Origin of the sequence: Candidatus Dorea massiliensis AP6 (assembly GCF_964245105.1) — a bacterium.
GTDB classification, from domain to species: Bacteria; Bacillota; Clostridia; order Lachnospirales; family Lachnospiraceae; genus Laedolimicola; species Laedolimicola intestinihominis.
On sequence record NZ_CAXTKW010000013.1, the window covers coordinates 1 to 57671 of the forward strand.

Annotated in this window: 55 protein-coding genes, 1 tRNA gene and 1 pseudogene (1 of these 57 running past the window's edge); 6 read left to right on the forward strand and 51 right to left on the reverse strand. The window is 49.3% G+C overall.

The genetic code is table 11. The annotated features are described in order from the left end of the window. Window positions 1-155 precede the first annotated feature (155 nt). The 31 genes and pseudogenes from ACESZP_RS13420 to ACESZP_RS13570 form a co-directional block, all read right to left on the reverse strand. The gene (locus ACESZP_RS13420; RefSeq protein WP_499709265.1) at window positions 156-332 is read right to left on the reverse strand and encodes a FeoB-associated Cys-rich membrane protein; all 177 of its coding nucleotides are present in this window, start codon (window positions 330-332) and stop codon (window positions 156-158) included. Continuing rightward, window positions 329-604, reverse strand: coding sequence for a Fur family transcriptional regulator (locus tag ACESZP_RS13425; protein ID WP_499709267.1), 276 nt, complete (start codon window positions 602-604; stop codon window positions 329-331). Before ACESZP_RS13425 ends, ACESZP_RS13420 begins: the two co-directional genes overlap by 4 nt. Window positions 605-790: 186 nt before the next feature. Beyond that, on the reverse strand, window positions 791-1201 hold the full coding sequence (locus tag ACESZP_RS13430) for a flavodoxin (protein ID WP_499709268.1): 411 nt from the start codon (window positions 1199-1201) through the stop codon (window positions 791-793). Between the two features lie 68 nt (window positions 1202-1269). Further along, window positions 1270-1836, reverse strand: coding sequence for a DUF3793 family protein (locus tag ACESZP_RS13435; protein ID WP_499709270.1), 567 nt, complete (start codon window positions 1834-1836; stop codon window positions 1270-1272). Then, the gene (locus tag ACESZP_RS13440) at window positions 1836-2114 is read right to left on the reverse strand and encodes a DUF2325 domain-containing protein (RefSeq protein ID WP_178038654.1); all 279 of its coding nucleotides are present in this window, start codon (window positions 2112-2114) and stop codon (window positions 1836-1838) included. Before ACESZP_RS13440 ends, ACESZP_RS13435 begins: the two co-directional genes overlap by 1 nt. Before the next feature lie 390 nt (window positions 2115-2504). Then, window positions 2505-3767 carry a zinc-binding dehydrogenase gene (locus tag ACESZP_RS13445; RefSeq protein ID WP_178038653.1) on the reverse strand — a complete coding sequence of 421 codons (1263 nt, stop codon included), beginning with the start codon at window positions 3765-3767 and terminating at the stop codon, window positions 2505-2507. 30 nt (window positions 3768-3797) lie between these two features. After that, on the reverse strand, window positions 3798-4976 hold the full coding sequence (locus ACESZP_RS13450) for a PHP domain-containing protein (RefSeq protein ID WP_499709271.1): 1179 nt from the start codon (window positions 4974-4976) through the stop codon (window positions 3798-3800). A gap of 19 nt (window positions 4977-4995) precedes the next feature. Further along, window positions 4996-5868, reverse strand: coding sequence for an SDR family NAD(P)-dependent oxidoreductase (locus ACESZP_RS13455; protein ID WP_349164250.1), 873 nt, complete (start codon window positions 5866-5868; stop codon window positions 4996-4998). 277 nt (window positions 5869-6145) lie between these two features. Beyond that, window positions 6146-6538, reverse strand: a complete 393-nt coding sequence (locus tag ACESZP_RS13460) for a heavy-metal-associated domain-containing protein (protein WP_499709272.1) — start codon at window positions 6536-6538, stop codon at window positions 6146-6148. Between the two features lie 183 nt (window positions 6539-6721). After that, window positions 6722-8887, reverse strand: coding sequence for a ferrous iron transport protein B (gene feoB, locus ACESZP_RS13465; RefSeq protein WP_499709273.1), 2166 nt, complete (start codon window positions 8885-8887; stop codon window positions 6722-6724). A gap of 74 nt (window positions 8888-8961) precedes the next feature. Next, window positions 8962-9183, reverse strand: coding sequence for a FeoA domain-containing protein (locus tag ACESZP_RS13470; RefSeq protein WP_178038648.1), 222 nt, complete (start codon window positions 9181-9183; stop codon window positions 8962-8964). A gap of 67 nt (window positions 9184-9250) precedes the next feature. Continuing rightward, window positions 9251-9475, reverse strand: coding sequence for a FeoA family protein (locus tag ACESZP_RS13475; RefSeq protein WP_178038680.1), 225 nt, complete (start codon window positions 9473-9475; stop codon window positions 9251-9253). Between the two features lie 340 nt (window positions 9476-9815). After that, window positions 9816-10415 (reverse strand): SMC-Scp complex subunit ScpB, encoded by a 600-nt coding sequence (gene scpB, locus ACESZP_RS13480; protein ID WP_499709274.1) that lies wholly within the window; start codon window positions 10413-10415, stop codon window positions 9816-9818. A gap of 3 nt (window positions 10416-10418) precedes the next feature. Beyond that, a complete protein-coding gene (locus ACESZP_RS13485) occupies window positions 10419-11207 on the reverse strand; it encodes a segregation/condensation protein A (protein WP_178038646.1) in 789 nt (262 codons plus the stop codon). Between the two features lies 1 nt (window position 11208). Next, entirely contained in the window at window positions 11209-12012 is an 804-nt protein-coding gene (locus ACESZP_RS13490) for a metallophosphoesterase (protein WP_499709276.1), read from the reverse strand. Window positions 12013-12094: 82 nt separating this feature from the next. Further along, entirely contained in the window at window positions 12095-13564 is a 1470-nt protein-coding gene (locus ACESZP_RS13495) for an FGGY-family carbohydrate kinase (protein WP_499709278.1), read from the reverse strand. Window positions 13565-13630: 66 nt separating this feature from the next. Then, window positions 13631-14800: a D-alanyl-D-alanine carboxypeptidase family protein gene (locus ACESZP_RS13500; RefSeq protein WP_499709280.1), complete on the reverse strand. Its 1170-nt coding sequence runs from the start codon at window positions 14798-14800 to the stop codon at window positions 13631-13633. Window positions 14801-14880: 80 nt separating this feature from the next. Further along, entirely contained in the window at window positions 14881-15990 is a 1110-nt protein-coding gene (locus ACESZP_RS13505) for an anaerobic sulfatase maturase (RefSeq protein WP_349164257.1), read from the reverse strand. Window positions 15991-16009: 19 nt separating this feature from the next. Next, window positions 16010-17791 (reverse strand): sulfatase-like hydrolase/transferase, encoded by a 1782-nt coding sequence (locus ACESZP_RS13510; protein WP_499709281.1) that lies wholly within the window; start codon window positions 17789-17791, stop codon window positions 16010-16012. A 16-nt stretch (window positions 17792-17807) separates the two neighbouring features. Next, a complete protein-coding gene (locus ACESZP_RS13515) occupies window positions 17808-19304 on the reverse strand; it encodes a tripartite tricarboxylate transporter permease (protein ID WP_499709282.1) in 1497 nt (498 codons plus the stop codon). A gap of 15 nt (window positions 19305-19319) precedes the next feature. Continuing rightward, window positions 19320-19805 carry a tripartite tricarboxylate transporter TctB family protein gene (locus ACESZP_RS13520; RefSeq protein WP_349164259.1) on the reverse strand — a complete coding sequence of 162 codons (486 nt, stop codon included), beginning with the start codon at window positions 19803-19805 and terminating at the stop codon, window positions 19320-19322. A 30-nt stretch (window positions 19806-19835) separates the two neighbouring features. Next, window positions 19836-20876 (reverse strand): tripartite tricarboxylate transporter substrate binding protein, encoded by a 1041-nt coding sequence (locus tag ACESZP_RS13525; protein ID WP_499709284.1) that lies wholly within the window; start codon window positions 20874-20876, stop codon window positions 19836-19838. Window positions 20877-21016: 140 nt separating this feature from the next. Continuing rightward, on the reverse strand, window positions 21017-22030 hold the full coding sequence (locus tag ACESZP_RS13530; RefSeq protein ID WP_349164261.1) for a LacI family DNA-binding transcriptional regulator: 1014 nt from the start codon (window positions 22028-22030) through the stop codon (window positions 21017-21019). Window positions 22031-22377: 347 nt separating this feature from the next. Further along, on the reverse strand, window positions 22378-23775 hold the full coding sequence (locus ACESZP_RS13535) for a citrate synthase (protein WP_178038636.1): 1398 nt from the start codon (window positions 23773-23775) through the stop codon (window positions 22378-22380). Between the two features lie 204 nt (window positions 23776-23979). Further along, window positions 23980-25575 (reverse strand): xylulokinase, encoded by a 1596-nt coding sequence (locus ACESZP_RS13540; protein ID WP_499709285.1) that lies wholly within the window; start codon window positions 25573-25575, stop codon window positions 23980-23982. A gap of 164 nt (window positions 25576-25739) precedes the next feature. Further along, window positions 25740-26639, reverse strand: coding sequence for a mechanosensitive ion channel family protein (locus tag ACESZP_RS13545; RefSeq protein ID WP_499709286.1), 900 nt, complete (start codon window positions 26637-26639; stop codon window positions 25740-25742). A 2-nt stretch (window positions 26640-26641) separates the two neighbouring features. Then, window positions 26642-28948: pseudogene (gene glgB, locus ACESZP_RS13550) on the reverse strand (1,4-alpha-glucan branching protein GlgB); the annotation flags it as partial. Window positions 28949-29108: 160 nt separating this feature from the next. Then, on the reverse strand, window positions 29109-29900 hold the full coding sequence (locus ACESZP_RS13555) for a Cof-type HAD-IIB family hydrolase (protein ID WP_178038633.1): 792 nt from the start codon (window positions 29898-29900) through the stop codon (window positions 29109-29111). Further along, complete coding sequence (gene ligA / locus ACESZP_RS13560; protein ID WP_499709288.1) at window positions 29897-31852, reverse strand: NAD-dependent DNA ligase LigA; 1956 nt, start codon at window positions 31850-31852, stop codon at window positions 29897-29899. Before ligA ends, ACESZP_RS13555 begins: the two co-directional genes overlap by 4 nt. Before the next feature lie 11 nt (window positions 31853-31863). Further along, the gene (locus ACESZP_RS13565) at window positions 31864-32604 is read right to left on the reverse strand and encodes a pseudouridine synthase (RefSeq protein ID WP_499709289.1); all 741 of its coding nucleotides are present in this window, start codon (window positions 32602-32604) and stop codon (window positions 31864-31866) included. Between the two features lie 254 nt (window positions 32605-32858). Then, a complete protein-coding gene (locus ACESZP_RS13570) occupies window positions 32859-34178 on the reverse strand; it encodes a phage tail tip lysozyme (RefSeq protein ID WP_499709291.1) in 1320 nt (439 codons plus the stop codon). Between the two features lie 135 nt (window positions 34179-34313). Between ACESZP_RS13570 and ACESZP_RS13575 the strand changes: the two genes are divergently transcribed. Continuing rightward, on the forward strand, window positions 34314-35120 hold the full coding sequence (locus ACESZP_RS13575) for an RtcB family protein (protein ID WP_499709292.1): 807 nt from the start codon (window positions 34314-34316) through the stop codon (window positions 35118-35120). Window positions 35121-35165: 45 nt separating this feature from the next. On the opposite strand, the gene ACESZP_RS13580 is transcribed toward ACESZP_RS13575, so the two are convergent. After that, window positions 35166-35321 (reverse strand): helix-turn-helix transcriptional regulator, encoded by a 156-nt coding sequence (locus ACESZP_RS13580; RefSeq protein WP_499709293.1) that lies wholly within the window; start codon window positions 35319-35321, stop codon window positions 35166-35168. 152 nt (window positions 35322-35473) lie between these two features. Here ACESZP_RS13580 and ACESZP_RS13585 point away from each other — a divergent pair, with 152 nt between their 5' ends. Beyond that, window positions 35474-36136: a LexA family protein gene (locus tag ACESZP_RS13585; RefSeq protein WP_499709294.1), complete on the forward strand. Its 663-nt coding sequence runs from the start codon at window positions 35474-35476 to the stop codon at window positions 36134-36136. Between the two features lie 164 nt (window positions 36137-36300). Then, window positions 36301-37521, forward strand: a complete 1221-nt coding sequence (locus tag ACESZP_RS13590; protein ID WP_499709295.1) for a tyrosine-type recombinase/integrase — start codon at window positions 36301-36303, stop codon at window positions 37519-37521. A 226-nt stretch (window positions 37522-37747) separates the two neighbouring features. Here ACESZP_RS13590 and gdhA read toward each other — a convergent pair whose 3' ends face one another. The 4 genes from gdhA to ACESZP_RS13610 form a co-directional block, all read right to left on the reverse strand. Continuing rightward, complete coding sequence (gdhA, locus tag ACESZP_RS13595) at window positions 37748-39082, reverse strand: NADP-specific glutamate dehydrogenase (RefSeq protein WP_349164270.1); 1335 nt, start codon at window positions 39080-39082, stop codon at window positions 37748-37750. A gap of 225 nt (window positions 39083-39307) precedes the next feature. Next, a complete protein-coding gene (locus ACESZP_RS13600; RefSeq protein WP_178038629.1) occupies window positions 39308-39748 on the reverse strand; it encodes a hypothetical protein in 441 nt (146 codons plus the stop codon). 96 nt (window positions 39749-39844) lie between these two features. Continuing rightward, the gene (locus tag ACESZP_RS13605) at window positions 39845-40900 is read right to left on the reverse strand and encodes an SH3 domain-containing protein (protein WP_499709296.1); all 1056 of its coding nucleotides are present in this window, start codon (window positions 40898-40900) and stop codon (window positions 39845-39847) included. A 118-nt stretch (window positions 40901-41018) separates the two neighbouring features. Further along, window positions 41019-41909, reverse strand: coding sequence for a DUF5688 family protein (locus ACESZP_RS13610; protein ID WP_499709297.1), 891 nt, complete (start codon window positions 41907-41909; stop codon window positions 41019-41021). A gap of 230 nt (window positions 41910-42139) precedes the next feature. Here ACESZP_RS13610 and ACESZP_RS13615 point away from each other — a divergent pair. Beyond that, window positions 42140-42212: transfer RNA gene (locus tag ACESZP_RS13615), tRNA-Arg, on the forward strand. 162 nt (window positions 42213-42374) lie between these two features. On the opposite strand, the gene efp is transcribed toward ACESZP_RS13615, so the two are convergent. From efp to nrdR, 4 genes are all read right to left on the reverse strand, one after another. Further along, window positions 42375-42932 (reverse strand): elongation factor P, encoded by a 558-nt coding sequence (efp, locus tag ACESZP_RS13620; protein WP_178038626.1) that lies wholly within the window; start codon window positions 42930-42932, stop codon window positions 42375-42377. A 136-nt stretch (window positions 42933-43068) separates the two neighbouring features. Next, the gene (locus ACESZP_RS13625; RefSeq protein ID WP_499709298.1) at window positions 43069-44142 is read right to left on the reverse strand and encodes a M24 family metallopeptidase; all 1074 of its coding nucleotides are present in this window, start codon (window positions 44140-44142) and stop codon (window positions 43069-43071) included. Next, window positions 44139-44642 (reverse strand): YqeG family HAD IIIA-type phosphatase, encoded by a 504-nt coding sequence (locus ACESZP_RS13630; RefSeq protein WP_499709299.1) that lies wholly within the window; start codon window positions 44640-44642, stop codon window positions 44139-44141. The genes ACESZP_RS13625 and ACESZP_RS13630 overlap by 4 nt, the downstream gene beginning before the upstream one ends. Before the next feature lie 15 nt (window positions 44643-44657). Further along, window positions 44658-45110 carry a transcriptional regulator NrdR gene (gene nrdR / locus ACESZP_RS13635; protein ID WP_158362145.1) on the reverse strand — a complete coding sequence of 151 codons (453 nt, stop codon included), beginning with the start codon at window positions 45108-45110 and terminating at the stop codon, window positions 44658-44660. 172 nt (window positions 45111-45282) lie between these two features. On the opposite strand from nrdR, the gene ACESZP_RS13640 reads away from it, so the two are divergent. After that, window positions 45283-45534 carry a PRC-barrel domain-containing protein gene (locus ACESZP_RS13640; RefSeq protein ID WP_158362143.1) on the forward strand — a complete coding sequence of 84 codons (252 nt, stop codon included), beginning with the start codon at window positions 45283-45285 and terminating at the stop codon, window positions 45532-45534. Window positions 45535-45625: 91 nt separating this feature from the next. Here ACESZP_RS13640 and ACESZP_RS13645 read toward each other — a convergent pair whose 3' ends face one another. The 5 genes from ACESZP_RS13645 to ACESZP_RS13665 form a co-directional block, all read right to left on the reverse strand. After that, window positions 45626-47404, reverse strand: a complete 1779-nt coding sequence (locus ACESZP_RS13645) for a M56 family metallopeptidase (RefSeq protein ID WP_499709300.1) — start codon at window positions 47402-47404, stop codon at window positions 45626-45628. Next, entirely contained in the window at window positions 47401-47778 is a 378-nt protein-coding gene (locus ACESZP_RS13650; RefSeq protein ID WP_158362140.1) for a BlaI/MecI/CopY family transcriptional regulator, read from the reverse strand. Before ACESZP_RS13650 ends, ACESZP_RS13645 begins: the two co-directional genes overlap by 4 nt. Before the next feature lie 189 nt (window positions 47779-47967). Beyond that, a complete protein-coding gene (locus tag ACESZP_RS13655) occupies window positions 47968-48477 on the reverse strand; it encodes a CarD family transcriptional regulator (RefSeq protein ID WP_349164279.1) in 510 nt (169 codons plus the stop codon). 330 nt (window positions 48478-48807) lie between these two features. After that, window positions 48808-50451, reverse strand: coding sequence for a PRD domain-containing protein (locus tag ACESZP_RS13660; RefSeq protein WP_499709302.1), 1644 nt, complete (start codon window positions 50449-50451; stop codon window positions 48808-48810). A 21-nt stretch (window positions 50452-50472) separates the two neighbouring features. Then, a complete protein-coding gene (locus ACESZP_RS13665; RefSeq protein ID WP_499709303.1) occupies window positions 50473-51351 on the reverse strand; it encodes a Cof-type HAD-IIB family hydrolase in 879 nt (292 codons plus the stop codon). A 207-nt stretch (window positions 51352-51558) separates the two neighbouring features. Between ACESZP_RS13665 and sigG the strand changes: the two genes are divergently transcribed. Next, on the forward strand, window positions 51559-52338 hold the full coding sequence (gene sigG / locus ACESZP_RS13670; RefSeq protein ID WP_499709304.1) for an RNA polymerase sporulation sigma factor SigG: 780 nt from the start codon (window positions 51559-51561) through the stop codon (window positions 52336-52338). A 1-nt stretch (window position 52339) separates the two neighbouring features. Here sigG and sigE read toward each other — a convergent pair whose 3' ends face one another. From sigE to murA, 6 genes are all read right to left on the reverse strand, one after another. Next, complete coding sequence (sigE, locus tag ACESZP_RS13675; protein ID WP_178038617.1) at window positions 52340-53080, reverse strand: RNA polymerase sporulation sigma factor SigE; 741 nt, start codon at window positions 53078-53080, stop codon at window positions 52340-52342. Then, on the reverse strand, window positions 53028-53918 hold the full coding sequence (locus tag ACESZP_RS13680; protein ID WP_499709305.1) for a sigma-E processing peptidase SpoIIGA: 891 nt from the start codon (window positions 53916-53918) through the stop codon (window positions 53028-53030). Before ACESZP_RS13680 ends, sigE begins: the two co-directional genes overlap by 53 nt. A 367-nt stretch (window positions 53919-54285) precedes the next feature. Next, a complete protein-coding gene (locus tag ACESZP_RS13685; protein ID WP_499709307.1) occupies window positions 54286-55434 on the reverse strand; it encodes a PP-loop family protein in 1149 nt (382 codons plus the stop codon). A 69-nt stretch (window positions 55435-55503) separates the two neighbouring features. After that, window positions 55504-56673 (reverse strand): cell division protein FtsZ, encoded by a 1170-nt coding sequence (ftsZ, locus tag ACESZP_RS13690; RefSeq protein WP_178038614.1) that lies wholly within the window; start codon window positions 56671-56673, stop codon window positions 55504-55506. A gap of 163 nt (window positions 56674-56836) precedes the next feature. After that, window positions 56837-57601 carry a cell division protein FtsQ/DivIB gene (locus ACESZP_RS13695; protein WP_349164291.1) on the reverse strand — a complete coding sequence of 255 codons (765 nt, stop codon included), beginning with the start codon at window positions 57599-57601 and terminating at the stop codon, window positions 56837-56839. 29 nt (window positions 57602-57630) lie between these two features. Further along, window positions 57631-57671, reverse strand: the 3' end of a protein-coding gene (gene murA, locus ACESZP_RS13700; protein ID WP_349164292.1) for a UDP-N-acetylglucosamine 1-carboxyvinyltransferase. The gene runs 1201 nt beyond the window's last position; 41 of the gene's 1242 nt are visible here — the last part of the coding sequence; its start codon lies off the right edge, out of view; its stop codon occupies window positions 57631-57633.

Here is a 57671-nt window from a genome sequence, read left to right on the forward strand (position 1 = left end):
ACTTCAATCCTAACACAGGATCCCGGTGCTTTCTTTCTTTTTTCTATTAACTTTTCCTACAAAAACTTTACCCTACGCTACAAGGTTTTGTTATAAGACAGACGAAAGCGCTGCGAAAAAATTTTTCACCGCGCTTTCTGACATTGGTAATTGTGTTATTTCTTGCGATTCGCCGGAGCGCCGCCTCCGCAGCTTCCGCTGCAGCTACAGCCTGCGCAGCCCATGCTGCAAGTAGTTCCGCAGGTCTTCTTGTTGTGGATCAGGGTTCTGATACAGAATACTGCGATGATGGCCACGATTGCTACTACGATGATGTCTGCTAACATCTTCATGCACCTTCTTTCAATGTTCCGATACGATACATATTTCTGCGATCGATGACACCGGCTTCTTCCAGTGTCTTGATCATACGATATACAGTGGCGATGCCAACTGTCTGGTCTTTTTCTCTTACCTGATAATAGATTTCCTTACAGCAGGAACAGTCATTCTCCAGAATGGTGCTGATAATCAGCTTCCTCTGTTTGGTGATACGAAATCCGCGCTCCCGCAGGCGTCCAAGAATCATCTCCTGACTCATATTCTTCCATTCCTCTCCTGACATTTTATCTCCTATCCTATGTGGTTTCAAGAAATTTTTGAATAAGGTTTATTGAGAATAACTCTCAATTTCTTTTTCTAGTTCCTATTAAAGCACACTCAGGTCAGTTTGTCAATACTAATTGTTTGTTTTAACTAACTCTTTAAGATGACAGAAGGGCCCGTTCGGGCCCTCCTTTTGTTTCCTTATCTATACCAGCTTTTTCGCAAGCTCTGCAAGGTTCGCCTGGTCGTCGTCGCCCGGCTCGTTGTTGGCGATTACGGTACCGACTACTTCTGCTCCGGCTTCTTTCATGCGCTCTTCCCATTTGCGCATCCACTCACCGTCGCCCCAGTCATAGGAACCGAACAGCGCCACTTTTTTGCCTGCCGCGAATTTCTCCACTTCCTCTACAAACGGCTCCATCTCGCCCTCGTCCAGTTCCTCATCACCCATGGCAGACGCGCCCAGCGCAAAGACGGTCTCACCTTCTAGGTCTGTCGGAGATACGGTGGATACTTCGCTTACTTCCGCACTTCCCCCGGCGTTCTTGATTTCTTCAGCCAGCATTTCTGCCATCTTCTCTGTGTTTCCTGTGCTACTCCAATATACTACTTTCATGATGCTCCTCCTGATTTTTTCCCATTTTCTTATTTATAAAAAGCTGTATATCAGCCTTCTATGCGTATTTATGCCGCCTGTGCCGCGCAGCATTCGCGAAAGCTAAAGCCTGCCGCCAGCATGGTGGTCAGCGCCATTTTCAGCTCGTCGTAGAGACGGAAGGCCGCCCGGGCCTGTTCCACGTCGCCGTAGACCTTCCAGTATCCGCTTTCCAGAGCGTCCTTGCCCTGATGCTCGATGAAGCCTTCGATATCGGCCAGCGGATATTCCAGGAACAGACCGATCTCATGGGGAAATGGATTTCCATGCTTCTGATAGCTTTCGTAGCGTTCCGCCAGCAGACTCAGCTGCTCCTCCATTGTCCGGCCGGCATAGCCGTGTTCCTTCAGAAAGCTCTGATGCCCTTCTCTTTGCAGATACCGTTCCAGACGCTCTCTGTCGTAAAAGAGGATATGGCAGTATTTTCTGCAGCCGCAAAGCTGTACCCAGGAAATTTTGCTGTCCGCAAGCACCTCCGGCAGCGCATCCATCAGTTCCCGTCTCGCCGCTACCAGATTGGCCGTCTTACGATGACAGAACACCGGCGCGCAATGATTGGCCAGAAGCCTTTCCAGCTCACGTCCCGCCCCTGCCATTAGCAGTAGCTCCCGAGAATCTCTTCCAGCGCCGCCTGGCTGCTGGTATGGCAGCGAACGACTTCGATGTTGTTCTTCTTGGCTTCCTCCAGGGCACATTTGACCATCTTGTGGGATACGGTGTTCGTAAACAGTACGAACAGATCCGGTCTGCCCACCTGCTTTTTCAGGTCGCCTGTCATCTGGGTGAATACCTTTGCCTTACATTTATGCGCCTTGCAGATGTCATGGTACTGGCGCACCATCCGGTCGTGTCCCCCGATTATCACTATACTCATACGCATGCCCTCTCTTTCCTGCTGTAAAAATGTCCTGACGCGCATTGGTTAGTTCCAGCTAACCGCTCGCCTTTTAAAAAGAATCCATTTTTCAGGATTCCCATATGTTGGTTTTGTTATGTACTCAAAATGGCTTCTGTCTGTCCGTTTTAAATGGTTTTTGTTGGTTAGTTCTTCCTAACTCATGCATTTATCCTATCATACTTATAGGGATAGCGCAAGAGGATTCGTTGATACTAATTCTCAATAAGGTATCATTTACATACTTTTATTGAAAAATCATACCAACAACGCCCGTTTTCAGTATAGGGGATTCCATCGGAATTTCCTATTACATAAAAAGAGCGCACTCCCCGCAGGAAATGCGCTCTGTCTCTGTTTTCTCTGTTTTTAGATGGCCGGTGCGTGCTCCAGCAGATATTTCTCTGCTTCCGCGTTCCACAGACCGTTGGTCTTCGCCACGATCTTCGCCAGCTCCGCGAACATCGGATCTTCCTTGCCCTTCTCTTCAAAGTCTGCGATAGCAGTCAGGGGCAGGGAAATATGGGTGTAAATCAGTTTCTTTCCGCCCGGTACCTTCGGCAGGTTCAGAGTGGTCTCTCTTGCCACGTTCAGGCCGCCAATGTGGGTTACCAGAATCGCCGGATCCAGCTTGCCCTGGCCAATCATAGACAGACACTCCTTCATATCGTCTGTATTGCCGCCGGAGGTTCCTACTACATGGGTTCCTGCGTAATGGACATTGTAGAAGTTGAACGGTGCGGAGAATGCCGGATTGGAGGGACCTGCGAAGAAGTTCAGGCAGCCGTCCTGTGCCAGGATGCTGTCAGCCAGCTCTACTACCGGAGCTACCGGAGCGAATACCAGCACATCGTTGAAGCCTTCGCCGTCTGTGAAGTCCATCATGAACTTATGTGCGTCCTCTACCTTACCGGTGTTGGCATATACCAGCTTGATACCCTTCTTGGCAGCCTCTTCCGGCGGAAGCACCTGAGCCGCACGGGCCAGTCTCGCGTCGTCGATGTCGGTAACTACTAAGAGAGACGGACATCTGTCACAATGCGTAATGTAGTCGATAGCAGCCAGTCCCATGGGACCTACACCTGCCAGAATTGCCATTTTGCCGCCCTCTACGATACCCATGTCATGCTCGTATTTTCCTCTGGTGGCATGGTACATGGCATGGAAGGTTCCTGCTACACAGGACAGGGGCTCAGTCAGGGAGCCGCCGAAGAAATTGTCGCTGTCAAAATGAAGCAGACAGCCCATTTCCATAACTTCATTCGGAATAATAATATAGGTAGCGTCGCCGCCGATGTACTCATAGGAGTATCCCGGAGCTGCCAGGCTGCCCTTGTAGTTCAGAGCCGGCTGGATGGAGAATTTCTCACCCTCCTTGAACTCATGTGCCCATTTTGCTCCTACCTTTACCAGGTCACCGCAGAACTCATGGCCAATGATAACCGGATGCTCTTTGATATTTTCCGGAACACGCTTATGATCCTCGCCCTGCATGGCTGCCTTGTAAGAGGACATGCAGATGCTGTCGGATACGACTCTTGCCAGAATCTCGTCGTCCTTGATCTCCGGAAGCTCATATTCGTCCAGACGTAAATCCTCTTTTCCGTAAAGTCTCAGTGCTTTTGCTTTCATAGTTCTTCTCCTTTTATGATATCTATAAGGTTAATCTACTTTCTCACGCTCGATTAACTTCCAGGTGGCGTCTACCAGGTGCTTGAACTGCGGATCCTCCAGCTGCTTGCAAATCATACTCTGGCGGGAGGAATTCACGTCCTCGCCGGAAATCTCCATCATGCCATAATCGCGGCAGAGCTTCTGCAGTCTGGTCATCTGCTCCTCCGTATTGCGGGCCGGCATGTAAGTGACGCCGTGTACGCCCTCTTCCTTCAGCATTTCAAACAGCTCATCCAGGAAATCATCCTCGAATTTGGCCGCCTTCTTGTCGCCTGTCACAGAATTCGTCACATCGCCCAGGTAGGGATAGCAGAGAATCGCGCCCACCTCGTCAGCCAGCTTTACCAGATCTGCAAAAGGCATGCATTCATCGGTAGCCGGTACATAGATCTTGGACACCAGTTCTGCTTTCATCACGCCCAGCAGGTCGTAAATCAGATGCGGGTTCTCCGGATCCGACAGCCGTGCTTTTGCAGTGTCATTTAATGCGACGCCCAGCTCCTGCTCCACAAAGTCCGCACAGCCTCCCCGGGGTGCTTTGTCCAGAATCTTCTGACTTAAGGCGCAGAGCACATGGCGCTCGGTGATGGAACCGCCGTTCTGATACTGGGAAATGGGAACGACGTCCTGATCGAAATCCACTTCGATACCGTAGGGCTTCATCAGCTCATTGATATTCGCCACCATCTTGCGGTTCCGCACATTTCGCTTTTCCCGTAAGGGAGCGAAGACCTCGTCCAGACGCTTGAAGCCCGTCGCCGGGATACTGTGAATGGCCATGTAGCAGATGCCTGCCTGATCCGGGTTATTCAGCTTCCGGCCTGCCATCTTCGTGGCAGACAAGTCTACGCGGCACTCCATACCACAGGTAGTGCCAATCCCGGCGATCTTGCCCGCTTTCCGGAACTCCACGGCTCCGGCGATACTGTCATGGTCCATGATTCCGGCTGTCTGAAGGCCCTCGTCCCGGGCACAGTACACAGCCGCTGTCGGGGAGTACGGGGAAAATGAGTAAATAGTATGTATGTGATTGTTAGCGAACTGAGGCTTTACCTCCGGCTTTTCCTTCTCGCCTCCGATCAGAATGGCCAGATTCGCCAGCCGCTCTTCCGGTGTCGGCGCATTCAGAAGCTTCAAAACCTCCTGCCGCTCCACAAATTTATCCATAAAACCCTCCTGCCTGAAGCTAATTCAGCATAGTCTGACCACCGGTAACCGGGATCGCCTGGCCTGTCTCAAACTGCTGCTCCACTGCATAGAACAGAGCCTTCGCCACATCCTTCGGCGTACAGCCTCTGTGAATCGGGGACTTGGAAAGATAGTAGTCCTTTACATCCTGTACAGTCTTCGCCCCCGGAACCTTGCCTGCGTTCAGGTACTGTACAAAAAGTCCTCTCTCCGGATCGGACCACAGGGGGCCGTCGTAGAAGTTGCCCGGGCAGATGGAATTTACTTTAATATTTGCGGAAACCAACTCCAGCGCAAAGCTCTGGGTCAGGCCAATGCCGCCGAACTTACCGCCTGCGTAAGCACTGTTGTTCTTGGAGCCTACCAGACCGGACTTGGAATTAATCTGGATAATATCGAACCACTGCTCCGGATCTGCCTCATGCTGCGCCTTCATGATGGCGGACGCGTACTTGGCAGCGTTGAAATATCCGATATAATTTACTTTGGTTACAAACGCGAATGCCGCCGGATCCATATCATCCAGGCTGCCTGCTTTCAGAACGCCTGCATTGGATACAAAAATGTCGATGCCGCCAAAATGCTCTACCGCATCGCAGACCATCTGCTCCATGGAAGCAGGGTCGGATACATCCACCTTCAGACCCACGGCGCGGTCTCCGAATGTCTTGGCCGCTTCCTTCGCCTGATCCACGTTCAGGTCTGCAAGTACGACACTTGCTCCCTCATTATACATCTCTGTGGCAATTCCCAGACCAAAGCCCTGGGCTCCTCCGGTTACCACTGCGATTTTACCAGCCAGACGGCCTGTGGTCGCCGGACGGTTGTGAATGTTTTTCTTGGCATATTCCTTTGCTTCTGCCAGATTCATGATAAATTCCTCCTTTGATGTGTGTGTTTCTTATATTCCTGATTGTTTATCCGCAATTTATGGTTTTATTATAGCATTATCTCAACATAAGTCAATATAAATATAAATAAATCCAACATAAAATCAACACATTTTATTTTTGCATCAAAGAAATTTCATACGAATTTTCCTGTTACTTAAAAACAGACGCTTCCACCACCTTTTATCCGGCTTCTATGGAAACGTCTGTTTCTTCTTATTATAATAATATCGTAGCTTTTGTCTCTCAAGTGTGTGATTATCCCACGGTTACGTCTGTAATCGTATATCCCAACGGTTCAATTCCCGTATGAAGGGCTTCTGTAATGGCATCTGCAGGCATCTGTTCCGGCAGATAGAAAATAGCCTGGGCTTTCACATGGGAAGCCGACAGCCCTTTGGCCTGCGGAAATTTCTCGCGGATGGCGTCCTTAATGTGAGCCTCGCACATGCCGCACATCATGCCGTCGATACCGACGATGACCTCGGTGAGACCTGCTGTTTTGGCAGAGCGCCGGTGAGGCTTCACACCTGCCTTCGGCTTATCCGGCTTAAAGAAGCTGATGACGATGCGGACCGCTGCCACGGCCAGGACCGCCAGTAAAATCAATACGATTTTATCGGTGCTGTTTACAGGGACATTTGTATTCATAAATACCACTCTTTCTGATGATTTAGGTACAGTTTTATGCCTGCCATAAAGAAGTATCTATCCGATATTTTCCATTTTCAAAATACCGTATGGGGGTATATTTTTTTGTAAAGGTTACGCCCGTTGTCTCAGACAACGAGCGCAAACCTTATGGCTTATATAAAACTTATGTAATTGACTTCCTTATGCTTCAGCCTTGGCAGCCTTTCCGGCGGAAACCTTTTTCTTATTGGGATCCGGACGGAACAGCAGATACAGCAGAGCCGCAAGTACTACCAGTGCTACGACAGTGAACACATTGAACGCTACCTCGCCGATGGCCAGACCAACCAGCTGATATACAACCAGTGCTACGCAGTAAGCCATCAGGTTCTGGAACAGGATAGCGAACCAGAAGAACTTCCGGTTGCCCATCTCCTTCGCCATGGAGGAGATAGCTGCCAAACACGGTGAATCGAACAGGTTGAACAGCAGGAAGGATACTGCCGCGATTCCGCTGGGGAAGAATGCAGCAAATGCGTCGTGCATGGATACCTCGTACTCCTCCACCTCAACAGCCAGAGAGGACAGCAGACCCATGGTAGAAACGATACCCTCTTTTGCCACGAAACCGGACAGAGAGGAAGCAACTGCCTGCCAGGTACCGAAGCCCAGCGGAGCAAACAGCGGAGCAAGTACACCGCCGATCACAGCCAGCAGAGAATCTGCGGAATCTACCAGTCCGAAGCTTCCGTCTACGAAGCCGAAGGAACCAAGGAACCACATCACTGCACAGCAGAGGAACAGGATCGTACCGGCTTTCTTGATGAATGCCCATACACGCTCCCATACGTGAAGCAGTACGCCCTTAACAGAGGGAACATGGTATGCCGGAAGCTCCATAACGAAGGGAACCGGATCGCCGGCAAACATCTTTGTCTTCTTCAGAATGATACAGCAAACGATAACCATGATGATACCGGCAAAGTACATCACCGGAGCCATCCACCATGCGCCGCCCATCAGGAAGCCTGCAATCAGGGCGATAACCGGCAGCTTCGCGCCACAGGGAATCATGGTTGTGGTCATCATTGTCATACGACGGTCGCTCTCGCTCTCAATGGTTCTGGTACCCATGATACCCGGAACACCGCAGCCGGAGGAAATCAGGAACGGAATGAAGCTCTTTCCTGACAGACCGAAGCGACGGAATACACGGTCCATGATGAACGCCACACGCGCCATGTAACCGCAGTCCTCAAGGATGGACAGGAACAGGAATACGATAGCCATCTGCGGAACGAATCCGATGGGAGCTCCCAGGCCGCCCAGGATACCGTCTACCACCAGGGAGATAACCCAGTCGGAAGCGCCTGCGCCCACCAGCAGAGTCTCAGCGCCGCCCTGCAGCCACTCGCCGAACAGCACGTCATTGGTCCAGTCTGTTACCACGGTACCGATGGTGGATACTGCGATATAGTAAACAAGGAACATAACAACTGCAAAAATCGGCAGAGCCAGAATACGGTTGGTTACGATCTTATCAATCTTATCAGAAGTAGAAAGCTCACCGGCTTTACGCTTCTTGGAAACGCACTCTTTTACCAGGTTCTGAATATACAGGTATCTCTGGTTGGTGATGATACTCTCAGCGTCGTCGTCCATCTCCTTCTCGCACTCTTTGATGTGCTCTTCCAGATGGGACTTCAGATCAGCTGAAAGCTGAATGTTCTCGAGGGCCTTGGAATCGCGCTCGAACACCTTAATGGCGTACCAGCGAAGCTCTACTGCGTCTACCAGCCCCTGAATGGACTCCTCGATATGCGCGATGGCATGCTCTACGCTGCCCGTAAAGACATGGGGAAGCTCTGTCTGCTTGCCCTTCTTAGCCTCTTCGATACACAGCTCTGCCGCCTTCTTGGTAGCGTCGCCCTTCAGCGCGCTGATCTCGATGACCTTGCAGCCCAGCTTCTTCTCAAGCATAGCAATATCGATCTTGTCGCCGTTCTTTCTCACCAGGTCCATCATGTTGATGGCGATAACCATCGGCAGACCTACCTCAACCAGCTGTGTGGTCAGGTACAGGTTACGCTCGATGTTCGTGCCGTCGATGATGTTCAGGATGACGTCCGGTTTTTCCTGTACCAGATAGTTTCTGGTTACGACTTCCTCAAGTGTATACGGGCTCAAAGAATAGATACCCGGAAGGTCCTGGATGATGACGTCCTTATTTCCTACCAGACGTCCTTCCTTCTTCTCTACCGTTACGCCAGGCCAGTTACCAACGTACTGGTTGCTGCCTGTCAGATTGTTAAACAATGTTGTTTTGCCGCAGTTCGGATTTCCTGCAAGCGCAATTTTAATTGACATGTTTTCCCCTTTTCCTGACCCTTTCATCCTCTGGGCCATAATTTAATTTGAAAATAACGCTTTGTCTTTAAAGCTTACTCCATCTCCAGGATATCCGCATCTGCCTTACGCAGTGAAAGCTCGTAGCCACGGACAGTTACCTCGATGGGATCTCCAAGCGGCGCCACCTTACGCACATAGAGCTCTGTACCCTTTGTGATTCCCATGTCCATGATACGTCTCTTCAGCGCACCCTCTCCATGGATCTTCACTACTTTGGACACCGCTCCTACCGGAACATCTCTTAAGGTTTTCATTTCTTCCACTCCTCCTTCACATTTGTTGGATTTCTTTACAAATGTCATACTATGTTTACACAGATTCTCAGGTCTGCGGTACAACCATCACTTTGGAAGCCATCTGGCTTGTAATAGCAAGCCGGGATTCCTTCACGTTCACGATGATATTGCCGTCTCCCAGCTGGGAAATGATGGTGATATGCGCGCCGGCTACAAAACCCAAATCTTCCAGATGTTTCTTGGCCTCTTCATTCCCGCCGACTCTGGCAACCATGAGTTCGTCGCCCGCCTTGGACATCGCTAATGGCATCATGATCGATCGCTCCTCTCTTCTTTCGTCCGCATGGAACAGACTGCTTTGCCGGAGCCTTTGCAGTTTGTCTATGCTTACTTTAGTTAGTTAATATTTACTAACATCGTGTTTTATTCTAACTCAATCAATTTTGATTGTCAATATCAATAAGGTAATTTTATTAGCTTATGCTAACTATTTTTAGAGTTCCCGTCTTACAGTGTCTATTTTGGTCAATTTTCCCTGTTTTCAGGAAAAAAAATTAGTGCATAAATTCCAACCCTTTCCATCTGATAAATGGAAATTTTGAAATCCATGCACTTTTTCCAGTTTCTTCCTGTTCTGTTTTGAAACTATTCTATACTGACTGTTCTGTCGGTTTCTCCGGTTCTACGCCTGCTTCCTCTTCTGCCGCTTCTTTGAAATCCTCCATCTGCTCCGGCGTCGCCCGGGGGAGATCTCCCACGGAATTGACCCCGAACCGGCGCAGGAATTCCTCCGTCGTGCCAAAGAGAATGGGACGTCCCGGCGCGTCCATACGACCCACCTCTTCAATGAGGCCGTATTCCACCAGCTTGTTCACAGCGTGATCGCTCTTGACGCCGCGGATCTTCTCCACCTCCAGGCGGGTCACCGGCTGCTTGTAGGCCACGATAGACAGTGTCTCCAGAAGTACATCGGTGAGAACTGTCTTTTTCGGCTGCTTCACCACCCGGATCAGCTCCTCATAATGTTCGGTTTTCGTGCAGAGCTGCCAGGATCCGTCAAGCTCCACCAGACGGATGCCCCGATCCGCCTCTTCGTAACGCAGGGCCATCCGCTTCAGAATATCGATCATCTCCTGCTTATCCAGATCCAGCGCCTCCGCCAGCCGTTCATTTTCCACCGAATCCCCTGCGGCAAACAGTATGGCCTCCACTGCCGCCCGGATTTCACTTTCTGTTCTCTTTTCTTCCACGTTTTACTCCTCTTGCTTCGCAGGCTCTGACGGCACTCCAAGCGCGTCTCCCGCTTCGATATAGATTTCTCCGAAGGTGTCATCCTGCTTTACGTTCAATTTTCCTACCTTCATCAGTTCCAGAATGGCCAGAAACGTCACGATGACCTGCATTTTTCCATGCTTGCCGGAAGCCTTCAGGATGCCCCGGAAGCTGGTGCGGGGGTGCCGAAGAAGCTCCTCCTCCACATAGACCATCTTGTCCTCCAGGCTGACCTCTTCCTTCTCGATCTCACCGAATTTGCTTCGAATGGGGTCGATCTTGTCCTCAGTGCGGCGTAAAATTGCCTGGAACACTTCGTTTAACCGAACCAGTGTCAGATCGCCGAGGAGCTCGTCCAGATCCACGGGAGCCGTGTAGGCAGTCACTTCTTTGGGAATATCCGCCTCCCGATAGAGGCTCCGCTCTGCCTCTCCCTGACGTCCCTTCAACTGCTCGGCCATACATTTGTACAATTTGTACTCCAGCAGGCGCTCCACCAGGTCGGCTCTCGGGTCGATCTCCTCGCCCTCTTCGTCCACCTCGGCGGGCAGCAGCATCTTCGCCTTAATCTCCAGCAGGGTCGCCGCCATCACCAGGAATTCGCTCATGACGTTCAGATCTTTTTTCTCCATGGCGCGGATGTATTCCATATACTGATCCGTAATGGTCACAATGGGGATATCGTAGATATCGATTTTGTTGCTTTCTATCAGATGCAGAAGAAGGTCCAAGGGGCCCTCAAATGCAGGCAGTTTCACGGGAATGCCCATGTTATTCTCCCTTCAGACGAATCACCGACAGCTCCGCCGGGTTAAAGATCCGTATATTCACTGTATGCGTGCCCAGGCCCCGGCTCACCACCAGGTTCTTTCCATTCTTTTTAAACTGCCCCGCGTCATATCTGGGAAATAATTTCGCCTGGGGCGTGATGATCCCGCCGATGCCCGGAATCCTTATGATACCGCCGTGCAGATGGCCGGATACGGTCAGATCCGCGCCCCACCAGGCGTAGCTGTCAAAATAGATGGGGTTGTGGGCCAGCAGGATATTGAACTTCGTCGGATCGGGGCGTCCGATGGCCTTCTCCAGATCCTCCTGACGGAAAATGGCTCTGCAAAATTTTTTATAATAGAACTCGGGCAGCTCGTAGCCGTAGATATCCATGTCAAGACCCCTAGCGGAAAAGGAGACCTTTTCATTTTCCAGAGGCTTCACGCCGTACTCTCTAAGGGCCGCCGTGTATTCTGTATACATGCTTCCGTAGATCTCCGGGTGCAGGCGCATGCGGTACTCATGGTTGCCGTTGCCATAGAAGATCGGAAGTCCGCCCTCCTGGAGCCGCCTTATCAGCTCCAGCGCCGGCGTGAAATCCGCGCCTGGCCTGCCCACCGGCAGATCGCCCGCCACCAGCACCGCGTCCGGTTCCTGGGCGAAAATCGCCTCCGCAAGCCGCTCATTTTCCTCTCCATAGCTGTGGTTGTGAAGATCCGCAAGCATAACAAAGACCGGCCCAGTAGAACCGGCCGGAAGCTTTGCTGTATTTATTTCGTATTCAAAAATTTTAAAATCAGACATGCTGTTAGATTACCATATTTCTCCGGGAAATGCAATCTGCAAGAAAAATTTTCATGCCCCGCATCCGAGACCGTAATGTATTTTACCCGTTCTCCCGCTGATATCTCTCATTCATCTTTGCCCGCAGTTCCTCATATACCGCGTGCTTCTCCGCATTTACCGTATACTCCTTGGAGCCTGTACCCTCGCGGATCTTGTCGAAAGCCTCGGCCACGTCGGCGTACTCGCCCATGGTGACGGTGGCTACCATCAGGGCGCCGATGGCAGTACTCTCGGCGTTGTCCATGCGGATGACCGGCTTGCCGTAAATATCGGCCTGCATCTGGTTGAAGGCCTCGCACTTGGAGAGACCGCCGTTGATGAGAATCCTGTGAAGGGGCACATATTTCTCAAAGGAAGCAATGTTATTGCCAATCTCCATGCAGATGCCCTCCAGCAGCGCCTTCAGCATGTCCTCTCTCGTGGTGCCGAGAGTCAGTCCTGCGAACTCCGCAGTGGCCTCGCTGTTCCAGTCCGGCGTGGACCGTCCCTGGAAATAAGGCAGCGCCATGCAGCCATGGGAGCCCGCCGGAATGCCGTTCAGGATATCGTCAAGCTTGCCGTAAAAGTCCGTTTCCTCCCGGAAGAAATTTCGCTTGCACCACTCCATGGCGGAGGTGCAGGTCAGCATATTGGCCTCCAGGATATAGTTACCTGCTGCCGAAGAAGCATTGCATACCACGTCCCAGTCCAGGTTCTCCGGCACTTCCTTACAGGTGGTCAGAAGGAAGCCGCCCGTACCCAACGTCAGGGATACCTGGCCGTCCTTTACCACGCCCTGGCCCAGCATACCGCACTGCTGATCGCCGCCTGCGCTGATAACCGGCGTTCCCTCGGCAAGTCCTGTCTCCTCCGCAAATGCCTTTGTGGTCCGTCCCAGAATGCTGCCCGGCGCGTGGAGCTCGCAGAGCTTTTCCTTATCCACCTCAAAAAGCTCCAGAAGCCGGTCGTCCCACTGGCAGGTCTTCAGGTTCATCAGAAGAGAACGGCTGCCGTAGGTCCAGTCTGTAGCGAACTCTCCTGTCATATGATACACCAGATAATCCGGAATCACGGTCAGCTTGTAAGCCTTCTCATATAAATCCGGCTGATTCTGCCGCATCCACTTCATCTTCGCGCCGGAGAACACCGGATTGACCCGGGAACCGCAGAGCTTGAAGATCTCCCTGTGGTGCTCCTCCATGGCCCTGCACATGGGCACAGTACGCTTATCCTGCCACATCTGCGCGTTGCCCAGGTGATTGCCGTTCTCATCTACCGGAATCACCGAAGAACGCTGGGAGGTAATCGCCACCGCGTCGATGGACTCTCCATGCTCCCCCGCCCAGGCAGTGGACTCCTTTACAATCGCCGTCATATGGTCCTTAAAATCCAGCGGATTCTGCTCCACCCAGCCATGATCCAGGGTAATGACCTGATAGGTCTTCTGCACCGTATGAAGCATCTCTCCATTTGCACGGAACAGGATGCCCCGCATGCTTGAGGTTCCCACGTCTAAAATCAGAAAATTCATTTGTACCTCTTCCCTTCTTCCTCTTTATCAATTCACGCCCCGGAAATTCATGTTCCGGGCCGTTCCTTACAAAAGCCAGCAGCCGAAACTCTGTTTCACATAATGCAGGTAATCCGCCCGCTCAATCGCTTCCGCCGCTGTAATTTCCACATTTCCAAGCTCCGTGCCGTCCAGATAATAAACCAGCTTTCCGATCTGCTGTCCTTTCTCTACCGGAGCCTCGATTTCTCTCTTAGCATACCACTTTTTTTCGATTCCGGTCAAGTCCTGACCCGTGGTGCTCAGATAGGAAAAGGTGGCTCCGTATTCTCCCAGTATCTCCTCTTCCACACCGCCCCGCACGGGTACTGCCACCGGCGGCAGTTCGTCCGTATCCCGGTACAAGGTACACTTGGCATAGCCATAATTCAGAAGAGCTGCAGCGTCCGCAAACCGGCCTTTGGGGTCGGGCGCTGCCATAATCACGGCTATCAGTTCGATGCCGTCCTTTTCTGCCGTGGCTGATACGCAGAACTTCGCCAAACTGGTGGAGCCTGTTTTCAGGCCTGTGGCGTAGGGGTATTGGCGAATCAGCTTATTGGTGTTCGTCAATCCGAACTCTTCTGTTCCTCGCTTCGTGGTGTGGGTGATATTTTCCATCCAGATGGTCGAATAATTATGGATCTGCGGATACTTCGTAATCAACTCCCGGGACATCAGCGCGATGTCGTAGGCGCTGGTCACATGCCCCTCTGTATCCAGACCGCAGCAATTGACGAAATGGGTGTCATTCATGCCCAGACTCTTGGCGCGCTCATTCATCATTTCCACAAAGAGGCTTTCCGTCCCGGCCACATACTCGGCCATGGCCACGGACGCGTCATTGGCCGAGGCCACGGAAATGCACTTGATCATCGTATCCACGCTCTGGGTTTCCCCGGCCTCCAAAAACACCTGGGAACCGCCCATGGACGCGGCGTACTCCGAGGTGGTCACTGTATCGTCCAGATGGATTTTCCCCTGGGAAATGGCGTCAAAAATAAGTAACAGCGTCATCACCTTCGTCACGCTGGCCGGCGGCAGCTGCTCATGGGCGTTTTTCTCCAGCACCACCGTACCGGTGGACGCTTCCATCAGGATCGCAGAAGGCGCCGAGATCCCCAGCGTATCCGCCGGAGTTTCCTCCGCCCAGGCCGATATCACCGGAAATTGCAGCGCCAGAATAAGAACTACCAGAAGGGACAAGATTTTTTTCATAGTATCACATCCGTGCGTTATCCGATTGTTGTAATCTATGCTTCAATGCACAAAATCAGACCTGCTTCATGAAAACAATCTCATCTGCATCTTTTACTTATCTCTACCATCCGTGATAAGCAGGCATCAAAAAACATTCGGTAAGACTGGCAAAATCTGTTTTTCCCGTCCATCACTCCCATATTATCTCTGTGTTTCCGGCACCCTCCCCTGCATATGAAAAAATACTCACATTCTTTGCATTCTGATAAATGATTACAGGAATTCTCTACAAACTGAATTGCATTTCTTTTTTTCTGAATTTCTTCAAAACTATTTTCGTTTAAATTTCCCAAGTTGTACTCATCCAGCACATAGAAATCACAGGGATATACACTTCCATCTGCTTCTACCACATTTTGAAAACTGCAAATTCCCCGTTGCTCACATGCCTCCGGCATATAGCCCAGCAATATGGAAATATAATTTTCGAACTGACGGATATAGGGCTGTTTTCCCTGTTTCAAATCAATTTCCCATAATTCAAACAATTCAATTAAAAAGTTCCCGTATAATTCCGGCGTTAAGGAAAACTCCTTTTCTCCTTGAAGTTTTCCTATGGGATCCAGGCAGGCTATATACTGCTGCCAACAAAATCCCAGCTTTCTGTACTGTTCATAGATGCGTCGGATTTTAGGGGCTGTTTTGCTGTTCACAACGGTCAGTACATTAAATTGTACCCCTGCCTTTTTTAAACACTCTGCCTTTTCCAACACATGATAATAGGTGTCATTCCCGCTTGCGTCTTTTCGAAAAGCATCATGTGTTGCTTTGATACCATCCACGGATAATCCCACCAGGAAATTGTTTTCCGCAAAGAAATGACACCATTTATCATCCAGGGCATAGCCATTCGTCTGCAACGCATGTTCGATTTTTACCTTTTTTGTATTGTATTTTTCCTCAATTTCCAAAAGTTTTTGATAAAAGTCCAGTCCGGCCAGGGTGGGTTCTCCTCCCTGAAAAGCAAATGTACAGGAACCGTCCGCAAATTCCAGACTTTTCCTTATAACATTTTCCAGCGTCGTTTCTGACATTTTTTTACACATGTTATCGCTGCGGTGTTCCATTTCATCTGCATAAAAGCAATAGGAACACCGCATATTGCATAATCCGGATACAGGTTTTATCATAATATGAACAGGCGGCATTTTTTACCTCTTTTATCTCTTATCGAATTCTTGCTAATTTGTTAATAAAATAAAAAATTTTACCTTCATCTTTTGAATAGAATTTTTTTGCAAGCATTTCAAAATGCTTCCGTTTTACAATGCTGTCTCCTGTCTGTTCCATTACATCCCTTAATGCTGAAAAATATTCTTCCAGACGTTCTTCCCCTATTAACGAAAGCATTCCTATGAAAATATGCTTAGCGTCTGGTTCCCACTGATAGTCCTTCGTAACGGGAAAACTCTCAAAACCCGGTCTTTCCGCTCGTTCGCTTAATACAAGTTCCGGGCTATACACAACATCTTTTTGAAGCCCCAAGCGTTCATATTGCTCATCCGGCGCATCACTTTCCTGCATCTTAGCGATTAATGCCCGGATCATTCTTGCCTCCAGTTCTGCATCATCCAAGGGACAAAGCTGTTCCGGATCCTCCTGCAAATCAAATAACAGATTTCCATACTGGAAAGAATTACAAAAAGTTGCATTCGCCAGTCTGCTCTGAACAGGAATCTTCATAAGACACGCCCCTTTTGTAAAAGAAAGCGGGCCGCATATTTCAATTTCTTTTAATTCCTTTGGCGTAAACAGATTTTCCTGGTGCGCAGGCATCAGGGTATATTCGTTTAGCGGCGTATTTCCTATAGAGGCAGAAGCCCGCATATAAAGATATCTTCCATCTGTAATATTTACGAAAGAACCATGAAAACCAAACAAAGCATAATCTCGAAGCTTTTCATCCGATTTCAATACAGAATTTAAAGATTTTCCCTGCATTTCCTGTTCAGCCGGAATGTCGAAAAAGTCTAACAGGGTCACTGGTATATCTATTGTCTGACATAACGCCTTTCTTCTCTCACCCTGAACCGGAGTTTTCGGATTCCATATAAAAAACGGAATATTTGCCAGTTCATTATAACACGGCATTACCGATTTTGCCCACCAGTCTTTTTCACCTAACAGGAATCCATGATCTGTGTTCACAATCAGCATGGTATCTTTCCACATATCATGCTCATCCATAAAGTCAAGTACTCTTCCTAAATTTCTGTCGCATTGTGATAAGACTGCTGCATATCTTTTTCGTATATGCTCAACCTGTTCCTTTGTCTCCGTTACCGGAGCATAGGGAGGCCAGTCAAAATGAGGTCCTTTATATTCCGGATCGCTTTCCTCCTGAACATCAAAAGGTTCATGTGGTGAAAAGGTCTCTATCTGCAAAAACCAGTTATCCTGTTTTTCATTCAGCTTCAAAAATTCAAGTCCATCGTCAAACACACTGTCCATAGGCCATGTTCCCCGTTGACGGTACAATTCCCGATTACACCAGTTGTTCCGCCACCATTCTGGATGGGTAAACTCCCTCATGGTAGGCACATGTTCCGGAATTTGCGGTTCGTCCGTGCGAAGTGCCCACGGATCCGCTTCCTGCCCTCTCTTGCATTCCCAGCTGGAATACATTGTATGGTAGGTACAGCCCCCGGCTTCCCAATAATGTCCATGGTCACTGACCAGTCTGGTAAAAATTCCATGCTCTTTTAAAATCTGCGGCATGGAATTATCAAAGGGCTCCATCGGTCCCCAGCTTCTATGCAGGAAGCTGTATCGCCCGGTATGTAAATCCCTGCGCGCAGGCATACACGGCAGGCTTCCCACATAAAAATTATCAAAACAGGCCGTTTTTTCTGCCAGTCGGCTGAAATTCGGTGTTTTATTAAAATCACACCCATACGGCTCTAAAAAGCGGCGATTCAGCGAATCAAACATAACCATTATTGCCCGCATATTCGTATCTCCTTTTCTATCTCCGCGTCATCTTTTCTTTTTGTATGCGTCTCGCTTCTTTTACGAGTACGATAACCGGAACCGCTACAGCAATTGCAAATAAAACAGTTCCCACCGACATCCGAAATACACATTTACCGAAGCTTTCATAATATACAATCGCACGGCGCAGATTTTCCTCTACATTTTTGCCCAGAATCATTCCCAGAATCAACGGGGCAATCGGATAACCGTTTTTGTCAAGTATATAGCCCAGCACAAGAAAGCCCATTGTATAATACAAATCGAACGCATTGGAATTCAGACAAAATATTCCGGTAATGCAGAAGACTGCAATATATGGCATTAAATACATTTTAGGTACCTGAAGAATTTTCGCCATTAATCCTAATGTAGACGCCTGATAAAGGAACATAAAAATGTTCGCTACGAAAACTGCCAAAATGATAGTCCGGAATAATACCGGTTGATCGATACTCAATTTAGGCCCCAGAGCGATTCCCTGAACTACCAATGCACCCATCATAACTGCGGTAGCAGTGTCTCCCGGTACAGAAAGTGATAACAGTGGTATCAGCGCTCCACCAGTTGTCGCGTTATTCGCAGTCTCCGAAGCAAAAACTCCCTCCTCGCAGCCTTTTCCAAATTCTTCCGGCGTTTTAGAAGCTTTTTTTGCAGCAGCATAAGATACCAATGCTGCAGGTCCTCCACCTAATCCCGGAAGAATTCCTATCACCGTTCCGATAACAGATGAACGAAGCAGCGTTCGGATATTCTTTTTTATACTTTGGAAATCCAACATATGAAAAAATTTCTTTTCCACTTTATTTACTACCGGAATTTCCTTCAGTCTCGCCGCATTATTTATAATCTCCGGAAGTGCGAACACACCGATTACCACTGCTACCAAAGCAAAACCATTTCTCAGATACATGCTTCCGAAGGAATATCTGTATGCAACGCCGTCGATGGGACTTTGACCCACGCAGCAGGCCAACAGACCGATTCCCAGAGAAATACAGCCCTTAATCATATTTCCCTTTGCCAGAACCGTAACCAGTGATAAGGCAAGGATACTCGCTCCAAAGTATTCCCACGGTCCAAATGTAAGCGCAATTTTTGACAAAAGCGGCGCAAGGATCAGCAGCATAACGGAACTGAAAATACCTCCAAAGAAGCTGGCGAACGCACCTATCGTCAGCGCCCTTGTTCCTTCTCCTCTTTCTGCCATCGGATATCCGTCAAAAACAGTCGCCACCGACGCTGCTGTTCCGGGTATCTTCAACAATACCGCAGATATAAGCCCTCCTGAAACACCGCCCATATAGATTCCCATCAGAATACATACTGATGGAACCGGATCCATAATCATCGTAATCGGAAGCACCAACGCTATCGCAATCGGCGTATTCAAACCCGGAATTGCTCCGAAAATATTGCCCAACACAACGCCCGTCAAAATCAAAAGCAGACTGGAAGGGTTCAATACATTCTGTAAAACCTCAACAAACATATTTTACTCCTCCTTTCAACCTAACAATGCAGACCAAATCGCTCCCTGCGGCAGTGCTATATGAACAACTTCCGCAAAAAAGAAATTACATCCAAATACAAACGCAACAGCAACCCCATTTCTGACTATAATAGAACGCATACTTCCGAAATTATCTCTTGTAATTTTATAAAATATATTCATCGTAATCAGCAGAAACAGCATCGTAGAAATAAGATATCCTGCATATCGGAACAGAATCACATATCCAAACAGGGAGAGAAGAAAAAACAGCCTGCTTCCCTGAAATAGTTCTTTAAACACAAATTGCTTTCTGTCCCTCTCCTTTATTACCTGAATTCCACGGATTATGATAATCATAACCAAAAAAATAATTACAATCCGGGGCCACAAAGCGGCCCCGCCAGAAGTATCCAGAATACTGGTTTTAAAGTCAAAACTCATTCCGTAAAACAGAGTACACACTGCTAAAAGCAACGCCAAAAACACTAATTCTCCCATGCCAGTCCTCCATCTTCTGTATGAATACGGTTAATTTAAAATATCTGCAACCGCCTCATTGGTCTTTGTCTGTACTTTCTCACAGATGTTTGCGTAATTTTCCGGGTCTTCACTGCGTGCTCCATATCCCAACGCATTCAGTTCCTTTATACACTCCGGGTCTTCCGAACAGGTTTTAATCAAATCTGCATAGTACTGTACAATCTTTTCATCTGTTCCCTTGGGCATCCACATTCCAAAGGACTGAAGCAGATAATCAAAGTCTGTATATCCCAGGCTCTCCGCTGACGGCAGATCTTCAAATCCGGGAATTACTGTATCATCCTTAGCAAATGCCATCAGCAAACGGAAGTCACCGGACTTCACATACTGGGATAACTGTCCTACACCATCAATGTAGGCGTCAATTCGTCCGCTCATCAATTCCGTCGCTTTATTATTTACCCCAAGATCCATCATCTTAAAAGCAACATCTTCTTTTTTCTGTATTGCCAGTGCTGCCAGCTGCGGAAGCGTTCCTGACACGGTACCCATACGGATGCTTTGTGGATTATCCTTAACTGCTGAAATAAAATCTTCGTAGGTTTCGTATGGTGAATCTGCTTTAACCGCCAACGCTACCCAGGAATCGCACCACATTGTGACCGGAGTAAAGTCCTCATACGTAAAATCAGCGTTACCAAGCGCTGCCTGCAGATAATATCCTACCGGAACATGCAGCAAGGTGTAACCATCCGGCTCCATCGCTTTTACCTGTTCTGCCGCTACCTGTCCTCCTGAACCGGTAATGTTGCTGACTACCACATTTACGCCCGCATATTTTGACATATATTTCGCGACAATTCTTGCCGGGATATCTGCTGTTCCACCTGCGTCAAAGCCAACGATAAAAGAGATATCCTTTTCCGGCTTAAATGCCTCCTCTTCCTGAGCAGCTGTATCTACTGCTGCTTCTTCCTCAACTGTTTTTTCTTCTGCTGTCTCCTGTTTTGCTGTTTCTGCTTTGCCGCCACATGCACAGACATTCAGTGCCATCACGGCTGTCATTAAAAATACGAGTGCCTTTTTCATTTTCTTACCTCCATACATTTCTTTTACTTTTCAATCCTTTTTGTTACTCTGTTTTTAGTACCTTCTGTTTTAATTACCTCTATCCTCCCTTTCTTTTTCATATTTCAAAAATGAAGCGCTTCATTTTTGAAGCGAAAATTTTATACTTTCTGAACGGTTGCTCCATTTTCCATATATCCTTTTATAAAAATTTTTCTCTGTATGTGCTCTGTCTCACCATTCGTAATCGCCAGAAACATATCCGTCGCCTGCTTCAGCAGACTTTTAAAATCTCGATTAAATGTTGTCAGCTTCTTCGGCGTCATATAATCAGAATAATACTTTCCAAAGCCTACAATCGACACCGTTTCGGGTACACTTACCTGATACTGCATACAGGCGCTGTAAACTCCAATTGCCATAGCGTCATCCCTTGCAAGAATGACCTTTGGAAGCTCCTGATTCCGAATCGCCTGTTCTGCGTACTGGTAACCAATCATTACCTCATCCTCAAGCGTGCTCTCTATCTCCTTAATTTCACATTCCATATTCATTTCCGCAGACCATCGGATAATACCCTTCCGGCGATCCCGAACAGAAGAAATCCCTCGATCCTTCAAATCCAGGAATGTAACCTTGCGATGTCCCATCTTATAGATATACTGAATCATTTCCATGGCTGCGTAATCATTGTCCACAACTGTAAATGGAATATCCACATCCTCCAGATATCGGTTAATGAAAATAATCCGGTCGCGCATCTGTTCCGAAAGTCGACGGAAATATTCCTTATTTTCTGAGGAATAAGGCATAATAAACAGGCAATCCACCTGACTGCTCAACATAATTTCACACTGATTTTTTTCCTCCTTCGCAGAATTATGCGAAGTGGAAAGCATAATCCGATATCCCTTCGATCTTGCAAACTCTTCCATATAACTGAACACTTCTGTCTCTCTCACATCGTTAATGGAAGGAACAATAACACCCAAAAGCTTCGCACTGTCTGAAGCCAGCGCCTTTGCCTGATAATTGGGACGGTAATCCAACTCCTCAATAGCTTCATATACCTTTTTAACATTCTCTTCTTTCACAGATCCTTTTCCATTCAAAACATTGGAAATAGTCCCAAAAGACAGCCCGGTCCGTTCCGCTATCTGTTTATAGGATGCCATACCTCTTATCACCTCCAAAAATGAAGCGCTTCATTCATTGACTACATTATACGTTCCGAATCTGTTTTCTGTCAATTAACAAATATCACAATTATCAATCCGCACTTTTATGCACTTCGCCTTTTTATCCCCCTTATCTCAGCCGTAACAAATAAATAGTGCTTCGGAAACGTTAGCTGATTTTCCGTAGGGACGAGCAGGCTGGCAGCATCTGAAGGAGGCCCTGTTTGAGGACCCTTGGGTCCGAGTTGGCCGGTCAGATGCGTATAAGCCGCCTGCGAGGAGCATGAAAATCTGCGTGTTTCCGAAGCACTATTTATTTGTTACGGCTGTACACAGCCTATAATCTATTTCTCTTTATTCTCTTCTTCCTCCGCATAAGCGCTCTCCCGCTCATCCAGATCGAGATAAGGCACATGGTGCCCCACATACTTGTAAGCCGGACGGATAATCTTGCCCGCATTGACGATTTCCTCGATTCGATGCGCGCTCCATCCGGAGATACGGGAAATCGCGAAGATCGGGGTAAACAGTTCTTCCGGCAGACCCAGCATGCTGTATACAAAGCCGCTGTAGAAGTCCACATTCGCGCAGACAGGCTTTAAGAGTCTGCGGCCTGACATGAGGCAGTCGCCTGCGATACGCTCTACGCGCTCGTAGAGGTTAAACTCTTCCTCCAGGCCCTTCTCCTCGGACAGCTTTCTCGCGTACTCCTTCAGAATCACCGCACGGGGATCAGACTCTGTGTAGACCGCGTGCCCCATACCATAGATAAGGCCTGCCCGGTCAAAGGCTTCTTTTCGGAGAATCCGCTGCAAATAAGACTCAATCATCGTCTCATCCCGCCAGTTGGTCACATGGGCCTTGATATCCTTGAACATCTCCTGCACCTTCAGGTTCGCGCCGCCGTGCTTGGGGCCTTTCAGGGAACCTAAGGACGCCGCCACCGCGGAATAGGTATCGGTACCGGTCGAGGATACTACATGGGTGGTAAATGTAGAGTTATTACCGCCGCCATGCTCTGCGTGCAGCACCAGGGCTACATCCAGCACCTTTGCCTCCAGCTCCGTATACTGGCCGTCCTTTCGAAGCAGACGCAGGATATTCTCCGCTGTGGACAGATCCGGTTTCGGATTCCGGATAATCAGGCTTTTATTCAGATGATAATGACGGTACGCATGATAACCGTAGACAGAATACAGCGGGAACTGGGCAATCAGCTGCAGAGACTGCTTCAGGATATTGTGGATGGAGATATCCTCCGGGTTCTGATCATAGGAATACATGGTCAGCACGCATTTCTGCAGGGTATTCATCATATTGGAACTGGGTGCCTTCATGATAACATCGCGGACAAAGGTCTCCGGAAGCTCCCGGTAGATGCCGATCAAATCAATGAATTCATGAAGCTGCTGTCTGGTGGGCAGCTTTCCGAACAATAACAGATAGGTTGCCTCCTCGAAGGCAAACCGGCGGTTGGCCTCGCCCCGGATCAGATCCTCCACATTGACGCCCTGGAAGTACAGTTCGCCGTCGATGGGAACCCGCTCTCCATCGATATAGCCGAAGGAAACCACATCGGAAATCTCCGTCAGTCCGGTCAGGACACCTTTTCCGCCGGAATCACGCAGACCCCGTTTCACATCATAATCCGCATACAGCCGCACGTCGATTTTTCCGGAACGGCTGCTGTATTCTACCAGCTTGTTAAATTTCTCATCTACCAGCACATCGTCTTTCTTCATTTTCTCATATCCTCCTCGGCGTCCGCTTCCGAACAACGGATATCTACACTAAGCGGACATTTTATTCAATTATAGCGAAAAAGTATCTGAATGGCAAGACCAGATTCCCCAGAAAGTAATAATCCCGTTTAAAAAAAGAGGAGCTGCGCAGACAGTCTCCTCTTTTTCGCTGTAAAATTTTCACCCTGTTTTAAGTTTTACTGTCTATTTCAGATGATCCACCGCCGCACGCTCGATAGCCAATCCCTCTGTGTAACGCGCAAGGAACGCGTCAAAGCCCTTTACATCTTCCGGATCCGGGGCAAGGGTTTCGCCCTTCTCGCCTGCGAATACCCGGTTGTTCAGGTAATCGCCCAGGCTCTCGCCATCCTTCTTTTCTTTCATATAAGCTGCCAGCAGGGCAATACCCCAGGCGCCGCCTTCTCCTGCGGTCTCCATAACGGTAACCGGAACGTCCATAGCCGCCGCCATGATGCTCTGTCCTACGCCCTTGGTCTTGAAGAGTCCGCCGTGACCCATGACCTCGTCTGCCTGTACGCCTTCTTCCTTAAACAGGATATCTAGACCGGTTTTCAAAGCGCCCAGCGCTGTATACAGGTGTGCTCTCATGAAGTTCGCCAGCGTAAGCTTCGCGTCCGGTGTGCGGACAAAGAGCGGTCTTCCCTCTTCGAAGCCTGTCAGATGCTCGCCGGAGAAATAGTTGTATGCCAGCAGTCCGCCGCAGTCCTTATCTGCCTCCAAAGCCTTACGGTACAGGGTGCCGAACAGCTCGTTCATATCTACCTTCATGCCAAAACTCTCCGCGAACTCCCGGAAAAGTCCAACCCAGGCGTTCAGATCGGAGGTACAGTTGTTGCAGTGTACCATACCTACCAGACTGCCGTCCGGGGTGGTCACCAGGTCAATCTCCGGATGAACCTTCTTCAAGTCATGCTCCAGTACGATCATGGCAAATACAGAGGTACCTGCGGATACGTTACCGGTTCTCTGGGCTACGCTGTTGGTGGCCACCATTCCGGTACCTCCGTCGCCCTCCGGCGGACACATGGGAATGCCGCTCTCCAGAGTTCCCGAAGGATCCAGAAGCTTTGCGCCTGCTTCCGTCAGCACGCCTGCCTGCTCTCCCGCATTCTGTACCTTCGGCAGGATTTCGCGAATCTTCCATCCAAAGCCCTTATCCGCTATTTTTGCCTGGAACTTATCCAGCATTTCCTCGTTAAACTGCTTGGTCGCCGTATCAATGGGGAACATACCGGAGGCTTCACATACGCCCAGCGTCTTCTCTCCGGTCAGTTGCCAATGAATGTAGCCTGCCAGCGTGGTCATAAAAGTAATCTCCGGCACATGCTCCTCGCCGTTCAGAATCGCCTGATACAGATGGGCAATGCTCCATCTCTGGGGAATATTGTACTGGAACAGTTCGGTCAATTCCCGGGAAGCCTCACCGGTAATGGTATTTCTCCAGGTGCGGAAGGGCACCAGCTGCTTTCCGTCTTTATCAAATACCAGATAGCCGTGCATCATGGCGCTGATTCCGATGGAACCTACCTTGGTAAGCTCTACGCCGTATTTTTCCTTCACGTCCTCTTTCAGGGAAGCAAAGCTGCCCTGCAGTCCCTTCCAGACCAAATCCAGGGGATAGGTCCAGATACCGTCGCGAAGCTGGTTCTCCCAGTCAAAATTGCCCACTGCGACAGCCTTGTAGCTTTCATCCACCAATACCGCCTTGATACGGGTGGAACCCAATTCAATACCAAGGGATGTTTTTCCATTTAAAATAGCATCTTTTACTGTACTCATTGTGATAACCTCCACTTTTATTCGTTTATTTGTTGCCTTCGTTCGAATTTATACTCTATTTATACAACAGATTGCACAATACGTCAATGAGGAAAAGAAAAAGCAATACAACTTTTTGCAAAAAGTTGTATTGCTTTTTTGACTTATCTGTAAATTTGGATCGTTTACTGCTTCAAATTCACATCCAGCTGATTGAATGGAATCTCAATGCCATTTTCATCAAAAGCCAGCTTGATTTTCTCAATCAGCTCCCAGCGGGTCGACCAGTAGTCTTCCGCAGAAACCCAGCAGCAGATTTTCAGATTCACCGCGCTGTCTGCCAGGTCGTCTACTACAACCATGTTATTCTGATCCTGCAGGACGGCGGGCTGCGCGGCCAGCAGATTCAGGCAGACTTCTTTGGCCAGCTTCAGATTCGCCGTGTAGCTGACGCCCACAGTAATGTCGATACGGCGCTTGTCCTCAGCGGTCACGTTGATCAGACTGCTGTTAGACAGGGTGCCGTTGGGGATCACGACCTTTTTATTGTCAATCGTGAACAGGGTCGTGTAGAACATCTCAATCTTGGTCACCTTGCCCTCCAGGTTCCCGGAGGTGTAGATGATATAATCGCCCACCTTAAATGGCTTGATCAGCAGAATCAGCACGCCGCCTGCAAAGTTGGACAGACTGCCCTGAAAAGCCAGACCGATGGTCAGACCTGCAGAGCCCACCAGCGCCATGACAGAGGTGGTATCCACGCCGATGCCGTCGGCCAGAAACATGATCAGCAGGAAATACAGGAGCAGTTTAATCAGGGAATCCATAAACTGTATCACGCCCACGTCGGCTCCTGTCCGCTCCATGGAACGGCGGACGATTTTGCGGACTACTTTTATGAGCCTGCTGCCCACGATAAACAGGATAATCGTCAGCAGAAGCCGGAGACCAAAGCTTATGGCCACCGGAAGGTACTTATCAATGTACTCCTGGGTCCGGCTGATCTGCTGGGTTACATTTTCTATATTCTCGTTAATCTGAGCCGCCAGCTCCGGAGAGTCGGCGACGGTCGCTAACCATCTCATGCCTTCTTAGCACGTCCCTTCTTTGCTGTCGGTTTTTCTGCTGTCTTTTTTCCTGCCTCCTTCTTTCCCGCCGGCTTTTTCCCCTTCACCGGCAGCCTCTCCTCGGTGCAGGTGAACACCGCCACTCCCATGGGCGGAACTGTGATCTCAATGGAATCCTCGAAGCCGTCGCACTCGGATTTTTTCGACGTCTTCACCCGCTTATTGCGTACGTCGGTACCGCCGAACTTTTCACTGTCACTGTTGAAGATTTCCTTATATTTTCCCTCAAACGGTACGCCAATCTTATGCTTCTCATAAACCAACGGAGAGAAGTTGCATACGACTAACAGTGTCTCTTTCTCGGCTTTTCGAAGGAATACCAGCATATTTTCATCAGCGGAGATATTGTTAATCCACTGAAAGCCCTCGGGGGTGCAGTCGCCCGCATAGAGCGCCGGATGCTCCTTCACGAAGCTGTTCAGCGCCTTCACGAAGCCTCGCATATCGCTGTGATCCTGATACTGCAGAAGATCCCAGTCCAGGCTTTCCTTCTCGTTCCACTCGTCGAAGGTGGCAAACTCCTGTCCCATAAAGAGCAGTTTTTTGCCCGGATGCACGGCCATGAAACCGTAAGCTGCCCGCAGGTTATTAAGCTGGGAATCCCGGTCGCCCGGCATCTTGCCCACCATGGGGGACTTGCCATGAACCACCTCGTCGTGGGAGAGACTTAAGATAAAGTTCTCACTCCACGCATAGATAAAGCTGAAGGTCAGCTCGCCGTGATGGTAGCCACGGAATACCGGATCATAGTGCATATAACCCAGGAAATCATTCATCCAGCCCATATTCCATTTGAAATCAAAGCCGAGACCACCCTGGTCAAGATCGCCAGTCACCTTGGGCCACGCCGTGGACTCCTCGGCAATCAGAAGCGCGCCGTCTTTGCGTTTTTTATAGATAGAATTCAGGTGCTTCAAAAATTCAATGGCCTCCAGATTCTCCTTACCGCCATAGATATTCGGAATCCACTCGCCCTCATTTTTACCATAATCCAGGTACAGCATGGAAGCCACCGCATCCATACGGATGCCGTCGGCATGATACTTCTCGGTCCAGAACAGCGCGTTGGCAATCAGGAAGTTCTTAACCTGGGGACGGCCATAGTTGTAGAGCAATGTTCCCCAGTGGGGATGGGTTCCCTGCCGCGGATCAAAATGTTCGTAGAGGCAGGTACCGTCGAAGCCCGCCAGGCCAAAGACGTCTTTCGGGAAATGGGCCGGAACCCAGTCCAGAATCACGCCAATCCCCTGCTCATGCAGGTAATTCATGAAATACATAAAGTCCTCCGGCGTACCGTAGCGTGCCGTGGGGGCGTAATAGCCCGTCACCTGATAGCCCCAGGACTCATCCAACGGATGCTCCATAATCGGCATCAGCTCCACATGGGTATACCCCATCTCTTTCACATAGGAAGCCAGCATGGGAGCCAGCTCCCGGTATGTATAAAACTCCCGCGCGTCTTCCCCGTCCGGCTCCGGCTTTCGCCAGCTGCCCAGATGCACCTCGTAAATCAGCATGGGTTCTTTCTTATAATCTGTCGCCTTTCTCTGCTCCAGCCATTTCTCATCGGTCCAGGTAAAGCCGCCAAGCTCGGTAATAATGGAAGCCGTGTTGGGACGAAGCTCCGCCGCGTTGGCGTAGGGGTCGGCTTTCAGCATCGGCAGCCCCTGCTTCGTCTTGATTTCATATTTATAGCAGGCTCCTGCTTTCAGGCCCGGAATAAACAGTTCATGAATCCCTGCTTCTTTTATCTTGATCATGGGATTGCGGCGGCCATCCCACAGGTTAAAATCACCCACCACGCTGACGCGTTCCGCATTCGGTGCCCAAACTGCGAAATAGGTTCCCTCCACGCCGTCGATGGACATGGGATGCGCGCCCATTTTCTCGTAAATCGTATAATGAATTCCATTGGAAAAGTTTTCCAAATCCTGTTTTGTAAATACCTGCGGTGAGAATCGATAAATATCCTCCATCTCCTGCACCGTATTGTTATCATAGGTAACCCGGAAATGATACGCCGGAATCTTTCTGCCCGGAACCAGCGCCGCGAAGAAGCCTTCCTCGTCCGTTTTTTCCATCTCCACTGCCTTGCCTGTATCTTTTAAGATTACTTCCATCTGAACTGCTGTGGGCAGAAAAGCCTGTATCAAAGTTCCCCCCTTGACTTTATGAGGTCCCAGGATCTCCTGCGGCTCGTCCTCCTCTGAATACACCAGGGCCTCAATCCGCGGCCAGTTCATAAGCTCGTACAACTTCTTGTCCATAACCTTCTCCTCCTTATGCGATAAAACCTGTAACTGTTCAGTACCTGACCAGTTACAATGCAAAATCCATGAGAATCGGCTTCGCCGATGGGATTTTGCACTCCTGAATCACTTTCTTACGCCCTCAGCAGCAAGTGCTTCGGGCTGTACTGAACTTTTTTTAAATCAGGCCGTATCTTTGCAGCGCATGATAAATACCGTCTTCCCACATGCCTTCTGTTCGATATTTCGCCGTTTCCAGTACCTGCGTTTCCGCATTGCCCATGGCTGTACCATACTCCACGTACTGGAGCATCTCCATATCGTTGGGTCCATCGCCGAACGCATAGGTGTTCTTTAACGGAATCTCCAGCTCCTCCAGAAGAATCCGGATACCGTCGGCCTTGGAGATATTCTTTGGCATCATTTCCGTATAGGGTCCGTCCTCATAGCGGGCCAGTTCAAAAGCCCGTGAAAGCTCCGGAATCATTCGTTCAAAGGCCTCCATGTCTTTGATAGCCACAGTAATCTTGCAGGTCCGGTCCGTCATCAGATCCATCTCCTTCAGACGCTCCGGATAATCGTCTCTCAGCCGCAGTAAAATCCGAAAATAATCGAAGGCGTCGCCGTCCATCCGGCAGCTTAAATATTCCGGTCCCTCCAGTACTGCTGTGCACCCGTTTTTTTCCATTCTCGGTACAGTCTGCATCAACAGCTCGTTGGACAGTAACTCATTGCGCAGCACCTTATCCCCGAATTCCACCCGGGTTCCCGCACCGCTTATGACGCCGTCATGGGGCAGACAGAGTATCTCCGGAAACAGCGAGGATACGGGTCTACCCGTACACAGGATTATGATATGTCCGTTCTCCTTCAGGCGCTTCAGTCCCTCCACCGCGCTGTCCGGAATTCCCTTATCAAATTCATAAAGGGTTCCGTCTATATCAAAAAATACGATCTTTTTATCACTCATAGCTTCAGAAAATCCTCCTCAGAAATAATCGGGATGCCAAGCTCCTTTGCCTTCTTATTCTTGGATGAGGAAGAAGTCGTGTCGTTATTGATCAGATAATCCGTCTTGCCGGTGACGCTTCCGGTCACCTTGCCGCCCCGCTTCTCGATCTGATCCTTCAGCTCATTCCGGTTGGCAAAATGTGTCAGACTTCCGGTTACCACAAAGACCTTACCCTTCAAATCCTGCTCCCCGGATACCTCCTCCTTTACAAGGGTCAGCCGGGAAAGCAGGTGCTCGAAATGCTCCCGTTTTTCCACGTCCCGGAAGTACTCTACGAAGCTTCCGGCAATGACTGCGCCGATGCCGTCAATAGCCGCCAGTGCTTCCTCGTCCGCCGCCAGCACCTGCTCCACCTCGTCCTCAAACTGTCTGCATATAAGTTTTGCGCCGGACAGTCCGATATTCGGGATGCCCAGACTGTAAATAACTCTGGCAAGGGTGGTCGTTCTGGCCCGCTCAATGCCAGTCATCAGATTCTCGTAGGACTTTTCCCCGAAACCCTCCATCTCCACAATCTCCGCTTTATGGGAGCTCAGCTTAAAGATGTCCGCGAACTCGTGAATAAAGCCCCGACCGATAAATTTCTCCAATGAGGCCTCGGACAGTCCCTCGATATTCAGGGCGTCACGGCTCACAAATAAGGTAAAGGACTTGATTTTCTTCGCCTGGCATTCCGGGTTCGTGCAATAGAGGGATTCCACGTCGTTCGTTTTCCGAATCTCCGTGACACCGCCGCACACCGGACAGACCTCCGGGATATTCCGGACGCCGCTCCGGGTCTTATTTTCCGCAATCTGCGGGATGATCATATTGGCTTTGTATACTTCTATCGTATCACCCACGCCCAGCTCCAGTCCCCGCATAATGCTGATGTTGTGGACACTGGCCCGGCTCACGGTAGTACCCTCCAGCTCCACCGGCTCAAAGATGGCCACCGGGTTGATGAGGCCGGTTCTGGACGGGCTCCACTCGATTTCTTTCAGTGTGGTCTCCCGGATTTCGTCAGCCCATTTGAAGGCCATGGAATTACGGGGGAACTTGGCGGTTCTGCCTAAGGATTCGCCATAGGCAATGTCGTCGTAGAGAGCCACCAGGCCGTCAGACGGATATTCGTTCTTCTCGATGTGCTCCGCAAACCAATCCATGTTTTCCGACAGGGTCGCACCAGTTACCACCTTATATTCTACCACATCGAAGCCCTGTTCCTTCAGCCACAGGAACTGCTTCTCCCTGGAATTCTCAAAATCCATGCCCTCGGCCCGCACCAGCGCAAAGGCAAAGAAGTGGACGTTCCGCTTCGCAGTGATCTCATTATTCAACTGACGCACGGAGCCGCTGCACAGGTTCCGGGGATTCTTATACTTGGCGTCCGCCTCGGGAATCTCCTCGTTGATGCGTTCAAACTCGTGATAGCCGATGACCGCCTCGCCGCGGAGCACCAGCTCACCCTGAAACGGAATCCGTAAGGGCACATTTTTGAAGACCCTCGCATTGTTGGTGATGACCTCTCCCACCTCGCCGTTTCCACGGGTGACAGCCTTGAAAAGCCCGCCGTTCCGATAGGTCAGCACGATGGTCAGACCGTCCAGCTTCCAGGAAAGCAGGGTGCGGTGTTCGCCGATCCAGGCTGCAAGCGCGTCCCGATCCTTAGTCTTATCCAGGGACAGCATCGGGCTCTCATGCCGCTCTTTGGGAAGCTCGCTTAACACCTCGTAGCCCACATGGGCCGTGGGACTTCCGGCCAGCACCGTGCCGGTCTCTTTCTCCAGCGCCGCCAGCTCATCATAGAGCGCATCGTACTCATAATTACTCAGGATCTCCCGGGCTTCCTGGTAATAGGCCCGGCTCGCAGCGTTCAGTTTTTCCGTCAGTTCCTTCTGACGCTTCTTTTTTTCTATATTATTGTTCATGTTCTGTCTTCCTAATTTTTAGAGTCCTTCAGAAGCTCCTGGAGCTCCGCCATTTCCCGCTCACTAACCTTCCGCCAGGTGCCGGGCTTCATGCCCTTCAGCTCGATATTCAGCACGCGGATACGCTTCAGATGCTCCACATGATAGCCAAGAGTCTCACACATGCGCCGAATCTGACGATTCAGCCCTTGCGTCAGCACGATGCGGAAGCTGCATTTTCCAAGTTTTTCTACTTCACACGGACGGGTCATGGCATCCAGGAGCACCTCACCCTTTTCCACCTTCCGAATCCGCACACCGGACGCCATCTTCTGTAAAAAGGCGTCAGTCACGGGCTTATTGACCCGCACCAGATATTCTTTCTCGTGATGATTCGTGGAGCGCATCATCCGGTTCACCAGGCTGCCATCGTTGGTCATGAGAATCAGCCCTTCCGAATCCTTGTCCAGACGTCCGATGGGGTAAATCCGGGTGGGATAGCCCACATAATCTACGATGTTACGCTTCTCCCGCTTGTCCGTGGTGCAGATGACGCCGGGGGGCTTGTACACCGCCAGCAGAATCTGCTCCTCTTTCTCCCCGCCCAGGATCGTATCGCCCACCTGGACCTTCTGGCCGGGCTGGACCCGCTGGCCCATCTTAGCCGGGACACCGTCTATCAGCACCTTGCCCGCTTCGATCAGTCTGTCCGCTTCGCGCCTTGAGCATACACCGGCTTCGCTTAAATATTTATTCAGACGAATTTCTTCCATAATTTTCCTCCTGTCCACATCCTTTTACGGACATGAAAATAGCAGTGGCAAATGGATTTTAAAATCCATTCACCACTGCCTATTATACTGGATATTTCCGCCAGAAGCAAGGAATAGATGCGATTAGCAAACTCCCTGTGCCAGCATAGCATCAGCACAGGTTTCCAGTGTTTATGCGGTTTCTACCCTCTATTGTATATTATAGGCATATTACCATCGAAGATTATCTCGGTTTTATCCGGTTTATCTCCGATTTACGCTCTCTTTAAATATTCAGATGAACAGAAGCCGGTCAGGTTGCCGTATGCCACATAATACCAACGTGTTCCGTTGTAACTCGTATAGTAGCCATAGCACTGAACATCTGAACCTTTAGGCATGAGAGTGATTGCTGTTTTTCCGGTTCCTGCTCCAACTCTCAGATAGAGATTGCCGGTCGTTTTGTACTTTCCGGCGATAGCTGCGTCCTTACTCTTTGCACTTTCTACCTTTTTTGAAGATGATGTGCTTGCTGCCGGTTTTGCCGGAGTGGATGTGCTGCTAGGTGTGGATCCGTCAACAGACACAACAACAACAGTGTGCCCCTTGGTTTTTGTCACAAGGATGTCTCCAGGTTTAAACTGAGTCGAAGCTGTGACAGCCACTTTTTTCTCAAACAGACCGGTTTTCTCCAATGCAGTCGGCTCGGTGGATGTATTAAAGTTTCCGGCATCCTTTCCGGTTGCCTCGTAGATACATCCTCTTACAAGGTTGCTGCAATCTGTCTCTGTCTTTTCTGCGATTGCTTTCATGCTGCCGTACTTTTTCAGCATGGTAATAATTGAACGATGTGCCTGACAGTAGCCGATATTGTTGTTCATGCAGGCATCCCACATTGCTTTAGCAACTTTCTTTGCGTGTTCGTTACTCAGAAAGCGGAACATATACCATCCTTTGGTATGAACATAATAATTCTGTGTGCTTACCTCTACGCCATCCTGATCTCCCGGCTTGCCTCCGGCATACTTTCCGTTCTCATCTCTTCTTGCACTTCCGATAATTACTTTCATTGTCTTTTCCTCCTTTTTCACTGCAAACTGGTTATAATATTCCTTGGCATAAGATCCCCTGGTTGCCTTTACCTTTTGTCCCTGATCTTTCGGCTTTTCATATCCGGTCAGGATAATATTGGATGCTTCCTGTGTGGATTTTGCGGCTTTGAGTTTTGTAAGAACCCCTTTGTACGATCCGGTCAATTCCTCCCACAGAAATTCCAACTGCATCTCTTCGTCTCCGATGGACTTATTTTTCTTCTTGGCAAAATTGAGAAGATTCTGTTTTCTGCTCCAATAGGTCCACTGTGCGTACCCATAGCCGTAGGAATCCCGGACAAAGTTCCCATAGCTGCCGTTGTCTACCGCAGCGGTATATGTTTCATCTGTATACCCGCTCTTTTTCTCACAACTGTTCTGCAGATTGCGAGGATTGAATCCGCTCTCGGCTCTTATGCTTGCCATGACACCACTTGCGGCGTAATGGCTTAATCCTTTAGCACAAAAGAAGTTCCATGCCCTCTCCTGTGCTGTCGTACACAAAGCCTACCGAACAGGTAAGTGTGAGGGGATTTTACCGAACTACCAAAACCGGTAAGCGTGTATGGGTTCGCCCTTTCACAAAATACAATGGAAATTCTGGAAATAACAAAACATACAAAGTATAGGAGGATCACTATGAGTAATTTGAAAGTTTATGCAAAAACCATCGAAGATGAGGCTTTGGAACAGATTAACACTCTTCTGTCTCAGGATGCCTTTAAGGACTGTAAGGTTCGTATCATGCCGGATGTTCACGCCGGAAAGGGATGCGTCATTGGCTTTACTGCGGATCTCGGAAACAAAGTAATTCCAAACATCGTTGGCGTGGATATTGGATGCGGTATGCTTTGCGTCAGTTTAGGGCATATGGATTTTAATGCTGTTACATTGAATACTTTAGATCGTGTTATCCGCACCTATGTTCCAAGTGGGAAAAATGTGCATGATGGGCGGAAAATGCGTTTTGAAGAATTGAAAGAACTTTATTGTTACCGGGAATTAAAAGATACCAAACGTCTCGAACGCTCTATTGGCACTCTCGGCGGCGGCAATCATTTCATTGAGGTTGATGTTGCAGAGGACGGTTATAAGTATCTGATTATCCATACTGGCAGCCGCAATCTTGGGAAACAGGTGGCAGACTACTATCAGAATCTTGCCTATGAGTTGATGTGCGGTAAGGATGATTTGTATGATCGTCAGGAAAAGCTCATTGCCGACTACAAAGCCGCTGGAAGAAAATCTGAGATTGAATCCGCAATCAAGGAGCTGCGCCGAAACTTCCGTGCTGTCACTCCGAAATTGCCGAAAGACCTCTGTTATTTAGAGGGTAAGTACCGTGAACAGTATCTCCATGATATGAGGATATGTCAGAAGTTTGCCTACATGAACCGTGTTATGATTGCTCAGATTATATGCAATCACATGGGATCTCTTCCTTGACCTGATTGTATAATTCCCTTGTGAGAACATAATAGTTGTAATGGCCTACAAAGGATTTTGCAGCAGCACTATGGAAGTCCGCTTTCGACACCTTAATTTCATAGCATCGGAACACTCCCTTCTGCTTACGCCAGACATTTGAGCTAACTGTTCCTGGGTAAGTTTCTTCTTTTCTCTAAGTTCTCTGATTCGATACGCCATTACTGCGCCTCCTTTCTTTGTCCGATGTTTGCTCGACTGAACAATTTGAGTATAGCCGACTAAACATTTATTGTCAAGCACATTTTACAAAAAAATTGACTTTTTGTACAGTGCATTGTATAATGGACTAAACATCGAAAGGAGGTTTTCGTATGACATTAGGGCAGATAATAAGGGCATATAGAGAAGAAAATAGCATGAGCATGGATAGTTTTGCGAAAGCTAGTGGTTTGAGTAAAGGTTACATATCTCAGCTTGAAAATAATCTCAATCCGAAAACAGGAGAACCGCCTGTTCCGTCTATGACCTCTATAAAGAAAGCGGCAAACGGAATGTTTATGAGTTTTGATGAGTTGTTTTCTCAGTTAGACGATAATATGAAAGTATCGGTTTCTCCCGAAAAAGTGAAAATGGCTAAGAAAGCAATCCGTATACCGGTTCTCGGTAATGTGGCTGCCGGAATACCCATTGAAGCTATTGAGGATATTATAGACTATGAAGAAATTTCTGAGGAATTGGCTCATACAGGAGATTTTTTTGCATTGAAAATCAAAGGGGATTCTATGGAACCACGCATATGTAATGGGGATGTAGTAATCGTCCGTAAACAGAATTATGCAGAAAGTGGAGATCTCGTCATTGTATTGGTAAATGGAGACAGTGCTACCTGCAAGAAATTGGCAAAATATCCGAGTGGTATCAGGCTAATCCCTTTCAATCAGGCATACGAACCACTCTTCTACTCAAATGAAGAGATTGAAAACAAACCAGTGAGAATCATTGGTAAAGTCGTTGAAAATCGACAGAAATACTAAAATAGAAAACCGCCTCTGCTACCAACAGAGACGGTATCTATAAACACACACCGGAAAGCCGATGTATGCTCGTCTGAACACCTTGCATTATATCATCTTCCCGGTAGAAAAACAATATACCGGGCATTTTTACGCCCATTTTTAGGAAAAAGGAGGATGATATTATGCGTCTGCCAAACGGTTACGGTAGTGTAATCAAACTAAAAGGCAAGAGGCGTAAGCCTTATGCCGTCCGAACTTCTGAAATTTCTGAATTTGTAGAAATTGATGCTCCGAAAGAACCGCCGTCAAACATTCTGAGAGATTTTGTCCGATACAATTTCAAATGGCAATGGAGAAAACAGGTTTGGTCTGCCATCTCATCGGAACCAGTGTTGTCATTCGCTGAGGATCTTATGCAGGAAGAGGGATATGAGTATTCCATCTCCTACCGTCAGACATTTAAGTACCTTGAATATTTTGCCAAACAGGAGCACGCCTACTCTTACTTATCTGAATTGAATAATGCGGATGTCGTTGCTGAGCACATCAGATATGCCGAGACTCCCACATTTGCAGAGATGTACGGGAAGTGGAAAAATTATAGGAAAGCTCTGCCGGACAAAATATCTTCAAACACATGGAGAAACTACGAAATTGCCTTTAATCATCTGTCCGATCTGCACCACAAGAAATTTAATGCTCTGCGGACTGATGAAGTCCAGGAATGTATCAACAAATGGACCTGTAAATCAAATTCCACCGTTTCTAATATCCGAACCGTTCTCAATAATCTGTACAAGTACGCCCTGATGAACAACTATATAGAAAAAGATCTGTCACAGTTTTTTGTTTACTCATGGGTAAACCCGGAAGAACAGATTCATAGCAGATACACGAATGAGGAGATTGCAACCTTGTGGAGCAAACTGTATGTGGTAAACAATGTTGACCTCATCCTCATTACAATCTATACAGGTCTGCGTCCTACCGAACTGTTAGAGATAACCACGGATAATGTGCATCTGGACGAACAATATATGATTGGAGGAATGAAAACAGAAGCCGGAACAGACAGAGTTATTCCTATTGCAGACAAAATCCTGCCTCTCGTAAAGAACCGGTACGATGCCAACCGTAGATTTCTGGTAAACAACAAATATGGCAATCACTACACATACGGTTCCTATGTTAGTGCGAATTTCAATACAGTTATGAATAAGCTCAACATGAAACATCTTCCCCATGATGGCCGGCACACGTTCGCATCTCTCATGGATGATGCCGGAGCGAATGAGGTTTGCATCAAACTCATAATGGGTCACAGCATGAAAAACAATGTCACAAAGGGAGTGTACACACATAAAACCACACAACAGCTTATTGATGAAGTCAACAAAATTTAAGGGAGGTCATGCCTCCCTTTTACTGTATAAATATTCTAAAACAGTGCCAAAAACCAAGTATATTATGCGTATATTATGCAAAATCGTTTGTATCTTGCGTGTATATTATAAGTATATTGCCAGTATATTACTATCAAATTTTTACTCAAACTTACGAACACTCACTGTAAAAATACGCACAATAAAACCCCGGAAACATTGAATTTCCGGGGTTCGTTTTTATTGATTAGCACACACCCTGTGCTAACATAGCATTTACAACCTTCTCAAAGCCTGCGATATTTGCGCCTACCACATAGTTCTTTGCGTAGCCATAACGCTCTGCTGCGTCTGCTGCGTTGTGGAAGATATTTACCATGATGTTCTGAAGCTTTGCGTCAACCTCTTCGAAAGTCCAGCTCAGACGCTCGCTGTTCTGGGACATCTCCAGTGCGGATGTAGCCACGCCGCCTGCGTTGGACGCCTTGCCCGGTGCGAACAGAAGGCCGTGCTCCTGAATGTACTGGGTAGCCTCCAGAGTGGTCGGCATGTTCGCGCCCTCAGCCACTGCGATGCAGCCGTTCGCAGCCAGTGCCTTTGCATCGTCCAGCAGCAGCTCGTTCTGGGTCGCGCACGGCAGAGCCAGGTCTACCTTTACGCTCCATACGCCGCGTCCCTCATGGTACTCAGAGTTCGGACGATACTTCTTGTACTCGGTCAGACGGGCACGATTTACCTCTTTGATCTCTTTCAGGGCTGCCACGTCGATGCCTTCCGGATCGTATACCCAGCCGTTGGAATCGCTGCAGGTCAGAACCTTGACGCCCAGCTGAGTTGCCTTCTCAATAGCGTAGATAGCTACATTACCGGAGCCGGATACTGCAGCGGTCTTGCCTGCGATATCGATGCCGTTTGCCTTCAGCATCTCCTGTGTAAAGTAGAGGAGGCCGTAGCCGGTAGCTTCCGTTCTCGCAAGGGAACCGCCGTAGGAAAGTCCCTTTCCGGTCAGAACGCCCTCATAGAGACCGGTCAGTCTCTTGTACTGGCCATACATATATCCAATCTCTCTTGCGCCGGTTCCGATATCGCCTGCCGGAACGTCGGTGTCTTTGCCGATGTGTCTGTAAAGCTCTGTCATGAAGCTCTGGCAGAATGCCATAACCTCACGGTCAGATTTGCCCTTCGGATCGAAATCAGAACCACCCTTGCCGCCGCCGATGGGCAGTCCGGTCAGGGAGTTCTTGAAGATCTGTTCAAAGCCCAGGAACTTGATAATGCCCACATTTACGGACGGATGAAGACGAAGGCCTCCCTTATACGGTCCGATAGCGCTATTGAACTGTACACGGTAACCTACGTTCACCTGAACCTGTCCTTTATCGTCTACCCACGGAACACGGAACTTAATCTGACGCTCCGGCTCAACCAGACGCTCCAAAATTGCCTCTTTGCGGTACTGCTCCTCATGCGCTTCCACTACCGGACGCAGAGACTCCAGAACCTCTTTGACTGCCTGATGGAACTCCGGTTCGCCCGGGTTCTTTGTAACAACCTTCTCAATCACTTCATCAACATAAGACATTTTTCGTTTCCTCCTCGTGTGTTTCCCTTTTATTTTTAAGTACAAAAAAGGCGTCCAAAACAGAAACGCGAAATTCTTTTCTCACGCTTCTTTTTGACGCCTTTGTCGAGGTTTATTATGCCACCGCAGCACTCTTTTTGCAAGCGTTTTTTGTAAAAAATCCAAAAATTTTTTCATGACGTTCTTTTTTTGCTTAAAATTTTATCGTTTTAAACTGAGCCATCGCTACTCGTCCAAATAATTTTTCAGGCACTCGATATTCTTTTCCTCAAAATCCATCAGTTCTTCTGCCAGCTCACAATACTCCCGCTTCGCCTCCTGATTTTTCTTCACGGCCTTCATCAAATCGGTGATTCCCTTCGCGTTTCCTTCGATCATCAGCTCAGCCACATGTCCGGTGCTTGTATTCAGAAGTGTTCCGGCCTGCAGTGCCGTCCAGCTGGCCGCCTTTTCCACCGCCGAAGCGCCCTCCGGACGTTCACTTGCCTTTCGGATTTCTTCCGCCGCCTTATCCTCGAAAGCCAGAAAATGCACGGCCTGCCGGTTCAAATCCAGGGCCAGATCGTCGTCGTACACCTTACTGATGACTGTATTAATGGTCTCCACTCCTTTTCGACTGCTGCGGTACGCCTCGTTCAGCACCGCCAAATCCGCGTTCGTAAGCATAAAAAAATCTCCTTTCCATAAGCGAAAGTCCGCCTGGGCTTTCGCTCATAGAATGTGGAGATTTTTAAAAAATATACGTTTGTCTTGCGGCTTTGCCTACTCCAGGTACTCAGTCATGCAGTAGCACTCTTTGCCGTTGTAGCTGATCTTGCTCCAGCCGTTATCATAACTCTCGATCTGTGTAACGCTTTCTCCCTGATATGCAGTACCCAGATATTCCGCGTCGGTGCTTGCGTCCGCACGGAGACGTACGCTCTCCTTGAACCGGGTCGCACGGTTCTGGGCGGTCGCGCTGCCTGTATCCTCAGCCGGTGTCTCTTCCTGAGCCGGTTCTTCCTGAACCTCCTCCTGGTTTTCCTCGGCAGGCTGCTCTTCCGCATTCTCCTCCGGCGCCGCTTCTTCGGTATTCTCCTCAGCTGCTGTGGAATCCTGCGCAATCTTCAGATAACGTTCCTCCTGCTTCGCAAGATTCTCGTCTGCTGCCTTGGCTTCCTCGTACTTGGTCTTAACCTCCTCACGGAGCGCCATTACATCGTCCTCCTGAGCTGCCTTTTCCACATACGCGTTCAGCTCATCGCTGGCCTCGCCGTTGAAAACAACCAGATTACCCTCGTCGTTGGTGTAGACATACAGCGGGGAAAGTCCCGGCGCCGGGGTATCGATCTGTGCGAACTTCAGCTCGTAATATACAAATACCAGATAGGAACCATCCTCCAGGCCCTTCTTGGTGTAACAGGAGATATTCTGATAGCCTTCTACCAGATCCTTGGAACGAAGGATACGGTTCTGCTCCTCCTCGCTGATCTGATCCTCTACGGACGCCAGACCATCCACATCGCCTGCGGACATGTAATCATAATACTTCTGCACCAGGTCGTTGACCTCCGGGTACGCGTCCTGCTCCAGCTGATTTGCTTCTTCCAGAGCTGTTTTCTCCGCCGCCTCTGTATCCTGCACTGCGCTGGTCATCACGGATCCCCCCTCAGCAGCGTTTTCCGTCTTCTTACTGCTACTGCTGCTGATGACGCTGGCTCCTGCGGCAATCACGAGACAGGCTGCGATACAGCCTACGGCCACCTGACGCTTATGCTCGTTTACCCAGGCGCTGAAGTTCTCCTTGTCAAAAAGTTCTTTTATATTATCAAATTTCATAGTTGCCTCCAAGCAGTTTTCACTTTGTAACAATTTCGTAACAAATCGATTGTAACAAACTTGAGCCAAAAAGGCAACCGTAAATTGTGATAAATTTGTGAAAATTGTGTAACGCCTTTCAAAAATCAATCATTTCCAGGCGTCTTGTCTCTTCCGAATAGAGATAAACCGTATCCGACAGTACTTCCGTACTGCGCACCTGGGTCCGGTTCATTTCCTGCACCAGGGCGCACAGCTCCCGGCTGTCGCCCACTGCGGAAGCCGGAATCAGAATCACTTCGTGGACGCTGCTGGGAATCAGATAATAGCTTTCCTCCAGCCGCCGGAAGCATTCTCCCAGGGCTCCGTCGTAGAGCAGGCAGGCCGCCCCAAAGGATTTCCGGCTGTTGGTCAGCACATACATGGGGACGCCTGCGTATTCCGGCTCCTGCTTTCCTTCCGACAGCTCGTAAATCATATCCTCCATGCTGACCAGTCTCTTTGGCAGCAGTTTTTCCGTATTCTCCTTCGCCGCCTCATAGAGCCAGGATGTATTTTTGCCCCAGAGCTCCAGATGGCTGTTACGAATCAACACTGTGGCATGTCCCACCGGAGTATCCGTCAGCAGGCTGTAGAATACCACTGCCAAATCAAGAAAGGGCAGATGGGGAATCTCCTGTAAAAGCTCCCGGTTTTTCTCATAATTGATGAGTCGATAGGCCACCGTGGGCCGCACCCGTTCCGGTTCCCGGAAGAAATCCACGTCAAAATGCTCCTCAAAGTCCGAATCTTCACAGCATTCCAGAATCTGATCACAGATCCCCCGAAGGGATCTGCCGTCCAGATACTCCCTGTAATAGGAATCCAGATAAATCATGGGCGCTACCCGTTTCCCCTCTTTGCGTACTGAGAGTCCGTCCATGATGATTCCATTGTTTTTCTCCAGTGGAATCAGCTGCAGTCTGGTTCCGCCGGGCAAAGATTCACGAAGGAAGCCTGTCACGGAACCCACAAATTCCTGATAGTTCATAATAATTTCCTTTCTTAACTGCGTTTCGTATGCTTCTCTTTCGTGTTTTTATCTTTTTTCGTTCCCGGGGAAGGATGCAGCGATTCGCTGCCGATTTTGAAGATGCCCTCATTATACTGGAAGCTTTTTCCTTTTGCAAGAGTTTTATGAAAATTTAACTTTTGGAACTTTTTTTATTTTTTACTTGCGTCAGCGAAAGATTTGTTGTAATATAGATTGGTAGCTGATATGCATCTGTAGCTCAGTGGATAGAGCACTGGCCTCCGACGCCAGGTGCCGCTAGTTCGAATCTAGTCAGATGCACTTCATTATACGTTTTCCGCGCCGCTGTCCTTCGGGATGGCGGCGCGGTTTTTTGCTCTATAGGAAATACCCTATCGAATAGAATCCCAGACATAAAGAGGAGTCCCGCTTTCCGCGAAACTCCTCTTTTTATATGAACTGACTTTATTACAATCTGATAACTTAGACTCTGGACAGATACTCGCCTGTACGGGTATCGATCTTGATCTTGTCGCCCTGCTCTACGAACAGCGGTACGTATACAACTGCGCCTGTCTCTACAGTAGCCGGCTTGGTTGCGCCTGTAGCCGTGTCGCCCTTGAAGCCCGGCTCGGTCTCGGTGATCTCCAGCTCTACGAAGAGAGGCGGCTCAACCGCAAATACGTTGCCATTGTAGGAACATACCTTAACCATCTCGTTCTCTTTTACAAACTTCAGGGAATCTCCGATATCATCCTTGTTCAGAGCGATCTGATCGTAGTTCTCTGTGTTCATGAAGTTGTACAGATCTCCGTCGTTATACAGATACTGCATCTCTACACGGTCGATTCTTGCTGCCGGGAACTTCTCGGTCGGACGGAAGGTCTTCTCAACCACGCCGCCGTTGATGATGTTCTTCAGCTTTGTTCTTACGAAAGCCGCGCCCTTACCCGGCTTTACATGCTGGAACTCCATGATCTGATATACGTTGCCTTCAATCTCAAGTGTAACGCCGTTTCTAAAATCTCCTGCTGAAATCATATTAAAATTTCCTCCTAATGTCTTAAGCGCAACCCTCTGCGCATGAAAATTTAACTTGTAACTGCTCGCACACAATTACCTAAATTGTATTCTATAATAAAACCGTCGCTTTTTCAAGACTTTTCTGCATCCATTCCTATACTTCTGTCAATTCTTTTGGCGAATGGGTCAGATTGCGGATGCCGTTCTCTGTAAGAACCACCATATCCTCGATGCGGACGCCCCCAAAATCCGGGATGTAGATACCGGGCTCCACGGTCTCGATCATGCCCGGACGCAGCACATGTCCGTCCTTGGGCGACAGGGCCGGCTTCTCATGAATCTCCAGTCCCACGGAATGCCCCAGGGAATGACCAAAATACTGCCCGTAGCCTGCCTTCTCTATGACGTCCCTGGCCAGCCTGTCGCCCTCGGCGCAGGTCATGCCCGGTTTCAGGCCCGCAAGCGCGGTCTTCTGTGCCTCCAGCACCACATGATAGACTTCCTTCTGCTTCTCGCTTGCCTTACCTATCACCACCGTCCGGGTCATATCAGAACAGTAGCCATGATACCGGCAGCCGAAATCCATCGTCACGAAATCACCTGGCTCCAGTTTCTTCTCAGACGGAACCGCATGGGGCATGGCCGAATGATATCCTGAAGCCACAATGGTATCGAAGCTGGTACTCTCGGCCCCGTGGCTGCGCATATAGTATTCCAGCTTGGCCGCGATTTCCAGCTCGGTGACGCCCGGCTTCAGTTCATTTAAAATATAGGAAAATGCCGCGTCGCCGATGCTCTCTGCCTTCTCCATCCACTGCAGTTCCTGCTCATTTTTAATCACACGAAGCTCCGACAGGCTGTCGCCCAGCATAAACCAGTGCTCCGGCCCAAAGCCCGATTTCTTCCAGAGGCTGTTCCAGGTACCGTAAAGCATGGCATTTTCCTCAAAGCCCAGGCGCTCCACACCGTCTTCCCGAAGAAGCTCGCCGAGCATCACGCCATAGCTCCGCTCCCGGCTCATGGTCTGAACCTCACATCCTTTCCCTTCCTCTTCCGCCTGCAGGGTATAGCGGCTGTCTGTCAGAATCACTTTCCGCTCACGGGTCAGGTACAGATAACTCTCCGTGCCTGCAAAACCGCTGAGATAGCGGATATTAGCTGGAGAGGATACAAGCGCCGCGTCCACATTTTTTTCCTTTAAAAGCTCCGATATCTTCTCTGCTGTCATTTCTTTGCTTCCCTTCTTTTATAGAAAAACAGCACAATCTTTTCCAGATAGCGCTTCAACACAATCTGAATCTCCTCATGGGGATCGATGGGTTTTGTGAGAATCGAGTACATGCCCGTCCGGTTGGCCCCCCATACATCGGTGAAAAGCTGGTCGCCGATAAACAGCGTATTGCTCCGGTCCGTACCCATACGGGCCATGCCCTCCTGATATCCCCGGCGGCTGGGCTTGTCTGCCTTGTATACAAAGGGCGTCTCCATGGCGTCCGCGAAAGGACGCACCCGGGGTTCCTTATTATTGGAAATGAGACAGGTGGCGAAGCCCATCTCGTGAAGCCGCTGAAAGAGCTCCACGCTCTGTGTTGTAGCGGGAGCTCCATGAGGTACCAGGGTATTGTCCACATCAAACAGGATGCCGCGGTAGCCCCTGCGATACAGACCTTCAAAATCAATTTCATAGGTGGAATCTACATATTCTTTCGGGTAAAATGCCTGAAACAAAATCATTTCTCCTTACTAATTTCCTAACATTTTCTTCAGCTCGCTTAAGAAGGTATTTACATCCTTAAACTCCCTGTATACAGAGGCAAAGCGCACGTAGGCCACGGAATCCAGATCCTTTAAGCGATCCATGACCATCTCGCCGATGACAGAGCTTGGAATCTCCCGCTCCTCCCGGTTGAAAATATCACTCTCGATGCCGTCTATCATGGCATTGATGTTCTTTAAGGGCACCGGCCGCTTGTGGCAGGCTCTTAAGATACCGTCCTCAATCTTACTTCTGTCATAATGCTCCCGGTTGTTATCCTTCTTTATTACCATGACCGGAATCGTCTCGATCTTCTCATAGGTGGTAAACCGCTTGCCGCATGCGTCGCAGAGACGGCGGCGGCGGATTGAGCTGTTGTCGTCTGCCGGTCTTGAATCAATCACGCGTGTATTTTCCTGACTGCAAAATGGGCACTTCATTCCATTATCCTCCGGTTTTTTGATGGTTCCAGTATAGTACATCTTCTGGTTTTATGTCAATCATTGTCATAGGAAATGATAAGAAATCGCCGGAAAAAGATTTTTAAGCTTCTGCACATCTCCGTTTCTATTGCATAAAATAATTTAAGAAACTTTCTTCCGGGAGCATCTCATGACTTTCTGCGAACTGCGTGAAAAAGATGTGATTAATATCCATGACTGCAAGCGCCTGGGCTGTGTATCCGATCTGGTCTTTGATCCAAAAAACGGCTGTATCCTGGCGTTACTTACCACCACCAGCGAAAAGCTCTGGGGCTTCCTGGGGAAAGAAAATGAGTGTGAGATTCCCTGGTGTAAGATCCGGCAAATCGGGCCGGACATTATATTGGTTGATATAGATGAAAAGCTGCATAGACAGCCATAAAAAATGGCCGCAAAAAGGAACTGTATCCAAGTTCTATTCCAGTTCCTTTTGTACGCTTTCGCTATTCATTTTCACATTGTCTACTTTCTCTTTACCCCATGGGAATCTCCTTCGGCACCCAGATCCGGCTGCCCTCGTCGATGCCCGGCTGGGTCATCCGCACCCGGATGGTTCCGTCTGGGAACTCATAATTTACCCACACATCGCCGCCATCCGCGTCTTCCGTCTTCCCTATGCCGCCGGACACGTGCAGAGTCGTCTCCAGTGCCTTCACCGGTGTGGAAAATGCTTCCCCATAATAGGACTCTGCCACATCGTTCTGCACCAGATAGGAAGCGAAGCTGGAATCCAGATCTGCCGTTTCGTCCGTGGGCTTCAGATAATCCGGCTGCCACATCCGGTAAGCCTCCTCAAATTCTGCAGCACTGGTGATATCATCATAATATTTCGTTTTCCAGGCCGTCACACGGTAGGTATCCCCGTTCTTTTCCAGTGTAATATAATCCTTCCAGGACCACCACAAAGGATCGCTGGTCATGGACGGATAGGTAATCTCTGCCTCTGCATTGCCGTCTCCAATGCTCAGGCTGATGGTCGGGCCGTCTGCCAGAAATGGGCTGGATACACCCATGGTCTTGGTCCCGTCTTCCAGCACCTGGATACCCAGGTCGTCACTGTGCTGCAGCACCGGGCTCAACAATTTCCAGACGGTATCCGCATCCCGATTGCCTGCCGCTTCCGCAAAGGTTTTTACCACCTCGTAAATTTTTTCCTCATCACCACCCAGCTTCAGATTTTCACCGGATACAAAGGAAGCCGTATCTTCTCCGCTGCTCAGTTTTCCGGCCAGAAAGATAGATGTAGAACCGTCCGCGCCGCCGATGATGTCCTCGTCGAAAGTCGAAGCCGGATTGGACAGGCAGAACCAGGCTGCGCCCGCCACCAGCGCCACGGCTGCTGCCGCGATTCCCGCTCTGGTCTTTTTATACCGGAGAATATTCTTAATCCGGCTCTTCACGGAATTCTCTCCAAATGCCACCGGCGTGCCAGTCAGAAACGCGCCCGGTGCGGAAAGCTTCAGCAAGAAGGTACTGTAACGCTTCTTTTCCTCCGTCCCCAACTGTTCCAGCACCTGTTCATCGCAGGCCATCTCCATATCCCGGGCCAGCAGTATAAAGGCCAGCCACAGCAGGGGATTGAACCAGTGTACCACACATACCAGCCAGGCCAACAATTTTACCCGGGAATCCTGACGCCGCTTATGGGTCTTCTCATGCGTCAGTACCAGAATCCGTTCTTCTGATGTAAGTCCTGCCGGGAGATAAATCCGCGGCCGGAAAAAGCCCATCAGGAAGGCAGAGCCTATCCAATCTGACTCATAGACGCCCTCTTCCAGCTTCACTGCCAGAGCAGTCTTCCTACGCAGCCGCAGCCAGGAAAACAGACCGTAAAGCAACACCACTGTCACGCCGCCCAGCCAGATTCCAAACAGGATATTTTCCAATATAACCTCTGCTCCTGCCTCCGTTACCGTCGCCGCATTTACAGCCGCAGCGCCCTTTCCATCGCTCAGTGCGCTTCCTATGCGCTCCAGCACTGCTGTTATCCTTGCGCTCTGGTATCCGGCCAGAGTAAAGGTCATTCTGCCACCTGTCGAGTGAAAGCCCGGCACTCCATTCAGAATCCGGTAAAGACTGAAAGGCGACTGAAATGAAACCGAACACACCGCCCGGAAGAAGACCGGCAGCCACAAAAACGTCAGATATCGCTTGGGCAGCCGCGCCAGAAGCACCCGCACCGCCAGAACCAGCAGAACCGCCAGTGAAGCAGCCAGAGTCAGATTCCCTAATACCGTCATAAAGTCCGTCATCTCATATCCTCCCCGTCTTCCTGATAAGTGTCAATCAGCTGTTTCAGTTCCTCAGCCTCTTTCCGGCTAAGCTTCTTCTCTCCCAGGAATGCTGCCACAAAGCCCGGCAGAGAATGGTCAAACCATTTTTCCACCACAGCCTGGCTCTCGTAACGCTGCACAGTCTCCTTCTTTACCAGGGCTGTCACAGCCCCATTCTCATTTTTCAGAATTTTCCGTTCTACCAGCTTTCGAAGCACTGTGTAAGTGGTCGATTTCTTCCAGCCCAGTCTCGGCAGGCATTCCTTGTAAAGTTCTGTGGAGCTTAAGGGCTCCTTTTCCCATACAATCTCCAGCAGACGGTATTCCGCGTCGTATAACTTTAAATCTTCCATTGAGATTTTGCACCTCCATATCTTTTCCATGTTATATAGTCTATCGCTTTAAACCGGTTTATCTAATTAAACCTTACCATAAACAGCTGCACCTGTCAATCTGCCAATTCTTAAGTTTTTCTTTCTTTTCCGGATCTGAAAAGGACGAAAAACCTTTCCGGCTTTTCGTCCCACTACCATATCCGCTATCTATACCTCCAGCAGCTCGATTTTCTGCCCGATATACTGTCGCACATCGTCCTTCTCCATTCCCAGCACGACAGCCAGCTCCGCATACAGATGCTCCTCCGCCGTATGGAAATACCGATCGTCCACCGTAGTGGCCCGCTTGCCTTCCGCCTCACGCTTCCGACTCCGGAGATAGGAGGTCTTGATGATCCGGATCCATTCCCCCGGCTTACCGCTCTTGATGGCTTCTTTGTAAAGGCGCTCCCGTTCCTTATCGTCTGTCTCCGTCAGTTCCTCAATCTCCGGAATCCGCTCCACCAGCGCTTCCGCCTCTGCCTTATTCATGACGGCCCGCATGGCGATTTTACTGTTGTCCACCGGTGTGAAAATGGTGTTGCCCTTCTGAAAGCAGGGGCGAAGCACATAGTAAAGCTTCTCCCCGGAGGCTCCCTTCATCTTCATTCCCGTAATCTCTTCCACCAGACACACGCCTGTCGTTCCATATACAATATAGCCGCCTTTTTCAAACATGAGAAACCTCCCTCTTATCATCAGTCGTTCTATCTTTCACACAAAAAAACCGCGCGCAGTCAGCGAAACGGTTTATTAGCTACTATATTTTAATATTACCAGAATATTTTCTGTTTTTCTAATGTTTTTTCGTCTGTTTTCTGTTTTTCGTGATTTTGCATGATACACACAGATCCGTTTTTGTGCGTTTTTTCCATACTTTTGCGGCTCGGGGACGTGAAAAAGGCAGGTCGGCCTTGCAGCCTCCTGCCCTTTTCTTCTGTCCCGTATGTAAAGTCTTGTTATGGAAATATAATAGAACTATCTTTTTTATACCAGCTCTTTCATATCCTATTCCTCCTCTATGATATACAGAAAGAACGCGGTTCTCTCTGAAATCGGTATTCTTACCTGGAGTGTAGTCTCCGACATCTCGAAGAATTTCTCCATAATCAGGAACACATCCGGGTATTCCTTTTTCACCCGGTAATACTCCTGGTTGAACTCGCCGTTGGGATCCTCGGTGACCTCTCCGGAGAGCCAGCGCTTCACAGCCATGCTCATATGAATCACCAGACCCAGCATGGCGTCCTGACCCATCCGGATCTGGGGCGGAAGCTTGGCCACATATTCCAGCAGCGCCAGAATCAGGTCGCTCATGGTTCCGGCTGCCTCGGCCAGATTTTTCCCGGAATTCTGTCCCTGAAGCTGTACCGATACGGGCATCTCGGGCTTGGACTGGAACGAGGCCTGGTTCTTCTGCTTCATAGGAAGCTCGTCCACCAGCTTTCCATATTTCAGGAAGTCCTGGATTCTCTGAATATCCTCCGCCAGCAGCACACCGGAAATCTTCACTACCGGCACCAGGCTGTTCTCCAACGGAATCGTGGAAATGGCAAAATCCACGCCCTTCAGATCACTGGCCTTTAAAAGCTGATAGGGGGAAACCTGTCCCACCACATTCAGCATCGGGAATACATGCTTGATACGGAGCGTCAGGAAATGGGACAGGCCCTTACCGGTGGCGCAGACCACCATGACATTTTTCCGTTCGCTCTCCGCCTGAATTCCATTTTTATATAAGTAAACTGCCAGATAGCAGATTTCCATCACACCGAGCTTCTGCCCGATCTCGTCCTCGATAATTTCCGCAAGCTTCTCTGCCAGCTGGAAATAGGAATAATAGTATTCCTGAATCTCCTGGAGCACATAGGCATTCTCTTCTTCCTGCCGGTCTGATCCACTCATGGTCAGGTAATTTTTCAGGTGCTCCTCCAAGTCCCGCCGGAGGCTCTGAAGCTCGAAGCTTTCCCTCTCCTCGCCATTTTCCAGATAGGACATGATCCGCTCCATGATACGCTCCAGAATCTCATCCCGTACCCGGTAGCCCTCGGTACAGACGCCATAATCGCGAAGAACCGCGGAAAGCCTCTGAAGCTCCTGTCGATTGCAGCCCCGGCTGTCCTCCTCGCAGAGCTTGGTCAGAAGCTTTACCGCCTGTTTTCTGAGCGTAAGCTCGTCGCCCTCCAGTCGGTAGCCCTGGGCCTTCCGGATATCCAGCCGGAAGCTTCCGCCGAAATATTCCTCCAGGCGGCCCAGGCCTCTGGTCAGCGTGGACTTAGAAGCCAGATAAACCTCCGCCAGTTTTTCTGCAGTCACATAACCTTTCTGGCTGAACAGGTAGAAAAACAGACTGGCAAAGCGCTGTTCCTCATCGCCGTCTACGAAGCTTCCCTTACTTCCGCTATCCCACTGGACCAGCAGAGCCGAACAGTCCGGCTTCTGGGCGGCCGGAATAAAATATCCTTTCTTAGTCAGGTAGCCAATTTCAATACCGTATTCCTGACAAATCCGCTTCAAATCCTGCATATCATACCGGATGGTCCGTTCGCTCTTCTGAAGCTTCTCCTTTAAGGTGGCAATATCCAGAGGAACACCCGCCATCATCAGCTGTCTGAAAATCTCAATCTGTCTCGGTTTTGGAATTTCTCTCATGTGCTCCGCCGCCTTTCTTTCTCAGATAATACCGTATTTCTCAAGGGCCTGGGCAATGCCGTCCTCATTGTTGCTGCCGGTCACAGCAAAGGCGTGATCCTTCACATAATCCGCCGCGTTTTCCATGGCGATACCATAGGCTACGCTGTGGAACATATCCACATCGTTTTCGCCGTCTCCGAATGCGATGACCTCTTCCGGCTTAATACCCTCCCGTTCCATCAGCTCCTTCAGTGTCCGTCCCTTGGGGATTCCCTTGGGCGCAATCTCGATGAGCCTGGGATCCGTCCGGACGATCTCGTATCGGTCCGCATACGCCTCCGTCAGCATTTTGTAAAGCTCGTTGATCCGCTCCGGATTGTCCGTGGCATTGATCTTATTCAGGCTGTCCGGCAGTTCCTCCATGGACGTAATCTCGATGAGTCTGGGATAACCATTGATATTCTCGGTCACCCAGGACCAGGCTCCGGCCACCATAGGGTGATCCTCCGAATATCCTTTTTTAACACGCTCCCGCTCCTTAATGGGCCTCATCCAATCCGGAATCCAATAATGGATGGTGTCGTCCTCGTAACACTGAATTTCCACCTCCCAGTTCTGAAGGATCGGAAAGAGCAGCGCTGCGTCCGCCTGAACGAGGCAGGTCTTTTTATGGCGTCCGCCCTCGGTCAGGTCGTTGACGGTCAATCCGTTATTTTCAATGAGACAGCCACCGTACTTCAGAAGCTCCAGCTCCCTGGCGTAGGGCATCTGCCGCACATAGCTGCGACCACTGGCCAGAATCAGGCGGATGCCTTTTTTCTGACAGACCATCAGCGCCTCCTTTGTGCGCGCTCCAATCTCATCTCTGCCGTTCAGCAATGTACCGTCCATATCGGTTACAATCCACTTTACATTCATTTTACTTACCCCTTATATGTCTGTAATCATAGCATAGCTTTTCACTTCAATAGCCACTATTTCTTTGCACTTTTCTCTGTATACATTGCAAAAATGAATCTGTTTTGTCAAGGTCTAATATTTTTTTTATTTTCAGAAAACCTGCATAGAAAAATTTCCATTCGGAAATCTTGTTATTATCAAATTTTTACAGGAGGCGTATACCGGATGGCACTGAATAAGGTTGAAATTTGCGGGGTAAATACAGCGAAACTGCCTGTCCTGACACAGGAAGAAAAGGACGCTTTATGGAAACGGATTACAGCGGGCGACGCAACCGCCCGGGAGCTTTATATCAAGGGCAATCTCCGGCTGGTTTTGAGCGTTATCAAGCGATTTTCAGGAAGTTCGGAAAATGCGGACGACCTGTTCCAGATCGGGTGTATCGGTCTCATGAAAGCCATCGACAATTTTGACAACACCCTGGGCGTCAAATTTTCCACTTATGCAGTCCCCATGATCGCCGGGGAAATCCGCCGTTATCTCCGGGATAACAACAGTATCCGGGTCAGCCGTTCCTTACGGGATACGGCCTACAAGGCTATTTACGCCAGGGAAAATCTGACCCGCCAGTATGCCAGGGAACCATGCTTAAGCGAAATCGCCACGGAAATCGGCATTCCGGACGAGGAAATCGTCTTTGCCCTGGACGCTATCCAGAGCCCGGTCAGCCTCTATGAGCCGGTCTACACCGAGGGTGGCGATACTCTCTATGTGATGGACCAGATTAGTGATAAAAAAAACAGGGAAGAGCTCTGGATTGAAGAACTCTCCCTGAATGAGGCCATGAAAAAGCTGTCAGACCGCGAACATTATATCATTGAGCTCCGTTTCTTCCAAGGTAAGACTCAGATGGAAGTTGCCGATGAAATCGGCATTTCCCAGGCCCAGGTCAGCCGTCTGGAGAAAAACGCGCTGAAATGTATGCAGAATTATCTGGCGCAATAATTTATTCGTATTTCATGATTTCTTTTTTCAGGCGGCGGATAATTTTCTTTTCCAGTCTGGAAATATAGGACTGTGAGATTCCCAGGAGATCCGCCACCTCCTTCTGGGTCATCTCCTCGCCATGAGGATTTTTCAGTCCAAAACGAAGCTCCACGATGGTGCGCTCCCGTTCAGACAGTGTCTGAATGGCCTTGTCAAGCAGTTTTCGCTCCATCTCTGTCTCGATATCACGGTAAATGACGTCCTCATCGGTTCCCAGAATATCAGACAGCAATAATTCGTTGCCATCCCAGTCCACATTCAGGGGCTCATCAATGGAAACCTCAAGGCGGGTCTTGTTGTTGCGGCGCAGATACATCAGGATCTCATTTTCAATACAGCGGGAGGCGTAGGTGGCCAGCTTGATATTTTTTCCTCTGTTGAAGGTGTTGATGGCTTTGATAAGTCCAATGGTTCCGATGGAAATCAGATCCTCCACGCCCACGCCGGTGTTGTCGAATTTTTTCGCGATATAGACCACCAGGCGCAGGTTGTGCTCAATCAGAAGGGAGCGGGCTTCACCGCCCTCCTCCGTGCCAAGACGCGCAATGGCCCGGGCCTCATCCTCCGCATTTAAGGGCGCCGGAAGCACCTCCGCGCCGCCGATATAGTGAATTTCATTTTTCCTTCCCACAAACAGGGTGGAAAAATTAGGGATCAGCTTTAACTGAATCTGATTTGGAATCGCTACTTTGATAAGCATACTTGTTCTTTCCTCCCACTCTCATTTCCGCATTCTCTGCGCTATATGGCTCCAACAGGGCCGGATGCAGAATCATGCTGTAATTTTCTGTCGAAGAAAGTGGTTCTTTGGTAATGCCAAGCAAAGGCTTTTCTATGTGGATACACACGCCGTCCGGTCCTGTAAGCTCCAGTTCATCTGCGTAAAAGGCCGGAAGGAAACCGTTTTTCCGGCCTACGCTGTGATAAGGAACCGGATAAAAAACCATCTCCTTTTCCCCAAGAAGCGCCGCCTTCAGATCTGCTGTGATGATGCTCACAGGCTTTCCGAAGACCGGATCCCGAAGACTGTTGCCCGTGTCCAGAAGCGCCCGAACGGTGCAGGTGTTTTCCCGGTACCGGATAGTGACGGAATATACGCATCGTTCCTGTTCTTGCTGCCGAAATATAAGCCTGGCAGTCAGCTTCAGCAGCTCGTAGCTTACCAGCGTAAAGAACAGAAACGGATATACCGGAAAGGCAAAGGCACTTCGAAGCCATCCGAAGATGCCTCCCAGCAGGAAGCCGTTCAGGTACAGCAGAAACAATGCTTTGCCCAACAGGCCTTGCTGATTTTTCGGAAGACTTACGCAGATCATTCCGACCGCCGCCGCTCCATACAGGATTAGTTTTCCGGCCAGACTGTTCTGTCCTCCTGCCAGGTAGACAAGACAAACCGTCAGACTTCCGACTCCTGCTGCAAGAAGTCTCTTGAATGCCGGAATCCTGATTTTCAGCATCCGTCCCGTCACCGTCAGCAACAGATAATCCGTCAGCAGATTTTGCAGGAAAAACGCGTCTATGTACAGCGTGTAGTACACGGCCCACCTTCTTTCTGTTCTCCATTATAGGGAAGGTGGGGCGCGAAATTTGTAACTATGTGGGGGATGGGGGATAGATTTATCTTACTTATTTCGACAATAATAAACGGACGAAGATAGAGAAATTCCTCATGTAAAATTCCTATCGTCTTTCAATAAGCAGAAGATAGAAATATCCCCTCTCACCTGGTTTAGCTTGTTTTCCACAGCTTTTGTTTGCGCTGGCAGCGCCTGAAGGAGCCACTGTTTGAGGCCCGTAGGGCCGAGTTTGGCGGTCAGGCGCGAATAAGCCGCGCGAACGAAAGCAGGAAAACAATGCGTTCCAGGTGAGAGGGGATATTTCTATCTTCGTACGTATTAAATTTTTCTAACGCTCATTGTAATCGTCTAAGAAGTTATACACTTCATCATCCTTGTGATATCCGATGACCGTCCGTAGGTTAATATTGTGGACGCTCTGGAAGATATTGGACTCGATGACGTCGCTGGTGGCACGGAACTGCTTCATCAGGCCCTTCATCTCGTCGCGCTTGGAGCCCCGCTCGCCGCCGCAGGTGGCGCAGTTCTCAGTGAAACGGCAGGCGCACTGGATGAAATGGAGCTTGTGATAGTCGCGCCATGCTTTGATGTCCTCTTCCTTGATCTTGTACATGGGGCGGATCAGCTCCATACCCTCGAAATTCTTGCTATGAAGCTTGGGCATCATAGTCTCGATCTTGCCGCTGTAGAGCATCCCCATCAGGATGGTCTCGACCACATCATCAAAATGATGTCCCAGAGCGATCTTATTACAGCCCAGGGCCTTGGCCTCGGCGTACAGGTTACCCCGGCGCATGCGGGCACAGAGGTAACAGGGATTGCGGTCCACACCGGCCACAATGTCGAAGATCTCGCTCTCGAAGACGGTAAGCGGAATGCCCAGTACCTTGGCGTTGTCCTGAATGATTTTCCAGTTATCCGCATTGTAGCCCGGGTTCATCACCAGGAATACCAGTTCGAAGGGATATTTGCCGTGGCGCTGCAGTTCCTGCATGAGCTTGGCCATCAGCATGGAATCCTTTCCGCCGGAGATGCAGACCGCAATCTTGTCTCCAGGCTGAATCAGATCGTAATCCGTGATAGCCTGGGTGAATTTGCGCCATATAGGTTTCCGGAATTTTTTAATAATGCTGCGCTCGATTTCCGCCGTTTTCTCTTTGCGGGCGTCCTCTTCCTGCACAAAACTGGCCAGCTGCATACGCAAATAGGCGCGGTAACCGCCTTCCACGTTCCAGGCGTCGTAGCCGTTCTGCTCCAGATAGTCCACATACTCCATGCTGCGCTCACCGGTATGACAGAGCAGATACACCGGTTTGTCCTTGGAAATCTCTTCCTTGCGCTCCGGGATCTCCTTCATGGGCATGCTGATCGCTCCGTCGAAGGTTCCTCTCCGGTATTCGTCCGCCGGACGCACATCCAGAACTGTTATAGTCTCGGGCTTTTGTTTCATCAATTCTTCTATGGTAATGGTATTCATCCTGTTCCTCCATTTAAAAAGCCGTGGAAGCAATCGCCACGGCTTTTTTGATTCTCATACGTTCTTGGTTTATTTATGTCTCTGCAGGAATTCCGGAACCTTCAATTCGTCCACCTGGACTCTGCTCTCCGGACGCTTCGGAATATTCAATCCCGGCAGGGGCTTGAATACCGGCGGCTCGGCGGAAGTCTGTGTGCCGGCGCTCTGGGCGGAAGCTTCAAAGCCTGTCTTCGCAGCTGTGGGCATCTTTCCAAAACTGCTGTTCTTCGGCAGAACCTTGGTGCTGCTGTTCTCATCCAGTCCGGTGGCAATGACGGTGATGGTAGCTTCATCGGTGTATGTATCGTCGTACATCGCACCAAAGATAATGTTGGCGTCATCACCTGCCAGCTCCTGTACATAGCTTGCGGCGTCGTTGGCATCCATCAGGGAGATATCTCCGGAAATATTGATAATAACATGGGAAGCGCCCACAATGGTCGTCTCCAGAAGCGGGCTGGCCACAGCCTGCTTTACTGCGTCCAGGGCCTTGTCATCGCCCTTACCGGAACCGATACCGATGTGTGCAATACCCTTGTCGGTCATAACCGTCTGTACATCCGCGAAGTCCAGATTAATCAGGGCCGGCAGGTTAATCAGGTCGGTAATTCCCTGTACCGCCTGCTGCAGAACCTCATCTGCCTTCTTCAGAGCATCCGGCATGGTTGTACGGCGATCCACAATCTCCAGCAGCTTGTCATTGGGGATCACAATCAGGGTATCCACGCTCTCTTTCAGCTTCTGAATACCTTCCAGCGCGTTCTTCATACGTACTTTATTCTCAAAACGGAACGGCTTCGTAACCACACCGACAGTCAGAATCCCCATATCCTTGGCCAGTCTGGCAATAACCGGCGCTCCGCCGGTACCGGTGCCGCCGCCCATTCCGCAGGTCACGAACACCATATCCGCACCCTGAATAGCTTCCTTAATCTCCTCGATGCTTTCTTCGGCAGCCTTCTCGCCGATCTCCGGCTTGGCTCCGGCACCCAGTCCCTTAGTCAGCTTCTCGCCGATCTGGATGGCCCGTTCCGCCTTGCAGAACTGCAGCGCCTGCTTGTCCGTATTGACTCCGATAAATTCTACTCCTGCAATCTGCTCATCTATCATGCGGTTCACCGCGTTATTGCCGGCGCCGCCGACTCCAATCACGATAATTCTGGCTGCGGATTCCGCATCGTTCATCATAATTTCAAGCAAAACCTTGACCTCCTGTTTTCCCAGTCTATTTTTATAAATCTAAGCCCGTAGGCAGAGAACTTCCAATTTTTCTCATACTATACATGATAACTTTTTTCCTAAAATTAATCAACCCTATTTATAACATTTCCAAAATTAATTTTTTCTATACGCGTTTTCTGCGTTACTCTGTCGAATCCGCTTTTTCGAAGCTGATAAATTTGGAATCCAGGGTATAATTCTCCATATGCAGGGTACCGGACAGAGACTCCAGATCGCTGTAAATATCATGCAGCCGTCCTATCTTATCTTCCAGATCATCGTTGCTTCCAAGAGCCACCTTCACGTTTCCGAAATACAGGGTCAACGCAAGGTCCTTCCCAAACTCAATTTTATCCGGGCTCAGCTCATATTTTTTCAGCAGCTGGGTGATATTCAGAATACGGCCGAAAATTTTGTCATTCTCCACAGCCAGCTTCTGATACATGGCCAGGGAACTGAAACGCACGCCGGAAATGCAGGGAATATCCTCCTTCACATCCGTGGAGCTTTCCACCACTACGCCGTCTTTGTCAAAATAGAAATTCGCCCCCATGTAAGTAACATAGCCGACAACACTCTTTTCATACACACGGATTTTCACCTTTCCGGGTCCCTGAAGGCTCACCTCCAGTTTATCCACAAACGGAATTTCCTCTTTATTGAAATACTTATATTTCAGATAGAGATAAAGGGAATTCTCTGTATATCGATCCGTAATGATTCGATCCTGAATTTCCTGCGCGCTGTAAAAGCTGTTGCCGGTGATTTCCACGGTACGGATTTTGAACAGGCTGATGACGCCGACGGTGAGAAGCGCCAGCGTCATCAGTACCAGCAACGCTGTCAGCAGACCTTTTCCCCTTCGTTTTCTCGCTTTTATTTTTTCACGTTCCCGAAATTTTAACATGCTTTTCCTCTGATCTATTTTCGTTTTGTCTAGTGTATCACAACTCCGAGTGCTTGCAAATCCCTGATTA

Excerpts from the sequence above, each read along its gene's own strand:
- ACESZP_RS13420 (WP_499709265.1), bottom strand. The coding sequence starts at position 332 with ATGAAGATGTTAGCAGACATCATCGTAGTAGCAATCGTGGCCATCATC.
- ACESZP_RS13425 (WP_499709267.1), bottom strand. The coding sequence starts at position 604 with ATGTCAGGAGAGGAATGGAAGAATATGAGTCAGGAGATGATTCTTGGA.
- ACESZP_RS13430 (WP_499709268.1), bottom strand. The coding sequence starts at position 1,201 with ATGAAAGTAGTATATTGGAGTAGCACAGGAAACACAGAGAAGATGGCA.
- ACESZP_RS13435 (WP_499709270.1), bottom strand. The coding sequence starts at position 1,836 with ATGGCAGGGGCGGGACGTGAGCTGGAAAGGCTTCTGGCCAATCATTGC.
- ACESZP_RS13440 (WP_178038654.1), bottom strand. The coding sequence starts at position 2,114 with ATGAGTATAGTGATAATCGGGGGACACGACCGGATGGTGCGCCAGTAC.
- ACESZP_RS13445 (WP_178038653.1), bottom strand. The coding sequence starts at position 3,767 with ATGAAAGCAAAAGCACTGAGACTTTACGGAAAAGAGGATTTACGTCTG.
- ACESZP_RS13450 (WP_499709271.1), bottom strand. The coding sequence starts at position 4,976 with ATGGATAAATTTGTGGAGCGGCAGGAGGTTTTGAAGCTTCTGAATGCG.
- ACESZP_RS13455 (WP_349164250.1), bottom strand. The coding sequence starts at position 5,868 with ATGAATCTGGCAGAAGCAAAGGAATATGCCAAGAAAAACATTCACAAC.
- ACESZP_RS13460 (WP_499709272.1), bottom strand. The coding sequence starts at position 6,538 with ATGAATACAAATGTCCCTGTAAACAGCACCGATAAAATCGTATTGATT.
- feoB (WP_499709273.1), bottom strand. The coding sequence starts at position 8,887 with ATGTCAATTAAAATTGCGCTTGCAGGAAATCCGAACTGCGGCAAAACA.
- ACESZP_RS13470 (WP_178038648.1), bottom strand. The coding sequence starts at position 9,183 with ATGAAAACCTTAAGAGATGTTCCGGTAGGAGCGGTGTCCAAAGTAGTG.
- ACESZP_RS13475 (WP_178038680.1), bottom strand. The coding sequence starts at position 9,475 with ATGCCATTAGCGATGTCCAAGGCGGGCGACGAACTCATGGTTGCCAGA.
- ACESZP_RS13485 (WP_178038646.1), bottom strand. The coding sequence starts at position 11,207 with ATGGGCATTCCCGTGAAACTGCCTGCATTTGAGGGCCCCTTGGACCTT.
- ACESZP_RS13490 (WP_499709276.1), bottom strand. The coding sequence starts at position 12,012 with ATGTCTGATTTTAAAATTTTTGAATACGAAATAAATACAGCAAAGCTT.
- ACESZP_RS13495 (WP_499709278.1), bottom strand. The coding sequence starts at position 13,564 with ATGAATTTTCTGATTTTAGACGTGGGAACCTCAAGCATGCGGGGCATC.
- ACESZP_RS13500 (WP_499709280.1), bottom strand. The coding sequence starts at position 14,800 with ATGAAAAAAATCTTGTCCCTTCTGGTAGTTCTTATTCTGGCGCTGCAA.
- ACESZP_RS13505 (WP_349164257.1), bottom strand. The coding sequence starts at position 15,990 with ATGCCGCCTGTTCATATTATGATAAAACCTGTATCCGGATTATGCAAT.
- ACESZP_RS13510 (WP_499709281.1), bottom strand. The coding sequence starts at position 17,791 with ATGCGGGCAATAATGGTTATGTTTGATTCGCTGAATCGCCGCTTTTTA.
- ACESZP_RS13515 (WP_499709282.1), bottom strand. The coding sequence starts at position 19,304 with ATGTTTGTTGAGGTTTTACAGAATGTATTGAACCCTTCCAGTCTGCTT.
- ACESZP_RS13520 (WP_349164259.1), bottom strand. The coding sequence starts at position 19,805 with ATGGGAGAATTAGTGTTTTTGGCGTTGCTTTTAGCAGTGTGTACTCTG.
- ACESZP_RS13525 (WP_499709284.1), bottom strand. The coding sequence starts at position 20,876 with ATGAAAAAGGCACTCGTATTTTTAATGACAGCCGTGATGGCACTGAAT.
- ACESZP_RS13530 (WP_349164261.1), bottom strand. The coding sequence starts at position 22,030 with ATGGCATCCTATAAACAGATAGCGGAACGGACCGGGCTGTCTTTTGGG.
- ACESZP_RS13535 (WP_178038636.1), bottom strand. The coding sequence starts at position 23,775 with ATGAAGAAAGACGATGTGCTGGTAGATGAGAAATTTAACAAGCTGGTA.
- ACESZP_RS13540 (WP_499709285.1), bottom strand. The coding sequence starts at position 25,575 with ATGAGTACAGTAAAAGATGCTATTTTAAATGGAAAAACATCCCTTGGT.
- ACESZP_RS13545 (WP_499709286.1), bottom strand. The coding sequence starts at position 26,639 with ATGAGATGGTTAGCGACCGTCGCCGACTCTCCGGAGCTGGCGGCTCAG.
- ACESZP_RS13555 (WP_178038633.1), bottom strand. The coding sequence starts at position 29,900 with ATGAGTGATAAAAAGATCGTATTTTTTGATATAGACGGAACCCTTTAT.
- ligA (WP_499709288.1), bottom strand. The coding sequence starts at position 31,852 with ATGAACAATAATATAGAAAAAAAGAAGCGTCAGAAGGAACTGACGGAA.
- ACESZP_RS13565 (WP_499709289.1), bottom strand. The coding sequence starts at position 32,604 with ATGGAAGAAATTCGTCTGAATAAATATTTAAGCGAAGCCGGTGTATGC.
- ACESZP_RS13575 (WP_499709292.1), top strand. The coding sequence starts at position 34,314 with ATGAGTAATTTGAAAGTTTATGCAAAAACCATCGAAGATGAGGCTTTG.
- ACESZP_RS13580 (WP_499709293.1), bottom strand. The coding sequence starts at position 35,321 with ATGGCGTATCGAATCAGAGAACTTAGAGAAAAGAAGAAACTTACCCAG.
- ACESZP_RS13585 (WP_499709294.1), top strand. The coding sequence starts at position 35,474 with ATGACATTAGGGCAGATAATAAGGGCATATAGAGAAGAAAATAGCATG.
- ACESZP_RS13590 (WP_499709295.1), top strand. The coding sequence starts at position 36,301 with ATGCGTCTGCCAAACGGTTACGGTAGTGTAATCAAACTAAAAGGCAAG.
- gdhA (WP_349164270.1), bottom strand. The coding sequence starts at position 39,082 with ATGTCTTATGTTGATGAAGTGATTGAGAAGGTTGTTACAAAGAACCCG.
- ACESZP_RS13600 (WP_178038629.1), bottom strand. The coding sequence starts at position 39,748 with ATGCTTACGAACGCGGATTTGGCGGTGCTGAACGAGGCGTACCGCAGC.
- ACESZP_RS13605 (WP_499709296.1), bottom strand. The coding sequence starts at position 40,900 with ATGAAATTTGATAATATAAAAGAACTTTTTGACAAGGAGAACTTCAGC.
- ACESZP_RS13610 (WP_499709297.1), bottom strand. The coding sequence starts at position 41,909 with ATGAACTATCAGGAATTTGTGGGTTCCGTGACAGGCTTCCTTCGTGAA.
- efp (WP_178038626.1), bottom strand. The coding sequence starts at position 42,932 with ATGATTTCAGCAGGAGATTTTAGAAACGGCGTTACACTTGAGATTGAA.
- ACESZP_RS13625 (WP_499709298.1), bottom strand. The coding sequence starts at position 44,142 with ATGACAGCAGAGAAGATATCGGAGCTTTTAAAGGAAAAAAATGTGGAC.
- nrdR (WP_158362145.1), bottom strand. The coding sequence starts at position 45,110 with ATGAAGTGCCCATTTTGCAGTCAGGAAAATACACGCGTGATTGATTCA.
- ACESZP_RS13640 (WP_158362143.1), top strand. The coding sequence starts at position 45,283 with ATGACTTTCTGCGAACTGCGTGAAAAAGATGTGATTAATATCCATGAC.
- ACESZP_RS13645 (WP_499709300.1), bottom strand. The coding sequence starts at position 47,404 with ATGACGGACTTTATGACGGTATTAGGGAATCTGACTCTGGCTGCTTCA.
- ACESZP_RS13650 (WP_158362140.1), bottom strand. The coding sequence starts at position 47,778 with ATGGAAGATTTAAAGTTATACGACGCGGAATACCGTCTGCTGGAGATT.
- ACESZP_RS13655 (WP_349164279.1), bottom strand. The coding sequence starts at position 48,477 with ATGTTTGAAAAAGGCGGCTATATTGTATATGGAACGACAGGCGTGTGT.
- ACESZP_RS13660 (WP_499709302.1), bottom strand. The coding sequence starts at position 50,451 with ATGAGAGAAATTCCAAAACCGAGACAGATTGAGATTTTCAGACAGCTG.
- ACESZP_RS13665 (WP_499709303.1), bottom strand. The coding sequence starts at position 51,351 with ATGAATGTAAAGTGGATTGTAACCGATATGGACGGTACATTGCTGAAC.
- sigG (WP_499709304.1), top strand. The coding sequence starts at position 51,559 with ATGGCACTGAATAAGGTTGAAATTTGCGGGGTAAATACAGCGAAACTG.
- sigE (WP_178038617.1), bottom strand. The coding sequence starts at position 53,080 with ATGCTTATCAAAGTAGCGATTCCAAATCAGATTCAGTTAAAGCTGATC.
- ACESZP_RS13685 (WP_499709307.1), bottom strand. The coding sequence starts at position 55,434 with ATGAATACCATTACCATAGAAGAATTGATGAAACAAAAGCCCGAGACT.
- ACESZP_RS13695 (WP_349164291.1), bottom strand. The coding sequence starts at position 57,601 with ATGTTAAAATTTCGGGAACGTGAAAAAATAAAAGCGAGAAAACGAAGG.